Annotated in this window: 37 protein-coding genes; 15 read left to right on the top strand and 22 right to left on the bottom strand. The window is 62.1% G+C overall.

From position 1 onward, the window contains the following. On the bottom strand, nucleotides 1-671 hold a 671-nt coding region (locus tag LCF59_RS14605; protein ID WP_292288350.1), incomplete at its 3' end, for a helicase HerA-like domain-containing protein. 463 nt (nucleotides 672-1,134) lie between these two features. On the opposite strand from LCF59_RS14605, the gene LCF59_RS14600 reads away from it, so the two are divergent. After that, nucleotides 1,135-1,761 (top strand): invasion associated locus B family protein, encoded by a 627-nt coding sequence (locus LCF59_RS14600; RefSeq protein WP_292288349.1) that lies wholly within the window; start codon nucleotides 1,135-1,137, stop codon nucleotides 1,759-1,761. Between the two features lie 32 nt (nucleotides 1,762-1,793). On the opposite strand, the gene lpxB is transcribed toward LCF59_RS14600, so the two are convergent. The 13 genes from lpxB to pyrH all read right to left on the bottom strand — a co-directional run bounded on the left by lpxB (nucleotide 1,794) and on the right by pyrH (nucleotide 13,958). Further along, on the bottom strand, nucleotides 1,794-2,957 hold the full coding sequence (gene lpxB / locus LCF59_RS14595) for a lipid-A-disaccharide synthase (RefSeq protein WP_292288348.1): 1,164 nt from the start codon (nucleotides 2,955-2,957) through the stop codon (nucleotides 1,794-1,796). Continuing rightward, nucleotides 2,957-3,859 (bottom strand): LpxI family protein, encoded by a 903-nt coding sequence (locus LCF59_RS14590; RefSeq protein WP_292288347.1) that lies wholly within the window; start codon nucleotides 3,857-3,859, stop codon nucleotides 2,957-2,959. The genes lpxB and LCF59_RS14590 overlap by 1 nt, the downstream gene beginning before the upstream one ends. 3 nt (nucleotides 3,860-3,862) lie before the next feature. Further along, nucleotides 3,863-4,648: an acyl-ACP--UDP-N-acetylglucosamine O-acyltransferase gene (gene lpxA / locus LCF59_RS14585; protein ID WP_292288346.1), complete on the bottom strand. Its 786-nt coding sequence runs from the start codon at nucleotides 4,646-4,648 to the stop codon at nucleotides 3,863-3,865. After that, a complete protein-coding gene (gene fabZ, locus LCF59_RS14580) occupies nucleotides 4,645-5,106 on the bottom strand; it encodes a 3-hydroxyacyl-ACP dehydratase FabZ (protein ID WP_292288345.1) in 462 nt (153 codons plus the stop codon). Before fabZ ends, lpxA begins: the two co-directional genes overlap by 4 nt. A 61-nt stretch (nucleotides 5,107-5,167) precedes the next feature. Then, on the bottom strand, nucleotides 5,168-5,752 hold the full coding sequence (locus LCF59_RS14575; RefSeq protein WP_292288344.1) for an OmpH family outer membrane protein: 585 nt from the start codon (nucleotides 5,750-5,752) through the stop codon (nucleotides 5,168-5,170). Beyond that, nucleotides 5,753-8,014, bottom strand: a complete 2,262-nt coding sequence (gene bamA, locus LCF59_RS14570; RefSeq protein ID WP_292288352.1) for an outer membrane protein assembly factor BamA — start codon at nucleotides 8,012-8,014, stop codon at nucleotides 5,753-5,755. A 165-nt stretch (nucleotides 8,015-8,179) separates the two neighbouring features. Continuing rightward, on the bottom strand, nucleotides 8,180-8,338 hold the full coding sequence (locus LCF59_RS14565) for a hypothetical protein (protein ID WP_292288343.1): 159 nt from the start codon (nucleotides 8,336-8,338) through the stop codon (nucleotides 8,180-8,182). 111 nt (nucleotides 8,339-8,449) lie between these two features. Next, nucleotides 8,450-9,793, bottom strand: a complete 1,344-nt coding sequence (rseP, locus tag LCF59_RS14560) for an RIP metalloprotease RseP (protein ID WP_292288342.1) — start codon at nucleotides 9,791-9,793, stop codon at nucleotides 8,450-8,452. Between the two features lie 3 nt (nucleotides 9,794-9,796). Continuing rightward, on the bottom strand, nucleotides 9,797-10,969 hold the full coding sequence (dxr, locus tag LCF59_RS14555; RefSeq protein WP_292288341.1) for a 1-deoxy-D-xylulose-5-phosphate reductoisomerase: 1,173 nt from the start codon (nucleotides 10,967-10,969) through the stop codon (nucleotides 9,797-9,799). Further along, nucleotides 10,966-11,754: a phosphatidate cytidylyltransferase gene (locus LCF59_RS14550; RefSeq protein WP_292288340.1), complete on the bottom strand. Its 789-nt coding sequence runs from the start codon at nucleotides 11,752-11,754 to the stop codon at nucleotides 10,966-10,968. The genes dxr and LCF59_RS14550 overlap by 4 nt, the downstream gene beginning before the upstream one ends. Further along, the gene (gene uppS, locus LCF59_RS14545; RefSeq protein ID WP_292288339.1) at nucleotides 11,751-12,485 is read right to left on the bottom strand and encodes a polyprenyl diphosphate synthase; all 735 of its coding nucleotides are present in this window, start codon (nucleotides 12,483-12,485) and stop codon (nucleotides 11,751-11,753) included. The genes LCF59_RS14550 and uppS overlap by 4 nt, the downstream gene beginning before the upstream one ends. A 27-nt stretch (nucleotides 12,486-12,512) precedes the next feature. Beyond that, nucleotides 12,513-13,076, bottom strand: a complete 564-nt coding sequence (frr, locus tag LCF59_RS14540; RefSeq protein WP_292288338.1) for a ribosome recycling factor — start codon at nucleotides 13,074-13,076, stop codon at nucleotides 12,513-12,515. Between the two features lie 114 nt (nucleotides 13,077-13,190). Then, on the bottom strand, nucleotides 13,191-13,958 hold the full coding sequence (pyrH, locus tag LCF59_RS14535) for a UMP kinase (protein ID WP_292288337.1): 768 nt from the start codon (nucleotides 13,956-13,958) through the stop codon (nucleotides 13,191-13,193). Between the two features lie 130 nt (nucleotides 13,959-14,088). Here pyrH and miaA point away from each other — a divergent pair, with 130 nt between their 5' ends. The 5 genes from miaA to LCF59_RS14510 all read left to right on the top strand — a co-directional run bounded on the left by miaA (nucleotide 14,089) and on the right by LCF59_RS14510 (nucleotide 21,427). Further along, nucleotides 14,089-14,985, top strand: a complete 897-nt coding sequence (gene miaA, locus LCF59_RS14530) for a tRNA (adenosine(37)-N6)-dimethylallyltransferase MiaA (protein ID WP_292288351.1) — start codon at nucleotides 14,089-14,091, stop codon at nucleotides 14,983-14,985. Nucleotides 14,986-15,201: 216 nt separating this feature from the next. Then, the gene (locus LCF59_RS14525) at nucleotides 15,202-16,872 is read left to right on the top strand and encodes an ABC transporter substrate-binding protein (RefSeq protein WP_292288336.1); all 1,671 of its coding nucleotides are present in this window, start codon (nucleotides 15,202-15,204) and stop codon (nucleotides 16,870-16,872) included. A gap of 114 nt (nucleotides 16,873-16,986) precedes the next feature. Next, complete coding sequence (locus tag LCF59_RS14520; RefSeq protein ID WP_292288335.1) at nucleotides 16,987-18,033, top strand: ABC transporter permease; 1,047 nt, start codon at nucleotides 16,987-16,989, stop codon at nucleotides 18,031-18,033. 18 nt (nucleotides 18,034-18,051) lie between these two features. Beyond that, nucleotides 18,052-19,245: an ABC transporter permease gene (locus tag LCF59_RS14515; RefSeq protein ID WP_292288334.1), complete on the top strand. Its 1,194-nt coding sequence runs from the start codon at nucleotides 18,052-18,054 to the stop codon at nucleotides 19,243-19,245. Nucleotides 19,246-19,342: 97 nt separating this feature from the next. Continuing rightward, nucleotides 19,343-21,427, top strand: coding sequence for an ABC transporter ATP-binding protein (locus LCF59_RS14510; protein ID WP_292288333.1), 2,085 nt, complete (start codon nucleotides 19,343-19,345; stop codon nucleotides 21,425-21,427). Between the two features lie 45 nt (nucleotides 21,428-21,472). Here LCF59_RS14510 and LCF59_RS14505 read toward each other — a convergent pair whose 3' ends face one another. Then, on the bottom strand, nucleotides 21,473-22,093 hold the full coding sequence (locus LCF59_RS14505) for a lytic transglycosylase domain-containing protein (RefSeq protein WP_292288332.1): 621 nt from the start codon (nucleotides 22,091-22,093) through the stop codon (nucleotides 21,473-21,475). 176 nt (nucleotides 22,094-22,269) lie between these two features. Here LCF59_RS14505 and ssb point away from each other — a divergent pair, with 176 nt between their 5' ends. Beyond that, nucleotides 22,270-22,764, top strand: a complete 495-nt coding sequence (gene ssb / locus LCF59_RS14500; RefSeq protein ID WP_292288331.1) for a single-stranded DNA-binding protein — start codon at nucleotides 22,270-22,272, stop codon at nucleotides 22,762-22,764. Between the two features lie 34 nt (nucleotides 22,765-22,798). On the opposite strand, the gene aroB is transcribed toward ssb, so the two are convergent. Beyond that, on the bottom strand, nucleotides 22,799-23,908 hold the full coding sequence (aroB, locus tag LCF59_RS14495; RefSeq protein ID WP_292288330.1) for a 3-dehydroquinate synthase: 1,110 nt from the start codon (nucleotides 23,906-23,908) through the stop codon (nucleotides 22,799-22,801). Further along, entirely contained in the window at nucleotides 23,905-24,453 is a 549-nt protein-coding gene (locus LCF59_RS14490) for a shikimate kinase (protein ID WP_292288329.1), read from the bottom strand. Before LCF59_RS14490 ends, aroB begins: the two co-directional genes overlap by 4 nt. Nucleotides 24,454-24,596: 143 nt before the next feature. Here LCF59_RS14490 and LCF59_RS14485 point away from each other — a divergent pair, with 143 nt between their 5' ends. From LCF59_RS14485 to LCF59_RS14470, 4 genes are read left to right on the top strand one after another with little or no spacing between them, the layout of a single operon-like run. Further along, nucleotides 24,597-24,746, top strand: a complete 150-nt coding sequence (locus LCF59_RS14485; protein WP_292288328.1) for a hypothetical protein — start codon at nucleotides 24,597-24,599, stop codon at nucleotides 24,744-24,746. Next, nucleotides 24,736-26,322 (top strand): hypothetical protein, encoded by a 1,587-nt coding sequence (locus tag LCF59_RS14480; RefSeq protein WP_292288327.1) that lies wholly within the window; start codon nucleotides 24,736-24,738, stop codon nucleotides 26,320-26,322. Before LCF59_RS14485 ends, LCF59_RS14480 begins: the two co-directional genes overlap by 11 nt. Further along, nucleotides 26,319-27,260, top strand: coding sequence for a site-specific tyrosine recombinase XerD (locus LCF59_RS14475; protein ID WP_292288326.1), 942 nt, complete (start codon nucleotides 26,319-26,321; stop codon nucleotides 27,258-27,260). Before LCF59_RS14480 ends, LCF59_RS14475 begins: the two co-directional genes overlap by 4 nt. Nucleotides 27,261-27,315: 55 nt before the next feature. Further along, complete coding sequence (locus tag LCF59_RS14470; protein WP_292288325.1) at nucleotides 27,316-28,632, top strand: HlyC/CorC family transporter; 1,317 nt, start codon at nucleotides 27,316-27,318, stop codon at nucleotides 28,630-28,632. A 117-nt stretch (nucleotides 28,633-28,749) separates the two neighbouring features. On the opposite strand, the gene LCF59_RS14465 is transcribed toward LCF59_RS14470, so the two are convergent. Next, entirely contained in the window at nucleotides 28,750-31,164 is a 2,415-nt protein-coding gene (locus LCF59_RS14465) for an FAD-dependent oxidoreductase (RefSeq protein ID WP_292288324.1), read from the bottom strand. Nucleotides 31,165-31,311: 147 nt separating this feature from the next. Between LCF59_RS14465 and LCF59_RS14460 the strand changes: the two genes are divergently transcribed. Continuing rightward, complete coding sequence (locus tag LCF59_RS14460; RefSeq protein WP_292288323.1) at nucleotides 31,312-33,717, top strand: FAD-dependent oxidoreductase; 2,406 nt, start codon at nucleotides 31,312-31,314, stop codon at nucleotides 33,715-33,717. Between the two features lie 9 nt (nucleotides 33,718-33,726). Next, entirely contained in the window at nucleotides 33,727-34,332 is a 606-nt protein-coding gene (locus tag LCF59_RS14455) for a nucleotidyltransferase family protein (RefSeq protein ID WP_292288322.1), read from the top strand. 208 nt (nucleotides 34,333-34,540) lie between these two features. Here LCF59_RS14455 and LCF59_RS14450 read toward each other — a convergent pair whose 3' ends face one another. From LCF59_RS14450 to LCF59_RS14435, 4 genes are read right to left on the bottom strand one after another with little or no spacing between them, the layout of a single operon-like run. Beyond that, the gene (locus LCF59_RS14450; RefSeq protein WP_292288321.1) at nucleotides 34,541-35,095 is read right to left on the bottom strand and encodes a pyridoxamine 5'-phosphate oxidase family protein; all 555 of its coding nucleotides are present in this window, start codon (nucleotides 35,093-35,095) and stop codon (nucleotides 34,541-34,543) included. Then, nucleotides 35,088-36,128: a lipocalin-like domain-containing protein gene (locus LCF59_RS14445; protein WP_292288320.1), complete on the bottom strand. Its 1,041-nt coding sequence runs from the start codon at nucleotides 36,126-36,128 to the stop codon at nucleotides 35,088-35,090. The genes LCF59_RS14450 and LCF59_RS14445 overlap by 8 nt, the downstream gene beginning before the upstream one ends. Continuing rightward, nucleotides 36,118-38,514, bottom strand: a complete 2,397-nt coding sequence (locus LCF59_RS14440; protein ID WP_292288319.1) for an ABC transporter permease — start codon at nucleotides 38,512-38,514, stop codon at nucleotides 36,118-36,120. Before LCF59_RS14440 ends, LCF59_RS14445 begins: the two co-directional genes overlap by 11 nt. Beyond that, complete coding sequence (locus LCF59_RS14435) at nucleotides 38,511-39,167, bottom strand: ABC transporter ATP-binding protein (protein WP_292288318.1); 657 nt, start codon at nucleotides 39,165-39,167, stop codon at nucleotides 38,511-38,513. The genes LCF59_RS14440 and LCF59_RS14435 overlap by 4 nt, the downstream gene beginning before the upstream one ends. Nucleotides 39,168-39,556: 389 nt before the next feature. Between LCF59_RS14435 and LCF59_RS14430 the strand changes: the two genes are divergently transcribed. Then, complete coding sequence (locus LCF59_RS14430) at nucleotides 39,557-40,750, top strand: site-specific integrase (RefSeq protein WP_292288317.1); 1,194 nt, start codon at nucleotides 39,557-39,559, stop codon at nucleotides 40,748-40,750. Beyond that, nucleotides 40,750-41,309, top strand: a 560-nt coding sequence (locus tag LCF59_RS14425; protein WP_292288316.1) for a hypothetical protein, incomplete at its 3' end; no start/stop codon positions are given. The genes LCF59_RS14430 and LCF59_RS14425, both read left to right, overlap by 1 nt.

Here is a 41,309-nt window from a genome sequence, read left to right as displayed (position 1 = left end):
CGCCCTTTCGGATCGGTGCGCATCAGGTCGCGCAGATCGAGCGCCGGTTCGCCAAAGAACCCGGTAGCGCCCTGATTTTCCAGCACCAGCAATTGCCGCTGGATCGCGCCCACCGACCGCACCGAGATATTGCCATAGCGCAGGGAGACACTGTCCCGGTTTTCACCAAGCCAAACCAGCATGGCTTGCAAATCCTTCAGGTCCAGCAGGGGCAAGCCTTCTTCGTCCGCCACCTGGAACGCGATGTTCAAAATGCCTTCCTGTGCCGCTGACAGCTCCAGTAGACGCGAGATCAGAAGCGGGCCCATCTCGGCGACGGTGCTGCGCACCGGATGGCCCTGTTCCCCGAAGAGATCCCAGAAAGTGACAGGGACAGCACCATAACTGTAATCGTCAAACCCGATGGTCCGCGCACGATCCATGAACGCCTGGTGCAGCTTGGCGTCGGCGCTGCCCGGTTTGGAAAGGCCAGAAAGGTCACCCTTCACATCGGACAGGAACACCGGCACGCCCTGCGCGGAAAACCCTTCGGCCAGGATTTGCAGCGTGACGGTCTTGCCCGTCCCCGTCGCCCCGGCGATCAACCCGTGCCGGTTGGAATAGTCCAGCCGCAGCCATTGTTTGACGCCATACCCTTCGCCGCCACCGCCAACGAACACCCTGTTTTCCATGCCTGCCCCCGTGCCTGTGGCTTTGAATGTTGACCATACAAAGTTAACCTTTTGCCGCCAGTATGTTTTTCATCCGGCGCCGCATGACCCTCATGCGGCACGGACATTCCTCCCTGTTGGACTGGCCGCGCTTCACGGCGCGGCCCTTTTTGCGGATTTTCGGATTCGATTTTGCCTGTTGACGGTATGGGTTTCATTTCGTAGCGTCAGCGCAATAATAGTCGGCCGGTCCGACAGGGAGCAAAGAGGGGGAGATGTCAAAAGGCATCTTCCCTTTTATTTTCGGACACTTAAAGCGCAGCTTTGCGGCATCGCACGAGGCTGTAAATAGCGCATTGCGGGTTTCGGCCCCATGCGGGAACCCGCTTGTTGTGTGCGTAGCTTTTTGCGTTTTGGACTGACACTGCATAAAGGCCATGTTAACGCACAAACACATGAGACCCGATGTTTCGGAGAGGAATTTATGACCAGACCCCTGTTTCTTCTGACAACGCTTTCGACCCTGGCGATGTCGGGATTTGCGATGGCGCAAGACGCGGACCCAAGCGCACAGTCCACAGAGACCCCTGCTCCGAACGCGGACCTTTCGGTTCTCGACACCGGAGAGCCGGTCAATGACGCCAGTTCGGATGACAACACCTATGTCAGGTCGACCCATGGTGATTGGGCCGTGCAATGCCTGCGCGTCGAAGACGGCGATGAGCCCTGCCAGATGTACCAGCTTCTCGAGGACGAGAGTGGCGGCAGCGTGGCCGAGGTCAGTATCTTTCGCCTGAACAATGGCGGACAGGTCGCGGCCGGTGGCACATTCGTGGTCCCGCTCGAAACGCTTTTGACCGAGAAACTGAACGTGAGCGTGGATTCGGGTCAGGCCAAGCGGTACGACTTTTCCTTCTGCACCACGGTCGGCTGCTATTCGCGTGTCGGCTTCACGGCCGAGGACGTGGCCGCGTTCCGCGCCGGTGCCGCAGCGGAGGTTGTCATCGTTCCCGCTCTTGCCCCCGATCAGCGCGTGAGGGTCACGATGTCGCTCTCGGGTTTCACCGCCGCCTATGAAGAACTGTCCGCGCTGGAAAACCAGCGCCAGTAATCACCTGCCGACAGAACATAACGGGGGTCGGATCAGGTGGTCTGGCCCCTTTTTCCGTAAAAGCCGTCCAGAACCGCGAGGGCCGCGCGCTCGCCGGGTGGCAAGCCGCCCTGGCCCAGGCGATCCATCGTCAGCGCCATCGCATCGCGCTGGGTTTCGGGGTGCTCCAGTACCTCCCTGACAGCATGCGCGATCGGCTCGGGCTGGCAGTTCGCCCCGATGAATTCGGGCACCGCGCGGGTTTCGGAGACCAGGTTGACCAAGGTCACCGTATCCACCCGCAGCATCCGCCCGATGACCTGGCGCGACAGCCAGTTCATGTCATAAGCAATCACCATGGGCGCTCCAACCGCCGCCAGTTCCAACGAGACAGTCCCGGAGGCGGCCAGAGCCACGTCGGCGGCGGCAAAGGCGGCCCGTTTGGCGACAATGCCGTCGTCGTCCGTGTCCAGAACAATCGGCTCGACCGGCCAGGACCGAACCGCGCCGCGAACGGCATCTGCCACATTCGGCGCAGTCGGCAGAACGAAACGCAAGTCCGGCCGCTCCTGACGCAACCGGCTCACCACATCGCCGAAGACGGGCAGCAATCTTGACACTTCACTGCGCCTTGATCCGGGCAGGATCAACGCGAGTGGCGCCGTCCCGATCCCATGCGCCGCGCGGAACTGCTCCTTGTCCTGCGCCGAGGCGACAGGGTCGGTCACAACCGGGTGCCCGACGAAATCGCAGCGCATGCCTGCGGCCTGCATGTAGGGTGGCTCGAACGGGAAGAGCGCGAGGACCTGATCGATATGGTGCGCCATCTTCTTGGCCCGTCCGGGACGCCACGCCCAGACCGTCGGCGCCACGTAATGCACGGTGCGAATATCGCTTTCTGCCTTGACTTGCTTGGCCACGCGGAGCCCGAATTCCGGCAGGTCAATGGTGACAAGAACATCCGGCCTTGCGGCCAGGACCGCATCGGCGGTCTGGCGGATGCGTGCCTTGAGATTGCGGTATTGCGACAGGATTTCGGTAATCCCCATGATCGAGATTTCGTCCATCGGGAACAGGCTGTGCAGCCCTTCAGCCAGCATCCGATCGCCGCCGATCCCGTCGAACGCAACATCTTGTACGTGCCTGCGGAGCCCCGCCATCAGGGCCGCGCCCAGCTTGTCGCCCGACGCTTCGCCGGCGATGACGAACACCCGCATCAGCCGCCCTTTTCCCGCACCCAGAGAAACAGGCCAAGCTGATCACAGCGCGCCAAGGTGCGCGCGCGGTCGAGGACCATAACGCCGCCCGCCTCGATCACGATCCCGGACAGGCCCGCCGCCGCGACCCCATCGGGGGTGCCGGCGCCGATCACCGGCAAATCCGCGCGCCTGTCCTGGGCGGGTTTCGGGGCCTTGAAAAGGATACCACCCTCCGCCGGGGCCGATCCGCCACCCAGCCAATCGGTCGCATCGCCCAGCAATCCGCCGAACATATCCCCGGCACTGCTGATCGGGTTGGACAGGAAATCGCCCGGACCCGAAGCGCGATCGCGTGCAAGGCGTGTGAGCATGGCATCGGTGCCCGCCGAGTCCTCGCGCGCCAGAACCCTCTCGCCGCGCAGCACGCAGGCTTGCCCGGTATCGCGCGCACCCATCGCGGCGACGGTGCGTTCGCCAAGCCGCGCTTCGGCGGCATTTTGTGGCTGATAGGATTTGGAAGTCAACACGCCAGCCGCCGGCAACAGGTGCGGCACCAGCGCGTGAACGCCGGCGATGTCAAAGCCCGCGTCCTCGAAAATCTGCATCACGATCCGCAAGGCGCCATCGTCGCCCGAGGTCAGCGCCTCTTGAAGGCGCGGCACCAAAGGGGCCGTTTTCCTGTCGAGGCGCGAGGGATCGACCGGCGGCCGCCGGATCGCGCCGCACAGGCAAATCCGCGTCACGCCGCGCGCGTGCAATGTCTCAAGCAGGGTTCCCAGCGTTTCGAGCTGAAACACCACGTCGGGCGCGAGCCCATCTGGTGAAAACCCCTCCAGCACACAGATCAGCGGGCGCGGCTCCTGAGCCTGCGCGATGATGCGCGGCAGTCGGCCCTGACCGCAGATCAGTGCAAGCGTCATCGCTCAACCCGGTGTCAGGAACGACCGGTCCGTGTCGCCCAGGATGAATTCAACGATATGATGCACATAGTCGCTGTCGTTTTCGTCGCGGAGCCGCCGCGCCCGGTCCTGAAACGCGCCCTCGCCCTGTGCCAGCATCTGGAATGCCGCGCGCAGCGCCGTGATATCGGCGCGGCTCACGCCCCTGCGCTTGAGCCCGACTAGGTTGAGCCCATCGAGGCGCCCCCGATCCGCCTGCACAAGACCGTAGGGGATCACATCATTCGTCACCATCGTGACCGCACCGATGATCGCGCCGCGTCCGATGCGCACGAACTGGTGCACCCCGGACAGGCCGCCCACGATGACGTCGTCTTCCAGGATGCAATGCCCCGCCAGGGCTGCGCTATTGACAATGATCACCCGGTTGCCGATCTGCACGTCATGCGCGACATGGCAGCCCGCCATGAACAGATTGTCATCGCCAACCCGCGTGATCCCGCCGCCGCCTTCGGTGCCCAGGTTCATCGTGACATGTTCGCGGATGCGGTTGCGTGCCCCGATCACGAGACGGCTCTGTTCGCCGTCGAATTTCAGGTCCTGCGGTATCTCCCCGATCACCGCGAAGGAAAAAATTTCTGTCCCCGCACCGATCTCGGTATGGCCCTTGACGACGACATGGCTTTTCAGCTCCACGTTCTCGGCCAAATGCACATGCGGGCCAACGTGGCAGAACGGGCCGATCACGCAGCCGTCACCGACCGTCGCGCCGTCTTCGATCACCGCACTGGGGTGGATGTCCGCTGTCACTCCGGCAGGTCCATCATTGCGGAAAATTCGCACTCTGCCGCCATGTCGCCATCGACAGTGGACACACCGCCGAATTTCCAGACCTTCCCGCCCGGTTTGCCGCGCAATGTCGTCAGCCGCATCTGAAGCTGGTCGCCGGGGATCACCTTTCGGCGGAATTTGCATCTGTCGATGGACATGAAATAGATCATCATTTCCTTGTCCGCGAGATCCAGCGCGGTGCCCACCATGACCGCCGCTGTCTGCGCCATCGCCTCGATGATCGTGACGCCCGGCATGATCGGTGTTCCGGGAAAGTGCCCCTGGAAATGCGGCTCGTTCATCGTCACGTTCTTGATGCCGAGCGCCGACCGGGTGCCGTCGATCTCTTCCACCCGGTCCACCAGAAGGAACGGATAGCGATGCGGCAACAAACGTTGGATCAGCTGGATATCGGCGCGAAGCAGCGTGTCGCTCATGGGGCGTCCTTTTGAATTTCGTGCGCAGTCAGTAGCAACCCCGTCCCTGTTGGGCAAGGTTTCAGGGGCGGACCGGCAGGATGTCGGTGCCTGTCCCGAATTCCGCGTTGATCCGTCGAATGGCCTGGTCGGTAATATCCACCGCGTCGGCGCTAAGAAGCACTGCGCGACGGTCCAACACGGCGACGGCGCCCGCTTCGGCCATCAGTTGAAGCAGCACCGGTTGCGCGGCCGAGAGCAGCGCGCGGCGGGCCTCGTCGCTGCGCTGCGTGACCGCCCGGGCTTTTTCATCCTGTTCACGGCGCAGGCGCTGCACCTTGTCGTCAAAGGCCTCGGCCCGGGCGCGAAATTCTTCGGTGGGCAAGCTGTCCCGCAGCTCGGTCAGCTCGCGTTCCTCGGAGGTCAGCTCGGCCTCGATCCGGCGATTGTTCGTCGCGATCTCGGCGCTTTCCTCTTCGATCTCGCGCGCGATACGTTTGCCGAAATCGCTTTCGCTATAGAGCGTGTCCGGTGCGATTGTCAGAATCCGGCTTTGCACCACGCCGAGGTTCGACAACCCGCCATCCTGCTGCGCCCGCGCCACGGGAGACACGCAAAGGAGCGCCCCAAGGAACGCTCCCGTCACTATGCTGCGGACCCGTTTCATCTAGAACTGGGTGGAAATCGTGAGATCGAAGGTTTGTTCCTCGTCGAACTCTTCCTTGCTGAGCGCCTCGGAAAAGTTGAACCGCAACGGTCCAAGCGGTGTGGTCCAGAAAACCGACACCCCGACGACCTGGCGCGCCGTGAAATCTTCGTACAGGACGTTATCGTTCGTCTTTTCCAGTCCCCAAAGGCTGCCCACATCGTAGAACACGCCGCCCGAGATGCCGTACTCTTCGGGCAAGGGCAGCGGGAACTCCGCTTCGAAGCGCGCGACGGCAAAGTAATCGCCGCCCAGAGCGTCGTTCACATCACCTGGCCCGACTTCGCGCGGCCCGATGCCCCCGCTTTCGAAACCGCGCATCAGGTTGGAACCAAGGGAAAAACGGTCCGTCACCCGCGAAGAGTTTTCGGAATAGCTCAGCGCCCCGGCCTGGAGCGTAGCGCGCAGGGTCACTTCCTCGTTGTAGACCTTCGTTTGCGCCACTGCGCGAAAGTTCGATTCGACATACGTGCTGTCGCCCCCCAGACCGGCAAAATCCTGCCCGAATTCGAGCAATACACCTGCGTTCGGGTTCAACCCCGTCCGCCGGGTGTCATAGCTGTACCGATAGCCGACGAAGCTGTCCCAAATCTCGCCGCGATCCGCCTCGGCGGTGATGATCTCACCGACGGATGGATCAAGGTCCGTGATCTCGGAATAACGCGCACCGTAGCGCAGGTTCAGGCGTCCATTCTCGGAAACCGGAAAGGTAAACCCGGTCGAGAAATTACCGATCACAGTGTCATATTCGGCAGAGTCATTGTCGGTTTCGAGGTAATTCAAGCTGAAACTATACGCCACGTCGCGACCAAGAAACGCCGGTTCGGTGAAGCTGAAACTGTAATTCGACGAATCGACCCCGGTGGTCACACCAAGCGACAACTGCTGACCGCGGCCAAGGAAATTGCGTTCCCGGAAGGTAATTGCCGCGCCAAACCCACTGGTGGTCGAATACGACCCGCCAAAGCTGAGCGATCCTGTCGGCTCTTCCTCGACATCCACGTCAATGATGACCTGCTGCGGGGTGGAGCCTTCGCGCGCTTCGACCTGGGCATCGCCGAAGTACCCCAGTGCGCGCACGCGCTCCGCGCTTTCGCGAATTTCGCGCGGGTTGAAGGGATCGCCTTCGACCACACGGAACTGGCGGCGCACAACGCGGTCCAGCGTCGTGGTGTTGCCTTCGATGTCGATACGTTCGACAAACACCCGCTCCCCGCGGGTCAGCAAGAATTCAACGTCGAGCGTCAGGTCGCGGTCATTGCGCGTGACCCGCGGTTCGACGCGGACGAAATTCAGCCCTTCGCGAATCGCTAGACGTTCCAGGCGCGCGATCTCGGTTTCGACCGCGGTCGGTGAATAGGTGCGGCCCGACCGCAAGCGGATCGCGTCCTGGAATACGTCAGGGTCGACCTCGGCCAAATCGGAGGTGGCCGTGATTTCGCCAAAGCTGAACTGCTGGCCCTCTTCGACGTTGAACGTGATGAAATAGGCGTCGCGTTCATCGCTCAGCTCGGAATTCACACCGGTGGTGCGAAAATCGACGTAACCGCGCGATTGATAGAAATCCCGCAGGACCTGCCGGTCGAAGTCGATGCGATCCTCGATAAAGGTGTCAGACTGGATCAAGGCGCGGAACAGACCGGCTTGCTTCGACTCGAGCACGCGCCGCAGGCGTCGGTCGCTGTAGACCTGGTTGCCGGCAAAGCCGATGCGCTCAATCTCCGATACCCCGCCTTCGAACACCTCGAACACCAGGTCGACGCGATTGTCTGACCGGCGGATGAGCTTGGGCTGCACGCGCGCGGCGATCCGTCCCTGCTGCGAATAGGCCTCGGTCAGCCGTGTTGCGTCCGCCTCGGCGGTGGACGGGCTGAACACCCGGCGCGATTGCGATTGCACGATGGATGCCAGGGTTTCGTCGTCGATCCGCGCGTTGCCCTCGAAGGTGATGCGGTTGACGGTCGGATATTCGACCACGCGCACGACAAGCGTGTTGCCGCGCGGCTCGATCTCAACGCTTTCGAACAGGCCAGAGCCCAGAACCCTCTGGTAGCCATCATTCAGCTCTGCCGCCGACACCGTCTCTCCGCGCGCCACGCCGAGATAACTGGCAATCGTTCCGGCCTCGATCCTCTGGTTGCCCTCGACCGAAATGGCGTTGAAGCGGAAATCCTGCGCCTGCGCCGTGTCGGGTGCGGCTGCAACGGCCAAGGACACGGCCATGGAAGTCGCGATCAGAAGCGGACGAATTCGGGGCGTGCGCGCCGCGCTTCGCATGTCTGTCCGGCCTGTATCTCGTGTCATTATTGGCAACCTACTCCGACATCCGTTTCCGGACGTGAGTACCCAGATTGCCCTGGCTTGTCAAAACCGCAGAGACCCCCGCGATCAATAGCCGACAGGGTGTGTCATTGCTTCGATCATCAGCCTGCCGAGGTAAGCGCCCAAGAACAGGGATGCGGCGATGGCCATCACGTAAAGCAACCGATCCCAGTTGATCGAAATCAACAGGCTGACGGTCCGGTAGCTTTCTTGAATCGCTTGCATTTTCGCACCTCGAATAGCTGGATACGGGTCAATGCATGCCAGTGGATTGTGGCAGCAATCGGGCAGAAAATGGGACGATTCCGTGGTCCGGCCCCATCTCGGATCAGGCCCCTACGGACAAAACAGATCGTTCGACAGCGCAAACAACATCAGTGACAACAGCATCGTCAGACCGATCGCCATCAGGACCCGCAACGCCTTGTCGCTGGGTGGCTTTCCGGTCACCGCTTCATAGGCGTGGAACACCAGGTGGCCGCCATCCAGCACCGGGATCGGAAACAGGTTCAACAGCCCGACCGCCGTGCTGAGCACGGCTATGAACCAGATGAAGCTGGCTGTCCCCTGCGACGCCATCGAGCCGGAGGTTTCCGCGATCCCGATGGGTCCGGACAGGTTGCACGTGCTGATTGCCCCGGTAATCATGTACCAAAGCCCCGAAAGCGAGCCGTCGATGATCTGCACCGTTTGCTGGACACCAGACGAGACCGCGCTGACCGGGCCGACAAATTCCGTTGCCGGTTCGAAAAACATACCGCCGACAAGCCCGATGCGGAACGCGGTCTTGAAGGTTCCGTCCGGCTGCGGCTCATCGGTGCGGCGCGGCGTCAGTTGCAGGTCGCGAATCTCTCCATCGCGCCAGACGTCCATATCGAGCGTCGCCCCGTCCGAGCCTTCGACGGCGTCGCGAAGTTGTTCGAAGGCATAGATCGCGTTGCCATCCACCGAGGTGATGATGTCGCCGGCTTTGAACCCTGCATCATCGGCTGCCGAGCGCGGGATGATCTGCGTCGCCACCGGCGGATAGACATAGGGGCCTTGCACCACCATCTCGGAGCCCCCGCGCAGGACCGTATAGTCCAAGGTCTCCCTTTCGGGCAGTTGATCGAGAACCGACTGAAAATTGGACGATTCGCCAAAGGGTGGAAGCTCGATCCCTTCGATCTCGATAAGCTGGTCGCCGACCTCTAATTCGCTTTGCGCCGGAACTGCCCGCAATTCGCCGATTTCCACGGGTTCTGTCGGCTCTCCCCTCAGCATAAAAACGCCGGTGAAAATCAGGATCGAGAGAGCAAAGTTGAACACCGGTCCGGCCGCAACAGTCAACGCGCGCGCCCAAAGCGGCGCGCCATTCATGGTGCGGCGCCGTTCGCTTTCTGACAGGTCCGACATGGCCTCGTCGTCCTTGCCGCCAGACGCGTTGCTGTCGCCCTTGAACTTGACGAAACCACCCAGGGGCAGCAGGGCGAATTGCCACTTGGTGCCGCGTTTGTCGACGCGGGAATACAGCACTGGGCCAAAGCCGAGCGAGAAAACATCGGCATCGATCCCGGACCAGCGCCCGACGATGTAGTGCCCATACTCATGGATCGCGACGATGATCGACAGTGCAATCACGAACGCGGCGAGTGTCCAAATCACACCACCAAACTGCGGCAGCAGCGCTGCTATATCCAAGGTTCAGCCCTCTATGTCATTCATGATTTCATTTGCCCGTACCCGAGCCAGATGGTCCACTTGCAAGACGTTATCAAGAGTAATGGCGGCATCAATATGACCGGCGTTGGCCGAAACTCTGGATAATACGGCTTCAACAACGGACGCAATCTGTTGAAATCCGATACGTTTTTCGATGAAGCCGTCAAGCGCGCGTTCCTTCGCGGCATTGAACACCGCCCCGGACAACCCGCCCATGGCCATCACCTCGCGCGCCAGACGAAGCGCCGGCCAGCGGGCCTCATCGGCGAGCCGAAAACTCATCTGGCCAAGCGCCACGAGATCGAGCCGTTCCACCGGCAGCGCCTTGCGACCCGGATAATTCAGGGCAAAGCCGATGGCATGGCGCATGTCCGGCGGGCCAACATGCGCCATCAGCCCGCCATCATTGAAACCGACAAGCGCGTGGATGATGGACTCGGGGTGCACAACCGCTTCGATCTTGTCAGGCGACAATCCAAAGAATTCTTTTGTTTCAATCAGCTCCAACGCCTTGTTGAACATCGACGCACTGTCGATCGTGATCCGCTGACCCATATCCCAATTGGGGTGTTGGGCGGCCTGTTCCGGCGTCGCACCGGCCAAATCCGCAAGAGGCCAATCGCGGAACGCGCCGCCCGAGGCGGTGATGATCACGCGCTCCACCGCCTCCAGGTCTTCGCCGATCAATGCCTGGAAAACGGCCGAATGTTCGCTGTCCACGGGCAGGATCCGCCCGCCGTGCCGGTGCGCGGTGTCGAGCATCAGGGGGCCGGCGCAGACCATGCTTTCCTTGTTTGCCAGCGCAAGTGTCGCGCCCTGCTCCAATGCGCGCAATCCCGGCGCCAGCCCCGCGGCGCCGACGATCGCCGACATGACCCAGTCGGCCGGCCGCGAGGCGGCCTCGTCAAGCGCCGCTGGTCCAGCCGCTGCATCGATTCCCGTTCCCGCCAAGGCCGACCGCAAGGCGTCCAGCCTCGCGGGATCCGCCGTCACCGCCAGTTCGGCGTTGAAACGCTTGGCGTCCGCGGCCAGTTGGGCGATGTTCTGCCCACCGGTCAGCGCGACCACCTTGTAGGCGCTCGGGTCCCGCGACATCAGGTCGAGCGTGTTCTGCCCGATGGAGCCTGTCGCACCAAAAATCGAAACGCGCCTCATTGCACCCCCGGCGGAAACCCGATCAGCTGACCCGCGATCACGATGAACAGCGCCGCGCCCAGCATCCCGTCGAACCGGTCCAGCAAACCGCCATGCCCCGGTATGAGCCGCGAGCTGTCCTTGACGCCGACACGCCGTTTGATCGCGCTTTCGGCCACATCACCGATCTGGCTGGCCATGCTGACCCCGATGCTCACCCCGATCAGGCCGTATCCCGCGCTTGACGCGCCGGCGAAAAACATGGCCACCGCCGCCGATCCAAGCCAGCCGGCCACGGTCCCCGACCAGGTTTTCTTGGGACTGACGCGCGGCCAAAGTTTCGGTCCGCCGATCAGGCGACCGGCGAAATATCCCGCGATATCGGTCACAACCACGACAAGCAGGAGCCAGACCATCCATGTCAGGCCAAACTCATCCCGCAGCGACATCAGGCCGTAAGCCGCCAGGAGGATGAAGGCCGTGAACACCGCGTAGGTGACACCGCCCCGCTCCATCCGGCCAAGCCCCAGCATCGATGGCGCCATCAGCAGCGGCAGCGCAAGGGCGCCCGGGATTTCAATGGCGATCATGGAAACGGCGGCGGCCACGGCGGCCAGGATCATCGCCGATTTGCTACGCTCGGTATCGAGCATCTTGACCAGTTCCCAGACCATCAGGCCGGCAACAATGGAAATCAGACCATGGAACCAGAGCCCGCCGAGCCAGACCCCAAGCGCACCGACAGACACCATTGCCACAGCTGAAACCAGCCGCGGGACAAGGTCGTCCCACTTGCCTGCTGTCATGCCACTACGGCGCCGAACCTGCGCTCGCGCGTGCCGAACCCTTGCAGCACGGACCGGAATTCTTGCGCCGTGAAATCGGGCCAGAGCGTGTCGATGAATTCGTATTCGGCATAGGCCGATTGCCAGAGCAGAAAGTTGGAAATCCGGGCCTCGCCGCTGGTCCGGATTACCAGATCAGGGTCGGGCAAAAAACAAGTATCCAAATATCTTGGCAGTGTTTCTTCATCCACCGCATTAGGGTCGAGCCGCCCGTTTGCGACATCACGGGCAAGCCGTTTGGTGGCGCGGGCCACCTCGTCCCGGCTTCCGTAGTTGATGGCGACGGTCAGATTGACCGTTGAACAATTCGCCGTCAGCGCCTCAAGCTCGTCCATCATGGCAACCAGCTTGGGATCGAGCCGCACCCGGTCTCCGATAAAGCGCACGCACACATCATTGGCCTTGAGCGCTTTTGCCTCGCGGGTGATGTAGCGGCGAAAAAGGTTCATCAGACCGGCAACTTCGGACTGGGTCCGCTTCCAGTTTTCGGTCGAGAACGCAAAGACCGTCAGGTAATCAACACCCAAATCGGGACAGGCCTCGACAATTTCACGCACGCGCCGCGCGCCCGCCTGGTGGCCGAACAGCCGCGGGCGTCTGCGCTGTGTTGCCCAGCGGCCATTGCCATCCATGATGATCGCCACATGGCGCGGTCCGCCAGTTGGACCTGTTGGTTTGGGCTGCGCTCCCATTGGCATGTGATCCTATGCTTGCAGGTCTCAAACCTGCATGATTTCTTCCTGCTTTGTCTCCAAAGCGGCGTCGATCTTCTTGATGTAGCCGTCGGTCAGTTCCTGAACCTCGTTTTCCCAGAATTTCTGGTCATCCTCGGACAGGCCGTCCGCCTTGGCTTTCTTGATCTGGTCCATACCGTCCCGGCGGATGTTCCGTATCGAGACACGGGCGTGTTCCGCATACTGTCCCGCCACTTTCCCAAGCTCGCGGCGACGCTCTTCGTTCAATTCGGGGATCGGCAGCATGATGATCGTGCCGTTCAGCTGAGGATTGATGCCCAAGCCACTCTCTCGGATGGCTTTTTCCACCTTGCCGACAAGCCCTTTGTCCCAGACGTTCACAGTCACCATGCGCGGCTCTGGCACATTCACGGTGCCCACCTGGTTGATCGGGGTTTGCGTTCCATAGGCTTCGACCGTCACCGGCTCGAGCATTGACGCGCTGGCCCGCCCGGTCCGCAGCGAGGCGAATTCGGTCCGCAGATTGGCCATCGCGCCTTCCATGCGGCGGATCAGGTCATCGGTATCTAGAATAAAGTCGTCTGCCATACGGCCCTCAAAAGCGGTTTCTTGATTTGCACTGACGTCTAAGCGACATCCGCCCGAAAGTATAGCATCTTGCACTGCAGACGATCACGCGGCCTGTCACCTGTGTCGCTTGGGTCAGACAGCCGCGCCCGCCCCCATGGTCGTGCTTCCGCCATGGACCTTGGTATAGGTGCCCTTGCCGGCGAGGATGCCCTCGAAGCTGCCGTGTTCATCGAGCGGAAACACGATGATCGGCATGTTGTTGTCCCGCGCCAGCGCGATCGCCGAGGCATCCATCACCTTGAGGTTCTTTTGCAGCACCTCGTCGTAGCTGACCAGATCGTAACGGCGCGCGTCGTCATGCGCGCGCGGATCCTTGTCGTAAATACCGTCCACACCGTTCTTGCCCATGAAAATAGCTTCGCAATTCATTTCATTGGCGCGCAGCGCGGCGGCAGTATCGGTTGTGAAATACGGGTTGCCAGTGCCCCCGGCAAAGACACAGACACGCTTTTTCTCGAGATGGCGGACGGCACGGCGGCGAATATAGGGTTCGGCGACCTCGTCCATGCGGATCGCCGAGATGACACGGGTGAACACACCCTGCGTTTCGAGCGCGGATTGCATTGCCAACGCGTTCATCACAGTGGCCATCATGCCCATGTAATCCGCCGTTGTGCGTTCCATGCCCTGGGCCGACCCTTGAAGGCCCCGGAAGACGTTGCCGCCGCCGATGACCATGCAGACCTCGACCCCCAGATCGTGCACCGCCTTTACTTCGCGGGCGATCCGTTCGACAGTGGGCGGATGCAAGCCATATCCCTGATCCCCCATCAGGGCCTCGCCCGATATCTTGAGCATGACGCGCTTGTATGTCGTATCCGGGGTGGGTCTATCGGTCATGTTGCGCTCCGTTCGAACGAGAGACTAGATTTGCGCGCAAATTGTCGCAAAACCGGCGCAGGGGCAAGGCGTTGTCGTCCAGCACAGCGACGCGCCCTGTGGAGGCGCGCCGGACAAGGAGAACGGGTCGATCGTGAGCAAGCTGTCAGAGGTGATCCAGAGCCTTGATCCGGGCAAACCAGTCCTGATCGCCGGGCCGACGGCCAGCGGAAAATCCGAACTGGCATTGCGCGTGGCCGAAGCGCAGGGCGGAACGATCCTCAATGCGGACGCGATCCAGGTCTATGCCGACTGGCGCTTGCTGACGGCGCGCCCGTCACCCGCAGACACGGCGCGGGCGCCGCACGCGATGTACGGTCACATCCCGGGGCATCAGGCCTATTCGGTCGGGGATTGGTTGCGCGATCTTGCCCCGCATCTGGCAGATGGCCCGCGTCCGATAATCGTCGGCGGAACCGGGCTTTATTTTACCGCGCTGACCGAAGGGCTGGCGCAAATCCCGGAGACTCCGGACGAGGTGCGCAGAACCGCCATGCAGCGCATCGAGACCGAAGGGCATGCGGCCCTCGTGGCCGAGCTCGATCGCGCGACACGGTCGCGAATCGATCTGGCCAACCCGATGCGGGTTCAGCGAGCATGGGAAGTCCTGACCGCAACGGGCACCGGGTTGGTCGCGTGGCAGCAAAATACCGCGCCACCGAAGCTGCCTTTAAGCGAAACAAGCGCATTGCTGGTGAACGCCGAAAAGGACTGGCTGACCCCACGCATCGCGGCGCGGTTCGACCGGATGCTGGAGGGCGGCGCGCTGGACGAGGCGCGCGCGAACCGGACGGGATGGTCACCGGATCTGCCCTCGGCCAAAGCGATCGGGGCGGCGGAACTGATGGCGATTCTGGAGGGCAGCCTGACCCTGGACGCGGCGCGCGAGCGGGTCACGATCCTGACCCGGCAATTTGCCAAGCGGCAGCGCACATGGTTCCGCGCGCGGATGCGGCCCTGGCGGCAGGTGGATGCGCGGAATTTATGAGCAAAAATACCAGCGCCGGCAGTTGTCGATCCGGGAATGTCGCTTTAAGAGAAAGTAAATGTCGTTTTCAGACGTCAAACTGGCTAATCTGTCCGTTGACGCCGACCATTTCTTCGCGCGCAATGCGATAACCCAAAAACGGCGAGGGCCGACCCCGCCCAAGAAACCTTAAAAAACGCGCATAAGATAAAAAGAGCGTGTCACAGGGAGAAACAGATGACGCATACCAATGGTACTGATGATTTGCATCCGGCTGCGAAAATCCATGCACGGGAATTCAGGGACGGGCATATCGACCGGCGCGAATTTCTTGCCCGGACGACGATGCTCGGCGTGTCGGCGGGCGCGGCCTATGCGCTTGGCGGTCTGGGCTCACCCGCAAGGGCAGCGGGCCATGCGCAGCAGGGCGGCACGCTCCGGATGCAGATGGAGGTGCGCCTGCACAAGGACCCACGCACATATGACTGGACCCAGATGGCGTATGTCACCGCGGGCACATTGGAATACATGGTCGAATACAACTCGGACGGGTCCTTCCGCGGCATGTTGCTCGAAAGTTGGGACGCGAATGAAGACGCGACACAATACACGCTGAACGTGCGCCAGGGCGTGAAATGGAACAATGGCGACGATTTCACCTCTACCGACGTGGCGCGGATGATCTCGCGCTGGTGCGAACAGGATGTCGAGGGCAACTCGATGGCCGGCCGCATGGCCTCCCTGATCGACGACAGCACCGGCAGGGCGGGCGAAGGCGTGATCGAGATCGTGGACACGCATACGGTGCGCCTGAACTTGCCACGCCCGGATATCACCATTGTCGCGGGCATGGCCGACTACCCGGCCGCGGTCGTGCACGAAAGCTATGATCCGAACGCGGATCTGTCGACGCTGGTGGGCACCGGCCCGATGGTTGTCGAAAGCCTTGAAGTTGGCGTCAAGGCGGTTCTGGTCAAGGGCGACCATCCGTGGTGGGGCAATGACGCCTTTGAAGAAGGCGGCTTTTATCTCGACCGGATCGAATACATCGACTACGGGACCGACCCGGCCGCGTGGCTGGCGGCAGCCGAAGCCGAAGAGGTGGACACCTTCTACGAAAGCGTCGGCGAATTCATCGACGTGCTGGATGCCATCGGGTTTGAACGAAGCGAAGTTGTCACCGGGGCCACGATTTGTATCCGCCCGAACCAGCAGGCCGAGGTCAACGGCACCCGGCCTTACGCCGACAAGCGCGTCCGGCAGGCCTTGGCGATGGCCGTGAACAACGAGGTCTGCCTCGAGCTGGGGTATGCCGGTCGCGGTATCCCGGCCGACAATCACCACGTCGCGCCCGTGCACCCGGAATTCAATCCCGAGGTCGGCCGCCTGCCCTACGATCCGGACAGGGCCAGGGCGCTCATGGAAGAGGCCGGGATGGCCGATTACGAACACGAGTTGCTGTCGATCGACGACGATTGGCGCAAGAACACGACAGATTCCGTCGCTGCCCAGTTGCGAGACGCGGGGATCAACGTGCAACGCAGAATTCTGCCCGGATCAACCTTCTGGAATGACTGGGTGAACTATCCCTTCAGTTCGACCAACTGGAACCACCGGCCGCTGGGCGTGCAGATCCTCGCGCTGGCCTACCGCACGGGTGAGGCCTGGAACGAGGCCGGGTTCTCGAACGAAGAGTTCGACGCGCTTCTGGCCGAAGCAAACTCCATCGCCGATGTCGATGCCCGCCGCGCGGTCATGGGCAAGCTGCAACAGATCATGGTCGAGGAAGGTGTGACGATCCAGCCCTACTGGCGGTCGCTGTATCGCCATCACCGGCCCGGTGTGGTCGGCACGGAGATGCACATCGCTTTTCTGCCGCAGATCTACAAGTACGGGCTAGCCGCCTGATCGCCAAGCAGCACGGGGCCGCGCCAACAGGAGCGGCCTTTTTCATCTCATGGCCCGCCTTCACAGACCAACAGATACAAGATAGCTGGCTGACCTCTACCGACAGGGAACTGCATGGGACTGTTTATTCTCCGCCGCGCGGGAGTGATGTTGATAACGGCGCTCTGCCTGACCTTCATCGTCTTCTTCCTGGCAAACCTCTATCCGAACCTCGAAAAGCTCGCCAAGACGCAAGGCAATTTCCGCATGTCGGAGGAGGAAGTCGCGACCTGGCTGGGCAACCGGGGCTACACGCAGCCGCTGTTCGTGAAATACGGCGAATGGCTTGGTGTCGTGCCCGGCGCGGTGATCGAAGGCACGGATGGCCAGATCAGGGGCCGCTGTATCCGCGACGGCATGACACCGCAGGAGGCGCCCGATTACTGCGGCATCCTCCAGGGGGACTGGGGAACCTCCACGGTCTTTCAGGACAATGTCGGCGGGATCATCAGCACCCGGCTTGGCCTGACGGGCAAGCTGATGTTCTGGGTCATGGTGCTGATGGTGCCTTCGGCATTGCTGCTGGGCGTCCTGGCCGGCATGCGTGAGGGATCGCGGACAGACCGAACCCTGTCGACGGTGGCGATCACCACCACCGCGACACCGGAATACGTCTCTGGCGTGATCCTGATCGCGGTCTTTGCCTCTTCCGCCGTGGGGCTGAAATGGTTCAAGGGCACCGCGACCTCCGCGATGGAGAACGCCACGTTCGAGAATTTCTTCCTGCCGGTTCTGACCATCTCGCTTTACGGGATGGGCTATATCGCCCGAATGACACGCGCTTCGATGGCCGAAGTGATGACCGCACAGTATATCCGCACGGCACGGCTCAAGGGTGTGAGCTTTCCCAATATCGTGGTCAAACACGCGCTGCGCAACGCGCTGATCGCGCCGTTCACCGTGATCATGCTGCAGTTTCCGTGGCTTCTGAACGGCGTCGTCATCGTCGAGACATTGTTCAACTACAAGGGCTTCGGCTGGACCCTCGTCGCGGCGGCCAGCAACAACGATATCGAATTGTTGCTGGGCGTCTCCGTGGTGTCGGTATTCGTGGTTCTTGTCACGCAGCTGATCTCGGATATCGGCTATGTCTATCTCAACCCGCGCATCAGCGTGTCCTGAGCGGAAAGGAGCAGACTTATGGAACCGCTCAGTTGGTTTGAAATCATCACCCGCGTTCTTTGGCAGTTCATCCCGGTCTGGATCGCGCTGATCGCCGTCTTTGTCGTTTCGATCCGCTACAAGCGCCGGCTCGGCCTTTATGGCAAATTGTTCGACAGCACCATCGGCATGATCGGCTTTGCGCTGGTCATGTTCTGGGTGTTCACCGGGATCTTCGGGGCGATGGACCTGATCGTCACCCATGACGCGTTGTCGCAAGTGTCCGGCATGAAGAACGAACCGCCGGGCACCCCGCTGATGCGCGCGGAGGACGGGCAGTACCCCTACTACCTGTTCGGGGGCGACAACCTTGCCCGTGACGTCTTCAGCCGAATGATCAAGGGCGCCTGGGTGGTTGTGCAGATTGCCCCCCTGGCCACGATCTTTGCCTTCATGGTCGGCATCACGCTTGGGCTGCCGGCGGGGTTCTACGGCGGCAGACTGGACACGTTCCTCAGCTTCCTGGCCAACCTGATCCTCGCCTTCCCGGTAATCTTGTTGTTCTATCTGCTTGTCACACCAGAAATCGTGGCGACGGGCATTCCAAACTACATGGCGGTGGTGCTGTTCATCTTTCCCATCGTGTTCATCGCGGTCCTGCTGAATTCGCGCTACAGGACACAGCCCAGGATCCGCACGCCGCTCCTGATCGGGGTGCTGGGTATCCTGGGCTGGCTCTACCTGTCCTTGATCTCGGAGTCGGGGTCGAAAGTGTCGGTGATCCCGGACTTTCTTGATCTCTTCAACGTGCCGGGCGGAATCCTCGTGGTGTTCGTGTCGGTGGTCTTCGTGAATTCGCCCACCGTGTTCCGCATCGTTCGGGGCCTGGCGTTGGACATCAAGACCCGCGATTATGTCGCTGCGGCCCAGACGCGCGGCGAAGGCGCATGGTACATCATGCTTTGGGAAATCCTGCCCAACGCGCGCGGACCGCTGATCGTCGATCTGTGCTTGCGCATCGGCTACACCACGATCCTTCTCGGGACATTGGGGTTTTTCGGCCTGGGCTTGCCACCCGAAAGCCCCGATTGGGGCACCACGATCAATGACGGTCGGCGGCTCTTGCAGATCTATCTGCACCCGGCGCTGGTACCGGCGCTGTCGCTTCTGAGCATGGTGCTGGGCCTGAACCTGCTGGCCGACGGGCTGCGCGAGGAAACATTGCGCGATTGACGAGACGAGGATTGGGGGCCAGCCCCCAAACCCCCGGGATATTTTTGAACCAGAGAAGCAGGGACCCTGCCCTGCCGCCGCCAGCGGGAGACGCGACATGACAGACAGTTACGATGGCCCGATCCTGGAAATCGAGTCGCTTTCGATTTCCTTTTTCACGCGCTTGCGGGACATCCCCGCGGTGATGGATTTCTCGGTCAAGGTGATGCCTGGCGAAGCGGTTGGACTTGTCGGCGAATCCGGCTGCGGCAAATCCACGGTGGCGCTTGGCGTGATGCGGGATCTTGGCAAGAACGGACATATCGTCGGAGGTTCGATCAAGTTCAAGGGACAGGATCTTGGCGCAATGAGCCAGGACCAGTTGCGCAGTATTCGCGGCTCCGAGATCGCGATGATCTACCAGGAGCCCATGGCGTCTTTGAACCCGGCGATGAAAGTGGGCAAACAGTTGATGGAAGTGCCGATGATCCATCGCGGATCCTCGGAGAAAGAGGCTCATGCGCGCGCGCTTCAGGTGGTCAAGGATGTCAAATTGCCTGACCCCAAGCGGATTCTGGATGCCTATCCGCACCAGCTTTCGGGCGGGCAACAGCAGCGCATCGTGATCGCTATGGCGCTGATGGCGGAACCCTCGCTGCTCATTCTCGACGAGCCGACGACGGCGCTGGATGTCACGGTGGAAGCCTCGGTCGTCGATCTGGTCAAGGAGTTGGGCAAGAAATACGGCACCTCGATGCTGTTCATCAGCCACAACCTTGGCCTGGTGCTGGAGACCTGCGACCGCATCTGCGTGATGTATTCCGGCGAGGCGGTGGAGCGCGGGTCGATCACTGATGTGTTCGACGAGATGAAGCACCCCTACACGCAGGCGCTCTTCCGATCGATCCCGCTTCCCGGGGCGGACAAGAACGCGCGCCCGCTGCGGGCCATCCCCGGCAACTTCCCGCTGCCCCATGAACGGCCGCCCGGGTGCAATTTCGGCCCGCGTTGCGATTATTTCGAGGCCGGGCGATGCGATGCAACCGAAATCCCGATGACCGATGTTCCGGGTCAGGACCGGCACGCGACGCGCTGCCTGCGGTTCCAGGAAATCGACTGGCACGCGCCACTTGGCACCGATGTGCAGACCACGCGGTCCGAGCCCGGTGATGTCGTGCTCAAGATGGACAACCTGAAGAAATACTACGAGGTGGCCGCCAATGCCCTGTTCGGCAAGCGGGGCGATACAAAGGTGGTCAAGGCAAACGAGACGCTCAGCTTCGAGGCGCGCGAATCCGAAACCCTGGCCATCGTGGGTGAATCGGGCTGTGGGAAATCGACCTTTGCCAAGGTGCTCATGGGGTTGGAAACCGCAACGGACGGCCAGATCCTGCTCGACAACCGCAATATCGAAAGCACGTCGATCCAGGATCGCGCCACCCAGACCATCGCCGATGTGCAAATGGTCTTCCAGAACCCGTTCGACACGCTCAACCCGTCGATGGGGGTGGGCCGGCAGATCATTCGCGCGCTCGAGGTGTTTGGTATCGGCAACTCCGAGGGCGAGCGGCGGCAGCGCATGCTTGAACTCTTGGACCTTGTGAAACTGCCGCGTGAATTTGCCGAGCGGATGCCGCGGCAACTGTCCGGCGGACAAAAGCAGCGCGTCGGCATCGCGCGCGCCTTTGCGGGCAACGCGCGGATCGTGGTCGCGGACGAGCCTGTGTCGGCGCTTGACGTGTCGGTACAGGCGGCTGTCACCGATCTTCTGATGGAGATTCAGCGGGAACAGAAAACCACGCTGCTCTTCATCAGCCATGACCTGAGCATCGTGCGCTACCTGTCGGATCGCGTCCTGGTGATGTATCTTGGGCATGTGGTCGAGCTTGGCACCACCGAACAGGTCTTTGCGCCACCCTATCACCCCTACACCGAAGCGTTGCTATCCGCGGTGCCGATCGCCGACACGCGGGTGCAGAAACGACATATCGTGCTGGAGGGAGACATCCCCTCCGCGATGGACCCGCCCTCGGGCTGCCCGTTCCAGACACGCTGCCGCTGGAAATCCAGGGTGCCGGGTCATCTGTGCGAACAGGAGGTGCCACCGATGCGGCAGATGGAAAACGGGCACCAGATCAAGTGCCACCTGTCGGACAGGGAACTGGCCGAAATGGAGCCAGTCATCCAGATAGCCGCCGAGTGAGACGACGCGCGGGACCTGTGAACCCTGCCGGGACCCGTGCGACGGTCAGCGGCCCCAGATTTTCTCCACGTAAGTGCGCGTCTCGTGATACGGCGGGATGCCCTTGTGCTTTTGCACAGAGCCGGGTCCCGCGTTATAGGCGGCAAGCGCCAGAGGCCATTTTCCGAATTTGCTGAATTGCTGCTTGAGATAGCGCGCGCCGCCTTCGAGGTTCTGCGCCGGATCGTTTGGATCGACACGCAAGAACCGCGCCGTGTCGGGCATCAGCTGTGCCAGGCCGATGGCGCCTTTGTGCGACCGTGCGTTCGGGTTGAAATTCGACTCCTGCTGGACGAGGCGCAAGAACAGGTCTTCAGGGACACCGTGACGGCGCGCCGCATCGCGCGCCATGCCGAGATAGGCGCCCGAATAGCTGCCGCGGTATTTCGGGATACCCCCCTGCCCCCCGCGCGCATCGCCCCATTTGGTCGGGGTGACGACCTTGGGCGGCTGAAGCCGGATGGAGCTTTTGTACTGCTCTGCGGCGCGGGAATCCAAAACCTTGGTTTTGCTGGAAAACAAAGACACGCGGCTTTTCGAGGACAGCACGTCTGCAGCCGATGATCCGGCGGTGACGACAGCCAAGACACTCAGAACCGCACCCAATCTCTTGTTCGTTGTTCGCATGATCGCGCACGCCCCGTCTTGAGATTTTGCGGCTGTATAATCCGAAATCACGTTTCACACCAGCCTTGCTTGGTGATGAATTGTTAAGGACAACCTGATGGTATCTGATGATCACGTTGGTATAGGGTCTCGCAACGGGCGCGCCGCGTCAGAGATTCGAAAAGCATGGGGGACACATGGCCGGTTCAGTCAACAAGGTCATCATCGTCGGCAATCTGGGCCGCGATCCAGAAACGCGTACATTCCAAAACGGGGGCAAGGTGTGCAACCTTCGCATTGCCACGTCAGAGTCCTGGAAGGACCGCAACACGGGCGAGCGGCGGGAGCGCACGGAGTGGCACAGCGTTGCCATTTTCAATGAAAATCTCGTGCGGCTCGCAGAGCAGTATCTTCACAAGGGCTCCAAGGTTTATGTCGAAGGCAAGCTCGAAACCCGCAAATGGCAGGATCAGTCCGGCCAGGATCGCTACTCCACGGAGGTGGTTCTGCGCCCCTATGCCGGGGAGTTGACGTTCCTCGACAGCCGTGACGGCGGCGGTGGCGCCCCAACTTCTTACGGCGGCGGAAGCAGTGGCGGCGATTACGGGGGCGACTACGGGGGCTCCGGCGGCGGTGGCAGCGACCAATCGCGTGCACCGGCGCGCGACATCGACGACGAAATCCCGTTCTGAGGACAGAAGGCGCCCATCGCGGCGCCTTTTTACATTACTCGGCCAGCGCGTCCAGGAGCAGCGTCAAAACCATGTCTGTCGGGACATCCGATGTCACGAAGGCCTGACCGATGCCGCGCGCGAGAATGAAGCGCAATTGGCCGTCGATCACCTTCTTGTCCTGTCCCATCAGGGCCAGGAGATCCTCCGCATCGGGCAGTGTCCCGTCGATATCCGCCAGCCTGACCTTCATGCCCGTGTCGCGCATCACCTGGCGCACGCGGCTTGGCTCCTCTTGCGGGCAAAGACCCAGCCGCGCGGACAGTTCGAACGCCAATGCACAGCCGATGGCCACGCCTTCACCATGCAGCAGCCGGTCCGAATACCCTGTCGCAGCCTCAAGCGCGTGGCAAAAGGTATGACCAAGATTGAGAAGCGCGCGGTCGCCTTGTTCCGTTTCGTCACGCACCACGATCTTGGCCTTCATCTCGACCGACCGTTTGACGGCATGAGCCAGCGCCTGCGGCTCCCGGGCGGTGATCTGCGCGGCGTTCTCCTCTTGCCAATCGAAAAAGGCGGCATCGCCCAGAAGCCCGTATTTCACCACTTCGCCATATCCAGCGAGGAAATCGCGCGCGGGCAAGGTCTGCAGGACCGAGATGTCGGCCAGCACCAGCGCAGGCTGATGGAACGCGCCGATCAGGTTCTTGCCCTGCGGCGCGTTGATCCCGGTCTTGCCGCCGACCGAACTGTCGACCTGCGCCAGGAGCGACGTGGGGATTTGCACGAATCGCACCCCCCGGCGCAAGACGGCAGCCGCAAAGCCGACAAGGTCTCCGATTACACCGCCGCCCAAGGCGATGACGATATCGCGGCGTTCGATCTTTTGCTCCAGCAGCCATTCCACCGTGCGTTCGAACTGCGGCCAGCCTTTCGTGGACTCACCCGGCGGCAGGCTCAGGCTGACCGAGGCGATGCCCGCTGCTTTCAGCGCCGTTTCCAGCGGGTCGAGATGGCAGGCGGCCACATGGCTGTCGGTGACGATGGCGACGCGCGGCCGCGCAAGAAGCGGTGCAATCTCGGCCCCGGCACTGTGCAGCAGGTCTGGCCCGATCCGCACATCATAGGCGCGCCCCTCCAGCGGGACATGAACGGTCTGTTTCATTGCTCTATCTCCAGCACGTCGGGGCGCGTGCGCAACGCCTTGATCACCCGGTCCGCCATATCGTCGATCGACATGCCCGGTTCGGACCGGACATCCAGCTCGGCCTTGGCATAGATGGGCACGCGCGCCTGATACAGATCGTGCAACGCGTCATAGGGGTTCGGGACCCGGAGCAAGGGGCGCGTGTCCTTTTGCTTCACCCGGCTCCACAACAGGTCAAGATCCGCATTGAGCCAGACAGCAACGCCCTGTCGGGAAATCACCGCACGATTTTCCGCAGACATATACGCGCCGCCGCCCGTCGACAGAACCCCGCGTTCCGTCCCAAGCAGGCGCGAAATGACCTGCTGCTCCTTGAGCCGGAAAAACGCCTCTCCATCACGGTCGAAAATCTCGGGGATCGTCAGGTTCGCGGCTTTCTCGATCTCGGTGTCCGAATCAAGGAAGGGGACATTCAACGCTGCGGCCAAAGCCTTGCCAACGGCGGTTTTTCCGGCGCCCATCATGCCGACCAACACCACCGTTTTCTTCAATCTTGCCTGCATCGACCCCTGCAAAGCCCCGGTTTTGGCTTTCTTGTCTCGGCCAAGTACCGCTAAAGTTCAACACCGGATGCTGAATGACGTGATCTTGTCCAAAAGGCCAGTTATAAGTTGGGAAAAATAATCGAGGCAGGGCTGGGATTGTCATGGGGCGCATTTTGAAATGGCTGATCTATCTTTTGATATTGGGCGCGTTGGCTTTGGTGGCCTATGCCTATCTCGGGCCCTATTTCGGCGCCGATTTCTCGCCGCCGCAAACCAAAGTCAGACAACCCGTGACGTTGGATGCCGATTAAACCGCTTGCCCTGATATGCGCCCTGGCTGCCGGACCGGTGGCCGCACAGGACGCGCCTCTGTCCGCCATTGACTGGCTGGCGACCCAACGCAGCGCGCCGCCGGTGATCGACGTCGTGCCGCACATGCTTCCGGACGCCAACCAGACCCCCGTGGTGCAAAGCGCGGCTGTCCCGGACGTCGACGTACAAGCACTGGATGCGCCCACGTCCGGCGGCGTGGGATTGTTGCCCACGGCGGTGACGGGCCTTCCCGCGACGCTCTGGCAGGGCAGCCACCAAGCAGACGTGATTGCTGCGATCGAAGCGTTGGACGCCCGAAAGCCGTCGGTTCCGGCTCTGGATTCGCTTCTGCACACCTTGCTGTTGGCCGAGGCGGAAATGCCGTTCGGGGCCGATGACACGGCCTTTTTGCAAACCCGGTTGCGGGTTCTGTACGATCATGGCCTCGTGGCCCCGGCCGAAGCTTTGGTGGAACGGGTCAGTGACTTGACCCCGGATCTTTTCGAGCAGGCCTTCGATCTTGCGCTGCTCACCGGGTCGGACGCGGCGCTGTGCAGGACATTGGACGCGACACCGGCGCTCAGCACCGATCTGGCGACGCGCATCTGGTGCGCCACGCGCAGCGGTGACTACCCGCGCGCCATGACGATCTACCAGACAGGTAATGCACTGGGACAATTGTCCGAGCTGGATAGCGAATTGTTGCTGCGGTTTCTCGATCCCGAATACGCCGAGGACACGTCGCCGTTGCGCGCGCCCGTCCGCCCGACCCCGCTCCAGTTCCGCCTGTTCGAGACTATTGGCGAGACGCTGCCCACAACGCGGCTTCCGCGTCCCTTCGCGGTGGTGGATCTGAGCGGCGATTCCGGTTGGCGCGCGCAATTGCGGGCGGCAGAGAGGCTGGCGCGAGCCGGGGCGCTGGATGGCAACCAGCTCTTGGGGATCTACAGCGCCCAAAAACCCGCAGCATCTGGCGGCATATGGGACCGGGTCGATGCGCTGCAACGGTTTGACAGGGCACTCATCAATAACGATCCAGACGCCGTCTCCGAAACATTGGTCAAGGTTTGGCCACGGATGCGCAGTGCCGGATTGCTGGTCCCCTTTTCGAGCCTTTTTGCACCAGACTTGCGACGCCTCAGCCTAAACAACCGCGCCACACGGATCGCGGGACTCGCGGGGCTGCTTTCCGAGGATTACGAAGCCGTCGCGCACTCCCTGTCCGACGGCGACACTGGCACTTACAACGGCAACGACGCGCTCGATTTCCTGTCGGACATCGCCCTGGGCAAATCCCCGGATACGGTCCCGTCGGATGTCCCACATGCCGCTGCGCTGGCGGCAGCCTGGAGCCAAGCGCCCGAGGCCACGAGGGAACTTGCCGATCTGCCCGGTGATGACCGGCTGGGAGAAGCGCTCTTGATCGCGATCGGGCAATTTGCCAGCGGCGCCGCCGGCAATGACCTCAGCCTGACCGAGGCTCTGCGCGCGTTCCGGGCCTTCGGGCTTGAAGCCGTGGCCCGTCGTGCCGCGCTGCAACTGGCGATCCTCGACATGGAAGGCGCAAGAAGATGAGCGACCGTCACTGGATCGCGGCGTTTCTCGACGCGCAGGCGGCAGAACGCGGGGCCGCCAACAACACGCAACTGGCCTATGCCCGCGATCTGGCCGATTTCACCGATTGGCTCGACGGCCGCAACCAGTCTCTGACCAGCGCGCATCGCGGCGATGTTGAAGCCTACCTGGTTCATTGCGACGTGCAGGGCCTGGCCAAGTCCACCCGTGCGCGCCGCCTGTCGGCCATCAAGCAACTTTATCGTTTCTGTTTCGAAGAAGGGTTCCGGGCCGACAATCCGGCAGTGCAGATCAACGGGCCAGGCCGCGACAAACGGCTGCCGAAAACACTGTCGACCGAGGAAGTGGACAGGCTGCTGGACGCCGCGACACGGCGTGGCCGCACCGAGGCGGACAGGGAACGCAACACCTGCCTGATGCAACTTCTTTACGCCACCGGGATGCGGGTCAGCGAATTGGTGTCGCTGCCGCTGTCGTCAGCCAAAGGCGATCCGCGGATGCTCCTGATTCGGGGCAAAGGCGGAAAGGAACGGATGGTGCCGCTATCGCCTCCGGCGCGCGTCGCGCTGCGCATCTGGTTGACGACCCGCGAAGCGATGGAGGACAGCGCCCGCGCCGAGGGCAAGGCCGCCTCGCCCTACCTGTTCCCGTCGCGGGGCAAATCGGGCCATCTGACACGTCATTCATTTTATATCCTGATCAAGGAACTGGCAGTCGAAGGTGGCGTATCACCGGCCAAGGTAACGCCGCACACGCTGCGCCACGCCTTTGCCACGCATCTTCTGGCCAATGGGGCCGACCTGCGCGCGATCCAGACATTCCTGGGCCATGCCGATGTGTCGACGACCGAAATTTACACCCATGTTCTGGAAGAGCGGCTGAAGGAACTGGTGCTGGATCACCACCCGATGGCACGGGACACCGCGACGCGGTCTTGAACGCGACAGCGGCAAGCCTCATAACACCCTGACACCTTTTATCAAGCTGGACCCGATGGAACCTGCAACTTCTGCTGCCGATGCCGCCCTTTGGATCACCTCATTTGCCATTATCGGCCTGTTGGTCCTCTCCGCGTTTTTCAGCGGGTCGGAAACCGCTCTGACAGCAGCATCGCGGGGCAAGCTTCGGTCGATGTCGGACAAGGGGTCGAAAGGGGCCGACCGCGCGCTTTTGATCACCGACGACAACGAACGCCTGATCGGGTCGGTGTTGCTGGGCAACAACCTGGTCAACATCCTTGCGACATCGCTGGCCACCGCCCTGTTCACCCGTTTGTTCGGCGAATCCGGCGTGGCGCTGGCCACCCTCGTGATGACGGTGCTGGTGCTGGTCTTCGCCGAGGTCCTGCCCAAGACCTATGCCATCACCAATGCCGAAACCGCCGCCAGCCGCGTGTCGCCGATCATTGCACTGGTGATCAAGGTATTCTCGCCGATCGTTTCGGCGGTGCGGGTTCTGGTCCGCGGTGTGCTGGGGCTGTTCGGCGTGCAGACGGATCCGGACAGCCACATCCTTGCCGTGCGCGAGGAAATCGCCGGGGCGCTGCATCTGGGCCATTCCGAAGGTGTGGTCGAGAAAGAAGACCGCGACCGCATTCTGGGCGCGCTGGATCTGAGCGATCGCAGCGTCGAGGAGGTCATGCTGCATCGCTCGGGGATCGAGATGATCGACGCGGATTGCGACCCGCAGTCGATCCTGAAGCAATGCCTTGAATCCAACCACACGCGGCTGCCCGTATACCGGGGGGATCCCGAAAACATCATCGGCGTGGTCCACGCCAAGGACCTGTTCCGGGCCATGTATCAGTTCATGCAGGAAGGCGAGCGCCCCGTCGACGCGATGGAAAGCTTCAAGTTCGCCGATGTGGCGATGAAGCCGTATTTCATTCCCGAAAGCACCTCGCTCGACGACCAGATGCGCCAATTCCTGCGCCGCCGCACGCATTTTGCGCTCGTGGTCGATGAATACGGGGCCTTGCAAGGGTTGATCACGCTCGAGGATATCCTCGAGGAAATCGTTGGCGAGATCACGGATGAATTCGATCCGGACGGCGATCACCCGGTCAAGGCGGACGAGGACGGCAATTACTGGATCGACGGCGCGATGACGATTCGCGACGTCAATCGCAAGCTGGACTGGTCGCTGCCCGATGACGAGGCAAACACGGTCGCGGGTCTGGTCATCCACGAGGCGCAGATGATCCCCACCACGGGACAGTGCTTTACTTTCCACAGTTTCCGCTTCGAGGTCGTGTCGCGCGACAACAACCGGATCACCGCGCTCAAGATCCGGCCCCTCTCGCGCGAGTAACCGGACGCGCGCAAGAAGCGTTGACGGAAACGCCGGCGCGCGTGCCTGGCATCCATTGAGCTTGACCCAAAGGCCTAGGGATGGACATCCACCGAGGGACTTGAAGCCCAAGGACGCTCAGGCACGCAATCTTGTGCCATCCGGATCAAAGGGTGGCCGCGCCAGGATCGTCGCCCGGTGTGGCCGGCCCAGCACCATCACCTCGACCTGGTCCCCGGCTGCGGCGTGGGTCACATAGGCCAGCGCCAGCGATTTGCCGACATGGTAACCATAAGCGCCAGAGGTGACCCGGCCGATGCCTTTGCCCGCTTTGAAGATCGGCTCTCCGCCGGTCGCATCCGCGTTGGAGAGCGCGGTATCGGTCTCGTCCAAGGCGAGCAGCACCAGGTTCTCGCGCGGGGCCTTGTCCATGTTGGCAAGCGCCGCATCGCGATTCAGGTACTCCTTGTCGCGCCGGCACAGCCGGTCCAGCGCGCATTCCTGGGGCCAGTATTCCGGGCTGTATTCGCGGCCCCAGGACCCGTAGCCCTTTTCCATGCGCAGGCTCATCAAGGCGCGGCTGCCCACGGGCACCGCGCCGACGTCCTGGCCAGCCTCGAGAAGCGCTGCATAAAGCGGAACCTGGTCCTCGGCGCGGCAATGTACCTCCCACCCCAGATCCCCGGTGAAGGACACACGCAGCGCGATCACGCGGAGACCCGCGATCTCGATCTGCCCGGATCGCATGAAAGGCCAGTTCACCGTGTCCAGCGAGGTGTTGGTCAGGCGTTGCAACAACGCTCGGCTTTCCGGTCCCGCCACATTGAAGCCGCACCACTGCGCTGTCAGCGAGTCAAATCTTGTCCCTTCGGGCAGCGGCACCGCGTCGTAGAACCGCCTTTGGTAGCGTTCCGCCATGCCCGAGCTGATGATCCAGAATTCATCGTCTGCCAGCCGTGTCACCGTGGCATCCCCGGCGATGCCGCCGCGTTTGCCGATCAGCGGCGTGAGGCAGGAACGCCCCACGTCGCGCGGCATGCGGTTGGCAAAGACCGCGTTGAGCCAATCCTCGGCCCCCGGCCCTTTCACCCGGTATCTGGCGAAGTTGGAGATGTCGATAATCCCGGCTTTGTTCCGCAGGATACGCGCCTCCTGACCCACCACGTCCCACCATGGCTGACGGGTGAAGCCCGCGCTGTCGGGCACCTCTTTCGAGAAATAGAGCGGGTGTTCCCAGCCATGGTTCAGTCCGAACACCGCCCCGATGTCGCGCTGCATGCGGTAGGCCGGGCGCGTGCGGGCGGGGCGCCCTGCGGCGCGTTCTTCATTCGGAAAGTGAATCTTGAAGCGATGCGCATATTGGTCGCCAACCCGCGCCTTGGTGAATGCCGCATCCGCCCAGTCACCGAACCGGGCCATGTCCCAGGCGAACATGTCGTATTGCGTCTCGCCGCGAGTGATCCATTGCGCCACCATCAGGCCCATGCCGCCCGATTGCGAAAAGCCGGGGATGATGCCGTTGCAACAGAAATACCCCGGCTTTTCCGGCACCACGCCCATCAGCACATTGGCATCGGGCGACCAGATCATCGGGCCGTTGATGACCCGCTTGATCCCGGCATTGCCCAAGGCTGGCACCCGGTCGATGGCGCGCATCATATTGTCTTCGATCCGTTCGAGATCATCCGCGAAAAGCTCGTGGCCAAAGCCCTGCGGCGTGCCGTCTTCAGCCCAGAAGCGGACGTCTTTTTCGTAGGCGCCCACCAGCAGACCCTTGCCCTCCTGGCGCAGGTAATATTCGCCGTCCCGGTCTGCGATCGACGGCAAACGCCGGTCCATCGTTTCGATCTCGGCAATCGCTTCGGTCACGAAATACTGGTGTTCGGTGGGCAGGAGCGGCAGGTTGATCCCGGCCAGGGCCGCCACTTCGCGCCCCCAAAGACCGGCGGCGTTGATCACCCATTGCGTGTGGATGTCGCCCTTGGCGGTGCGCACGATCCATGTGTCATCGGGCTGCTGCTCCGTGCCGGTCACCGGGGTGAAGCGGTGGATTTCCGCTCCGCGCTGGCGCGCGCCCGTCGCATAGGCGGCTGTCACGCCGGACGGATCGACATTGCCGCCATCGGGTTCGTACATGATGCAACGGACCCGGTCGAAATCCACCAATGGATGCAGCCTTTCGGCTTCGGCGCGCGAGACCTCTTGAAAATTCATCCCGTATAGCCGCGCCTTCGCCTCTTGCAGGCGCAACTGATGTTCGCGCTCTTCGGTTTGGGCCAGGTAGAGAGACCCTGGCTGGAACACACCGCAGCTTTGCCCGGTCTCCGCCTCCAGTTCCTTGTAAAGGGACATCGTGTAGTGCTGGAGGCGGCTGATATTGGTGCTGTCGTGCAGCCCGTGGATGTTGGCGGCGGCGTGCCATGTGGAGCCGCTTGTCAGCTCATCACGCTCCAGCAGGACAACATCGGTCCAGCCAGCTTTTGCCAGATGGTACAGGATCGAACAGCCAATCACGCCGCCTCCGATCACGACGGCCTGGGCATGGGTTTTCATCGCGGCACACTCCCGTCTGCTTTGGTCCACCCTTCGCGCAGCCCACGAAAAGAGGTTGCCCTCTGCCGACACCTGATGTCGTTTTCGGGCAGGAAAAGCGCAACGCCTTGGCGACATGGTTCCAATACCAAAGCAAGGGAGCCATGGATGAAAACCACCACCCGCGTTTGCGTGATCGGCGGCGGTGTCGTCGGCGTTTCAGTGCTCTATCATCTGACCAGGCTGGGCTGGTCGGATGTGATGCTGGTGGAGCGTTCGGAACTGACCAGCGGCTCCACGTGGCATGCGGCGGGTGGATTTCACACGCTCAACGGTGACACCAACATGGCCGCGCTCCAGGGTTACACGATCCGGCTCTACAAGGAGCTGGAAGAGATCACCGGCCTGTCCTGCGGCTTGCACCACGTGGGCGGCCTCACGCTGGCCGACAACCGCGACCGGTTCGACATGCTGCTCGCCGAACGCGCAAAGCATCGCTACATGGGGCTCGACACGCATATCGTCGGTCCCGAGGAAATCGCACAGATCATGCCAATCACAAACACCGATGGTCTTCTCGGGGCTTTGTACGATCCGCTCGACGGGCACCTCGACCCGTCGGGCACAACCCATGCCTATGCCAAGGCGGCGAAGATCGGCGGCGCCACGGTCGAGACCCATGTCATGGTGAAGGAAACCACGCAACGTCCTGATGGCACATGGAATATCGTCACTAACAAGGGCACGGTTCATGCCGAACATGTTGTCAACGCCGCAGGCCTCTGGGCGCGCGAAGTCGCCGCGATGGCAGGGGTTTACCTGCCGCTGCACCCGATGGAACACCAGTATATCGTCACGGACGAGATGCCCGAGATTTCCGAGCGCGAGACCGAGCATCCGCATGTGATGGACCCGGCCGGGGAATCCTATCTCCGGCAGGAAGGGCGCGGGCTGTGCATCGGCTTCTACGAACAGCCCTGCCGCCCCTGGGCGGTGGACGGCACGCCTTGGGATTTTGGCCATGAGCTCTTGCCAGATGACTTTGACAAGATCGAAGAAAGCATTGAATTTGCTTACAAACGCTTCCCGGTGCTGGAACGCGCGGGCGTCAAGTCGGTCATCCACGGCCCCTTCACCTTTGCCCCCGATGGCAACCCTCTGGTCGGGCCGGTGCCGGGGCTGCGCAACTACTGGTCCGCCTGTGGTGTCATGGCCGGGTTCAGCCAGGGCGGCGGCGTCGGGCTGATGCTGGCACAATGGATGACCCGAGGCGAATGCGAACGCGACGTGTCGGCGATGGACGTGGCCCGCTTTGGCGACTGGATCAGTCCGGGCTATACCCTGCCGAAAGTCATTGAAAACTATCAGAAAAGATTTTCGGTCAGCTACCCGAACGAGGAACTGCCCGCGGCACGCCCCAATCGCACGACCCCGATGTATGACATCTTTGATGGCATGGGGGCCGTCTGGGGCGCACAATACGGGCTGGAGGTGGTCAATTACTTCGCCCAGCAGGATGAGCCACGCCATGAAACCCCCAGTTTCCGCCGCTCGAACGCCTGGAACGCAACGGCGCGCGAAGTGAAGGCCGTTCGGCAAGCCGTTGGAATCAATGAAATTCAGAACTTCGGAAAATACGAAGTGACAGGCCCGAACGCCCGCGACTGGCTTGACCGGATCATGGCAGGCCGGGTGCCGAAACCCGGACGGGTGTCGCTATCGCCGATGCTGTCGCACCAAGGGCGGCTGATCGGGGATTTCACGATCTCCTGCTTGTCGGACAGTCATTTCCAGTTGACCGCCAGCTATGGCGCACAGGCCTATCACATGCGCTGGTTCGAACAGTACGGACAGGACGGTGTAACCGTACGGAATGTCTCGGACCAGTTGACCGGTTTCCAGATCGCCGGGCCGAACGCGCGCCGGGTGCTGGATGCGGTGACACGCGACGCGACAGACCTCAAGTTCATGGACGTGCGCCCGATGACCTTGGGCATGACGCCCTGCCTTGTGCAGCGGGTCAGCTTTACCGGCGGGCTGGGCTACGAGATCACCTGCGAGCCGGTGGCGCAGCGACAGCTTTGGCACACGCTCTGGGAGGCCGGACAGGCGCACGGACTGCGCCCCTTCGGTATGCGCGCGATGATGAGCCTGCGGCTGGACAAGTTCTTCGGCGCGTGGCTGTCGGAATTTTCGCCAGATTACACACCCGCCGAAACCGGTATGGACCGGTTCATCGCGTGGTCGAAAAACGCGGATTTCATCGGGCGGGCAGCGGCAGAGGCGGACCGGGCTGCGCCGCCGGAGCGGCGTTTATGCGCGTTCGAGGTTGTCACCCATGATGCGGACGTGCACGGCTATGAACCGATCTGGATCGATGGGGCCGTGCGCGGCTTTTGTACCTCTGGCGGCTATTCGCACCATGCGGGCAAATCCATCGCGCTTGGCTTGATCCCGCGAGCCACTGCCCGGGACGGGATGCCGGCGCAGATCGAGATCCTGGGCGAGATGTGCGATGCCAGGTTGATCACCACGCCGCTTTACGACGCAGACGCGGCACTGATGCGCGGTTAAACTGCGCGCATGACAAAGGTGACCATCGTGATTCCCGCCGCCGGAGCCAGCCGTCGCATGCTTGGCCGTGACAAGTTGCTTGAGCAGGTGGACGGGATGGCCTTGCTGCGCGGCGTGGCCATGCGCGCCTGTGCGCTGGGCGGTCCAGTGATCGTCACCCTGCCCGACGGCGCCGTGGCACGCAGCGAGGCTTTGGCGGGGCTTGACGTTCAGCACGTGAGCGTCCCGGAGGCGGCCAACGGCATGTCCGCATCCCTGAGACGGGCGGCGCATGGTGTCGCGAAGGATGCAAACGGACTGATGGTCCTGCCCGCCGACATGCCCGACCTGACCGAAGATGATCTGCGCCACGTTCTCATGGCGTACGAGACTGCGGAGAGTGAGGCCATCGTACAGGCGACCTCTGCGGATGGCACGCCGGGTCACCCGGTCCTGTTCCCGGCCGATCTGATCCCGACGTTCGAGGGCTTGACCGGCGACGCGGGCGCCCGCGCCATTCTTGCCGCCAACCGGAGGCGCCTGATCCGCGTCGCCTTGCCCGCTGCACATGCGACGACCGATCTCGACACGCCGGACGCATGGGCGATATGGCGCGAAAATAATCCGGCGCGCTGACGTTTGGTTAATCTTGCGGACAAAAAAATGGGGCGGCTCTCCCCTTCCGCCCCATTCCTTTCGATCGCTGCCGCGCGAGGGCGCGATCGGGTGTGTTTCGTGACCCGTTTTCCAGGATGGGCGATTGATTACGCATGTATCCCGACATGGCAAGGCCAAAATGAACAATTTATGACCACTAACGCCTGCGTTAGCGCAATAATTGGCATCAAGGCACCCACCACGCACCGGCCCATCCGTCAAAGGCCTTGAAAACAGCGCGTTTGTGCGGGTCGGTCAGCTGCATCAATTCGATTGATTCGATTTCGAAGGTCAGCACCGTGAACCAGTCGCGATTGGCCAGTTTCCGGTAGGCGTGGGCGTGCGGGATCGCCGTCCCGGGTGGCGGCGATGCGCCATAGGCGATGCGCGCGCCAGCCGGCACGTCCTGCCATTTCTGCGCCGCGTCCGGGCCCCGGGCGATCTGGACGGTTGTGGATAACCTGATCTGAAGCCTGGCCGTGTCGTCCCAGACATGCAGTTGCGCGAAGGGATGTGCCGCCAGGGACGTGATCTTGCCCGATCCGCCGTCCGTATGCACTTCGACCGTGGCGGCGCTGCGAGAGGCGGCGCGCAGGACCACTGTGCGCGCCTCGGGGCGGCCTTCGGGGGAAACGGTCGCAAGAACCGGGTGCCGGGCTGCCGCCCGCTTGTCTGCCACGCCGCGGGTCAGGCGTTGCCAGCCCAGGTCGAGAAACACCGAAAGGTCGTTCGGATCACTCATATCCCGTCATCTCCAGATAGCCGCGCCCGCCATGCGATCCATCGACGGTGACCGGCCCTTCCCAATAGGGAACCGAGACCGACATCCATGCATCGGGATTCAGAGCCTTGACCGTGACGTCGACACCCTTGGCCGGCAGTTTCACCGCCCAATCCACCGGCACCTGTCGACCTGCCACCATATGCGAGTTCAGCGGTCGCGCCGTGAACGCACCATCGGAATAGGCGGTGGTCGTGCCATCCGGCGCGATCCAGGTGGCCGATGTATAAAACGCGTCTTTTTCTTCGCGCAGCCGGAAGCCCATCAACTTTTCGCCGCTGTCGAAAGACAGGGAAAACCAATCCCACCCCGATTGCGTGTCAGCCAGGGGCTGCGAGGACCACTCGCGATCGAGCCATGCAGACCCTGTCACCTCGACCGGTCCTTGCGGCAGGGTCAGCGTGCCCGAGACGTCGTAGAAGGGCTGCGAATAATAGTAGCTGGCCTGCCCCTGCGCGGATTTGACGGAAAATCCATTCTGCCCGTGAAAGACCAGCGGCCGCGTCGCTTGAAGCGACAGATCATAGGCGAACTCCGTCCCGGTCGCCGTCACTGAGAGGTCGTCAAGACCCGGCCCGGCCATGCGCCAATCGTCGATCCACGCCTCGAACGGATCCACAGTCACGCCCGCCTGCCCGATCCCGCCACGCGCGATGCGTTCCGCGACCATGTGGCGCCGCGACGTGGTGAGTGCGGCATGTGCGAACCAGATCTGCGGGTCGCTCCAGCCTTCGCGGGTTTCGGGCGCAAGCGCGGAGCGGAACAGCGTCCATTGGACACCGTAGGCAGTGCCATCCGGGCCGTTCAGATTGGCCGTCAGGTACCACCATTCGATCCGGAAATCAGGATGCGGCCCGTGGTCTTGCGGGAAGTCGAAGGCGTAATCCGGTTGCGGAACGGCAAAGCCTTCCGCGTCCGACCCCAGCCCGGCAAAGCCTTGTGCCGCCGCCTGACAGGGCAAAACAACCATCAGCAAGAGAATCCTAACGATCATTGGCAAACACTTTCAGCAAATCGGAGGGCGGTGTGCGCGCCAGCCGGAGCGCCGGCCAGAGCGCCGCCAGCGCCGCCGCGAGCAGAGCAAAGACGGTCAGCAGCGCGTAGTGACCGGGGAAGACATACATCGGCAGCTTCCAACCGAACGCCTCCACATTCACATAAGACAGCAGCACCCAGGCGAGCAGCAGGCCAAGCGGGATCGCAAGGACAGTTGTCACAAACGCCAGCACCACCGCGCGCAGCAGCTCAAGCCGCCCGAGCCTGCGCCGCGTCATGCCAAGCGCCCAAGCCGGGGCGAGTTGCGGAACACGCAGAGAGGCGAGCGTGAGCAGGCTCATCAGGATGGCAAAGGCGGCGACCGCCAATGTCAGTACGTTCAGCGCCCCGGTGACGGTAAAGGTGCGCTCGAACACCTCAAGCGAGAAGGCCTTGATCCGCGCCTGATCGATGATCGCCGCGTCGGACAACCCGACCCTTTCGACCAGCTTTTCCCGCAGGCCGGCCGCGTCATCCGTGCGCACGCCAAACCGGGTTGGAACACGGTCAGGATAAAGGTCTGAAAAGACAGCTTCATCGATCAACGCCTGCCCCAGCGGATTGCCGTAATCGGCCACGACGGCAGCGATGGGCAACGAGAGACCGGGCGCAACCGCGACCGCATCTCCGGTCCAGAGCCCCGCGCGGCGGGCCAGTTGTTCGCTGACGACCGCCGCCTCCCCCCGGGCAACGCGGTCCCAGACCTCCGGTGTCTCGGCGACGAAAACCCAGTTGTTGCGGTAGGTTGGTCCGACACGCGCGCCGAACAGGTCCGAAGGCACGCCCGCGATCTCGGTCTCGACCGACAGAAGCGGCAGTACCTCGCGCGCATTGTCGATCAGGAACGCTTCGAGATCCGGGCTTTGCGCGGCGTCTTCCGCGCTGATGAAAAGCTCTGGGGCCAACCTTTGGTCAAGGAAGTCTACAAAGGTCACGCGAAAGCTCGAGACCATGGTGGTCACGCCGACATTGGCCGCAGTGGCCAGCAGCAGGGCCATCAGCGCGAGGCTCATTCCCGGCACCTGCTGGCGGGTGTCAGCCCAGAACCACTGCCAGACGACACTCCGCGCTTGCCGGTCCGCCAGCGTCACCGCGCCACGCAGGACGAGCGGCAGAAGCAACGCGGCACCGATCAGCATGCAGGCAAGCAGCACAAAGCCAAGCGCCAGCCCCTTTCCCCGGATCTCGATCCCGACGCCGACCAGGAACAGCAGCCCGGCAACCGCCCCCAGCCTCCGGGCCGTTGCGCCCGACGCCACTGCCCAGGCGCGGGGCCGCGCGCTGGACAAAAGCGGCATATGCGCGATTTTCCAGAGCGCGCCCGCAGCGGCCAGCCCCGTGCCGACGACTGCGATGGCCATGCCGGACAGCCACCACTCTGCGCGCAATTGCAACGTGCCTGCGACGGAGGCGCCGTAGAGCCCCTGCAAGGTGGCCGCGACATTGGGCAAGAGAACGGCGGCAATGACGTATCCCAATGCGACGCCGATCGCGCCGGCGATCAAGGCAAACAGAACCAGTTCCGCGATCATGAGGCCGATCAACCTGCCCAGCGGCACCCCCAGCGCGCGCAGGGTCCGCACCATGCCGCGCCGTTGCTCGAAGGCGAGGCTGATGGTGCCATGTACGATGAAGATGCCCACGGCAAAGCTGAGCAGGCCAAAGGCGGTCAGGTTCAGGTGAAAGCTGTCCGTGAGCCGGTCCGCCCCCGCATCCTGCGCCGGTTGCAGAACGAGATCCGGCGTGATCCCGGCCAGATCGGGCCGTCCCATCGGCTGTTCGGGCGCAAGGATCAGGCGGCTCAGCGTGCCCTGCGCGTCAAGCAGATCTTGCGCCACGCCAATATCGGTCAGCGCCACACCCGGTGCGGCAGAGGGATCGGTCACGATCCGCTGGGAGACCGCATTCTCGAGCTGGTCCGCCACGTCGGTCGCGGCAAAGAGCACGCCGCGCGTCAGGAAGTCGTCGAGCGATGTCCCTTCTTGCATGCCCACGGGTGCGACATTTCCAGGCGCAGTGAGCGGGTCAAGCCCGACGATCCGCACGCGGCCTTGGGTCGTGTCGATCCGGCCCTCGAGCACCGGCGAGACCTGCCACCCCGACCGGCGCAGCGCGATATAGGTCGCTTGGTCGATGCGGTTGCCCGTGCGGGGCAAAAGCTGACCAAACTGCCCCTCGCCCAGTGTCGCCGCGGCCGCGTCATAGCTCGCGCGCGCCTCGGCATTGATCGCTTGCACGCCCGACCACAGCGCCGTGGCGAGGGCCAAACCGCTGATCAAGGCAAAGAATTGCAAACCGTTGCGCCGCCAATGCGACAGAAGCGCGGTCAGGGTCGTCCAGGTCACGCCACGCGTCCCTGGCTCAGATGGACCTGCCGTTTCATGCGGCGCGCCACGGACTGCGAATGGGTGACCATCAGAAGCGCCGCGCCGGTCTCGGTGACCAGATCAAGCATCTGGTCCAACACCTGGCGCGCGGTCGCCTCGTCAAGGTTGCCGGTCGGCTCATCCGCGAGCACGAGCTTGGGCCGTGCGACCAGCGTTCGGCCAATGGCCACGCGCTGCTGCTGGCCGCCAGACAAGGCTTCCGGATACTTGTCGAGATGCGGCGTCAGGCCCAGCGCATCAGACATGCGCGCGGCCTGATCGGCATCGTATCTGCCTGCAAGCCGCGCCTGGAACGCCATGTTCGCCGCGACCGTGAGCGACGGGATCAGGTTGAACTGCTGAAAGATCACACCGACATCGGTACGTCGCAGCGCAGCGCGGTCCGAATCCGTCATTTTGGTTATGTCGTGCCCGTCGATTTCGATGGCTCCGCTGCCCACCGTATCAAGCCCGCCAATCAGATGCAGAAGCGTGCTCTTGCCCGACCCCGATTCGCCGGTCAGCGCCAGCGTCTCGTTTCGATCAAGCGACAGCGACACGCCCCGCAGCACCGGCAGATCGCCCTCGCCGCCGGCGAAGGTCTTCGTCACGTCTTGCACAGTCAACATCATGTCCGAGAGTTATCGCACCGGTCAGCAATGGAAAGCCCGCAAAGCGCAAAAACCGACGCCGCACCTGCGTCGCGTCAAAAACCCGTTTCCGCCAACTCGAAACATATCCGGTCGCAGGCACGCAGATGCCGCCAAAGGAATGCAAACGGGACTCACGCAATACAATGTGGAACGAAGCCAAGAATTGGTGCCCAAGGTGGGCACCAACCCATTGTTTTAGAATGTTTTTACCTGTCCATATTTGTCTGTATCCACCTAAAAACATGGCCGCACTTGTCCTGTCGTGTCTTGCCGTGTCCGTCCTTATCCGCTAGCCTAAAGAGGATATTTGGGTGGATAGAGATTGGCCGTCCGTTCGATTGCCGATTGGTGGATAGGAAAAATCGAACATGCGCTCACGCAACCGACTTTCCCCAGCCTTCCTTCGAAAAGCTCCGATGGGAAAATACTGTGATGGCGCTGGGCTTTGGCTGATTGTTCGTGAGGATGGCGGCGCGCAATGGGTGTTGCGCGTTACCGTTCACGGCAGGCGGCGCGAGATGGGTTTGGGTGGATACCCAGAAATCGGACTCGCAAAAGCCCGTGACCTTGCCGACCGCTGGCGGGCAATGGCCAAGGAAGGCCGCGACCCCATCAAGGAACGTGAACGCGAAATACGGGCCGCACGGCGCGAGGATATCGGCCTTGCCATTATCACGGCGGATGCGTTCGAAGCGCGCAAGGCGGAATTGAAAGGCGATGGAACGGCGGGCCGGTGGTTGTCGCCTCTGACCATTCACGTTTTGCCGAAGCTGGGCAAAGTGCCAGTGACCGATCTAGACCAGCGCGACATTCGCGACACGCTGGCCCCCATCTGGCACACGAAGGCCGACACGGCGCGCAAAGCCTTGAACCGCCTTTCAATCGTGATGAAGCACGCGGCGGCGCTGGGCTTGGATGTGGATTTGCAGGCGACCGAAAAGGCTAAGGCGCTTTTGGGCAAGTCGCGGCATCAGCCAAAAAACATTCCGGCAATGGATTGGCGCGATGTGCCGGACTTCTATGCAAGTCTCGAAGAACCGACGCTGACCCATCTGGCTCTGCGCCTTCTTATCCTGACTGGCGTGCGCTCGGGGCCGCTGCGCAATCTGCGGCTGGACCAGATCGATGGCGACGTGTGGACCGTGCCAGCCGAAGCGATGAAGGGCCGCAAAGGTGCGACCGATGATTTTCGCGTGCCTCTGTCGGATGAAGCCCAGCGCGTCATTCACCTTGCACGCCCACACGCCCGCAACGGCTTTCTATTTGCGAACAGCCGGAAGGGCGTAATTTCCGACATGACGCTTTCACGGCACATGGAACGGCGGGGGCTGGAAGCGCGCCCGCACGGTTTCCGCACCAGCCTGCGCACATGGCTGGCCGAAGCAACCGACGCCCCGCACGAAGTTGCGGAAGCAATGCTGGCGCATGTGGTGGACGGTGGCGTGGTGCGGGCCTATCGGCGCACCGATTATCTGGAGCAGCGGGCCAAGCTGACCGACCGCTGGGCCGACCTTGTGACCGGCGGCGCTGGGCAGGTGGTCACCTTGGCGGGGGCGGTGTGATGGTGGATTTCGCAAAACTAATAGGTTGGCGGGAACCAGTGGAAATTTACTTGGCCGCGATGGGAAATCCCGAACCCTTAGCGACTCGCATCAAAGAAAATGAGCCCTTCACTGAACTCGAACGGCGAACAATGGTCCATTTTTTAAGGGGTGAGTTGAAACCGCCTAAGCGGAAGCGGGGGCAAAAGCGGCTTCCATATCTTACGACTATTGAGGATGTTCATGAAAACATCATTCGTGAAGCGGTTTTGAACTATCACCATATCATGAGTGAAATAGAGAAGGAGCACGGTTCGAAGTACAGGTTGAAATTCGAAGTGATTGAATACATCGCCAACAGAGATGGCCTTGATTTTGATGCCCTACTAAACCGCATCAATCGCCCCAAAGAAGACAAAAACACAAGCCGCTATGATGGAGTTCCACATGCTGTTAAGGGCTTTCATAAGTGGCTACATCGCACAGGGCAGTTGGAAGGCTATCCGCGCTACGTCAGTTCCGTAACAATAGACACGGCCCTACTTAAAGAGCTTCGCAGGTTGGAAAGAGAGGATTTCGA

The organism is Marivita sp., assembly GCF_020055675.1.
Classification (GTDB): Bacteria; Pseudomonadota; Alphaproteobacteria; order Rhodobacterales; family Rhodobacteraceae; genus Marivita.
Note: the sequence above shows the minus strand (reverse complement) of the source record. Positions and strands in the feature narration are given on the sequence as shown.

Excerpts from the sequence above, each read along its gene's own strand:
- aroB (WP_292288330.1), bottom strand. The coding sequence starts at position 23,908 with ATGAAACAGACCGTTCATGTCCCGCTGGAGGGGCGCGCCTATGATGTG.
- frr (WP_292288338.1), bottom strand. The coding sequence starts at position 13,076 with ATGGCAGACGACTTTATTCTAGATACCGATGACCTGATCCGCCGCATG.
- LCF59_RS14460 (WP_292288323.1), top strand. The coding sequence starts at position 31,312 with ATGAAAACCACCACCCGCGTTTGCGTGATCGGCGGCGGTGTCGTCGGC.
- LCF59_RS14470 (WP_292288325.1), top strand. The coding sequence starts at position 27,316 with ATGGAACCTGCAACTTCTGCTGCCGATGCCGCCCTTTGGATCACCTCA.
- LCF59_RS14465 (WP_292288324.1), bottom strand. The coding sequence starts at position 31,164 with ATGAAAACCCATGCCCAGGCCGTCGTGATCGGAGGCGGCGTGATTGGC.
- LCF59_RS14480 (WP_292288327.1), top strand. The coding sequence starts at position 24,736 with ATGCCGATTAAACCGCTTGCCCTGATATGCGCCCTGGCTGCCGGACCG.
- lpxB (WP_292288348.1), bottom strand. The coding sequence starts at position 2,957 with ATGCGGGTGTTCGTCATCGCCGGCGAAGCGTCGGGCGACAAGCTGGGC.
- LCF59_RS14430 (WP_292288317.1), top strand. The coding sequence starts at position 39,557 with ATGCGCTCACGCAACCGACTTTCCCCAGCCTTCCTTCGAAAAGCTCCG.
- LCF59_RS14525 (WP_292288336.1), top strand. The coding sequence starts at position 15,202 with ATGACGCATACCAATGGTACTGATGATTTGCATCCGGCTGCGAAAATC.
- LCF59_RS14515 (WP_292288334.1), top strand. The coding sequence starts at position 18,052 with ATGGAACCGCTCAGTTGGTTTGAAATCATCACCCGCGTTCTTTGGCAG.
- LCF59_RS14600 (WP_292288349.1), top strand. The coding sequence starts at position 1,135 with ATGACCAGACCCCTGTTTCTTCTGACAACGCTTTCGACCCTGGCGATG.
- ssb (WP_292288331.1), top strand. The coding sequence starts at position 22,270 with ATGGCCGGTTCAGTCAACAAGGTCATCATCGTCGGCAATCTGGGCCGC.
- LCF59_RS14490 (WP_292288329.1), bottom strand. The coding sequence starts at position 24,453 with ATGCAGGCAAGATTGAAGAAAACGGTGGTGTTGGTCGGCATGATGGGC.
- LCF59_RS14485 (WP_292288328.1), top strand. The coding sequence starts at position 24,597 with ATGGGGCGCATTTTGAAATGGCTGATCTATCTTTTGATATTGGGCGCG.
- LCF59_RS14590 (WP_292288347.1), bottom strand. The coding sequence starts at position 3,859 with ATGACGCTTGCACTGATCTGCGGTCAGGGCCGACTGCCGCGCATCATC.
- dxr (WP_292288341.1), bottom strand. The coding sequence starts at position 10,969 with ATGAGGCGCGTTTCGATTTTTGGTGCGACAGGCTCCATCGGGCAGAAC.
- LCF59_RS14575 (WP_292288344.1), bottom strand. The coding sequence starts at position 5,752 with ATGAAACGGGTCCGCAGCATAGTGACGGGAGCGTTCCTTGGGGCGCTC.
- LCF59_RS14435 (WP_292288318.1), bottom strand. The coding sequence starts at position 39,167 with ATGATGTTGACTGTGCAAGACGTGACGAAGACCTTCGCCGGCGGCGAG.
- LCF59_RS14520 (WP_292288335.1), top strand. The coding sequence starts at position 16,987 with ATGGGACTGTTTATTCTCCGCCGCGCGGGAGTGATGTTGATAACGGCG.
- LCF59_RS14450 (WP_292288321.1), bottom strand. The coding sequence starts at position 35,095 with ATGAGTGATCCGAACGACCTTTCGGTGTTTCTCGACCTGGGCTGGCAA.
- pyrH (WP_292288337.1), bottom strand. The coding sequence starts at position 13,958 with ATGACCGATAGACCCACCCCGGATACGACATACAAGCGCGTCATGCTC.
- LCF59_RS14475 (WP_292288326.1), top strand. The coding sequence starts at position 26,319 with ATGAGCGACCGTCACTGGATCGCGGCGTTTCTCGACGCGCAGGCGGCA.
- LCF59_RS14455 (WP_292288322.1), top strand. The coding sequence starts at position 33,727 with ATGACAAAGGTGACCATCGTGATTCCCGCCGCCGGAGCCAGCCGTCGC.
- LCF59_RS14565 (WP_292288343.1), bottom strand. The coding sequence starts at position 8,338 with ATGCAAGCGATTCAAGAAAGCTACCGGACCGTCAGCCTGTTGATTTCG.
- LCF59_RS14510 (WP_292288333.1), top strand. The coding sequence starts at position 19,343 with ATGACAGACAGTTACGATGGCCCGATCCTGGAAATCGAGTCGCTTTCG.
- LCF59_RS14445 (WP_292288320.1), bottom strand. The coding sequence starts at position 36,128 with ATGATCGTTAGGATTCTCTTGCTGATGGTTGTTTTGCCCTGTCAGGCG.
- LCF59_RS14505 (WP_292288332.1), bottom strand. The coding sequence starts at position 22,093 with ATGCGAACAACGAACAAGAGATTGGGTGCGGTTCTGAGTGTCTTGGCT.
- fabZ (WP_292288345.1), bottom strand. The coding sequence starts at position 5,106 with ATGAGCGACACGCTGCTTCGCGCCGATATCCAGCTGATCCAACGTTTG.
- uppS (WP_292288339.1), bottom strand. The coding sequence starts at position 12,485 with ATGGGAGCGCAGCCCAAACCAACAGGTCCAACTGGCGGACCGCGCCAT.
- bamA (WP_292288352.1), bottom strand. The coding sequence starts at position 8,014 with ATGGCCGTGTCCTTGGCCGTTGCAGCCGCACCCGACACGGCGCAGGCG.
- LCF59_RS14550 (WP_292288340.1), bottom strand. The coding sequence starts at position 11,754 with ATGACAGCAGGCAAGTGGGACGACCTTGTCCCGCGGCTGGTTTCAGCT.